The sequence below is a fragment of the Acetobacter suratthaniensis genome (assembly GCF_017377745.1).
Classification (GTDB): domain Bacteria; phylum Pseudomonadota; class Alphaproteobacteria; order Acetobacterales; family Acetobacteraceae; genus Acetobacter; species Acetobacter suratthaniensis.
This window is the reverse complement of the sequence record NZ_JAFVMG010000001.1, coordinates 401,938-459,608: the sequence shown is the minus strand read 5'-3', so window position 1 is coordinate 459,608 and position 57,671 is coordinate 401,938. Positions and strand designations below refer to the sequence as shown.

Annotated in this window: 46 protein-coding genes (2 of these 46 only partly in view); 28 read left to right on the top strand and 18 right to left on the bottom strand. The window is 61.2% G+C overall.

The window, feature by feature from the left end; translation table 11 throughout:
- Positions 1 to 441: the 3' portion of a YdcF family protein gene (locus J2D75_RS02160; RefSeq protein WP_207852826.1), read on the top strand. Its footprint begins 135 nt before the window's first position; the window shows 441 of its 576 coding nt (coding positions 136–576); its start codon lies beyond the left edge, outside the window; it ends in the stop codon at positions 439 to 441.
- Positions 442 to 479: 38 nt separating this feature from the next.
- Here J2D75_RS02160 and fghA read toward each other — a convergent pair whose 3' ends face one another.
- On the bottom strand, positions 480 to 1,343 hold the full coding sequence (fghA, locus tag J2D75_RS02155) for an S-formylglutathione hydrolase (RefSeq protein ID WP_207852261.1): 864 nt from the start codon (positions 1,341 to 1,343) through the stop codon (positions 480 to 482).
- A gap of 157 nt (positions 1,344 to 1,500) precedes the next feature.
- Between fghA and J2D75_RS02150 the strand changes: the two genes are divergently transcribed.
- The 3 genes from J2D75_RS02150 to J2D75_RS02140 all read left to right on the top strand — a co-directional run bounded on the left by J2D75_RS02150 (position 1,501) and on the right by J2D75_RS02140 (position 4,827).
- The gene (locus J2D75_RS02150) at positions 1,501 to 2,376 is read left to right on the top strand and encodes a bestrophin family protein (RefSeq protein ID WP_207852259.1); all 876 of its coding nucleotides are present in this window, start codon (positions 1,501 to 1,503) and stop codon (positions 2,374 to 2,376) included.
- A 67-nt stretch (positions 2,377 to 2,443) separates the two neighbouring features.
- Positions 2,444 to 3,034 carry a CarD family transcriptional regulator gene (locus J2D75_RS02145; RefSeq protein WP_025860368.1) on the top strand — a complete coding sequence of 197 codons (591 nt, stop codon included), beginning with the start codon at positions 2,444 to 2,446 and terminating at the stop codon, positions 3,032 to 3,034.
- A 161-nt stretch (positions 3,035 to 3,195) separates the two neighbouring features.
- Positions 3,196 to 4,827 (top strand): tetratricopeptide repeat protein, encoded by a 1,632-nt coding sequence (locus tag J2D75_RS02140; RefSeq protein WP_207852257.1) that lies wholly within the window; start codon positions 3,196 to 3,198, stop codon positions 4,825 to 4,827.
- A 490-nt stretch (positions 4,828 to 5,317) separates the two neighbouring features.
- Here the strand turns inward: J2D75_RS02140 and J2D75_RS02135 are convergent, their stop codons facing one another.
- Complete coding sequence (locus tag J2D75_RS02135) at positions 5,318 to 6,835, bottom strand: penicillin-binding protein activator (RefSeq protein ID WP_243428389.1); 1,518 nt, start codon at positions 6,833 to 6,835, stop codon at positions 5,318 to 5,320.
- On the opposite strand from J2D75_RS02135, the gene rsmI reads away from it, so the two are divergent.
- Positions 6,820 to 7,797 (top strand): 16S rRNA (cytidine(1402)-2'-O)-methyltransferase, encoded by a 978-nt coding sequence (rsmI, locus tag J2D75_RS02130; protein WP_207852255.1) that lies wholly within the window; start codon positions 6,820 to 6,822, stop codon positions 7,795 to 7,797. The genes J2D75_RS02135 and rsmI overlap by 16 nt on opposite strands.
- 35 nt (positions 7,798 to 7,832) lie before the next feature.
- Here the strand turns inward: rsmI and J2D75_RS02125 are convergent, their stop codons facing one another.
- Both J2D75_RS02125 and J2D75_RS02120 read right to left on the bottom strand, forming a co-directional pair.
- Positions 7,833 to 9,056: a BaiN/RdsA family NAD(P)/FAD-dependent oxidoreductase gene (locus J2D75_RS02125; protein WP_207852253.1), complete on the bottom strand. Its 1,224-nt coding sequence runs from the start codon at positions 9,054 to 9,056 to the stop codon at positions 7,833 to 7,835.
- Positions 9,057 to 9,061: 5 nt separating this feature from the next.
- A complete protein-coding gene (locus J2D75_RS02120; protein WP_207852250.1) occupies positions 9,062 to 9,730 on the bottom strand; it encodes a glutathione S-transferase family protein in 669 nt (222 codons plus the stop codon).
- A 278-nt stretch (positions 9,731 to 10,008) separates the two neighbouring features.
- Here J2D75_RS02120 and minC point away from each other — a divergent pair, with 278 nt between their 5' ends.
- The 3 genes from minC (at position 10,009) to minE (ending at position 11,956) form a co-directional block, all read left to right on the top strand.
- Entirely contained in the window at positions 10,009 to 10,704 is a 696-nt protein-coding gene (gene minC, locus J2D75_RS02115) for a septum site-determining protein MinC (protein WP_243428445.1), read from the top strand.
- 158 nt (positions 10,705 to 10,862) lie between these two features.
- Positions 10,863 to 11,678: a septum site-determining protein MinD gene (gene minD / locus J2D75_RS02110; RefSeq protein ID WP_207852246.1), complete on the top strand. Its 816-nt coding sequence runs from the start codon at positions 10,863 to 10,865 to the stop codon at positions 11,676 to 11,678.
- Entirely contained in the window at positions 11,675 to 11,956 is a 282-nt protein-coding gene (gene minE, locus J2D75_RS02105; protein ID WP_207852244.1) for a cell division topological specificity factor MinE, read from the top strand. Before minD ends, minE begins: the two co-directional genes overlap by 4 nt.
- A gap of 45 nt (positions 11,957 to 12,001) precedes the next feature.
- On the opposite strand, the gene J2D75_RS02100 is transcribed toward minE, so the two are convergent.
- Positions 12,002 to 12,691 carry a GntR family transcriptional regulator gene (locus J2D75_RS02100; RefSeq protein WP_207852242.1) on the bottom strand — a complete coding sequence of 230 codons (690 nt, stop codon included), beginning with the start codon at positions 12,689 to 12,691 and terminating at the stop codon, positions 12,002 to 12,004.
- Between the two features lie 607 nt (positions 12,692 to 13,298).
- Here J2D75_RS02100 and J2D75_RS02095 point away from each other — a divergent pair.
- The 6 genes from J2D75_RS02095 (at position 13,299) to J2D75_RS02070 (ending at position 21,926) form a co-directional block, all read left to right on the top strand.
- The gene (locus tag J2D75_RS02095) at positions 13,299 to 14,981 is read left to right on the top strand and encodes a porin (RefSeq protein WP_207852240.1); all 1,683 of its coding nucleotides are present in this window, start codon (positions 13,299 to 13,301) and stop codon (positions 14,979 to 14,981) included.
- 169 nt (positions 14,982 to 15,150) lie between these two features.
- On the top strand, positions 15,151 to 16,260 hold the full coding sequence (gene lptG / locus J2D75_RS02090) for an LPS export ABC transporter permease LptG (protein ID WP_207852822.1): 1,110 nt from the start codon (positions 15,151 to 15,153) through the stop codon (positions 16,258 to 16,260).
- An 8-nt stretch (positions 16,261 to 16,268) separates the two neighbouring features.
- Positions 16,269 to 18,605: an LPS-assembly protein LptD gene (locus tag J2D75_RS02085; protein ID WP_207852820.1), complete on the top strand. Its 2,337-nt coding sequence runs from the start codon at positions 16,269 to 16,271 to the stop codon at positions 18,603 to 18,605.
- A gap of 81 nt (positions 18,606 to 18,686) precedes the next feature.
- The gene (locus J2D75_RS02080) at positions 18,687 to 20,033 is read left to right on the top strand and encodes a peptidylprolyl isomerase (protein WP_207852238.1); all 1,347 of its coding nucleotides are present in this window, start codon (positions 18,687 to 18,689) and stop codon (positions 20,031 to 20,033) included.
- Positions 20,034 to 20,037: 4 nt separating this feature from the next.
- A complete protein-coding gene (gene rsmA, locus J2D75_RS02075; protein ID WP_243428444.1) occupies positions 20,038 to 20,871 on the top strand; it encodes a 16S rRNA (adenine(1518)-N(6)/adenine(1519)-N(6))-dimethyltransferase RsmA in 834 nt (277 codons plus the stop codon).
- A gap of 53 nt (positions 20,872 to 20,924) precedes the next feature.
- Positions 20,925 to 21,926, top strand: coding sequence for a sulfite exporter TauE/SafE family protein (locus J2D75_RS02070; protein WP_207852236.1), 1,002 nt, complete (start codon positions 20,925 to 20,927; stop codon positions 21,924 to 21,926).
- 23 nt (positions 21,927 to 21,949) lie between these two features.
- Here the strand turns inward: J2D75_RS02070 and J2D75_RS02065 are convergent, their stop codons facing one another.
- The 8 genes from J2D75_RS02065 to J2D75_RS02030 form a co-directional block, all read right to left on the bottom strand.
- Positions 21,950 to 23,161, bottom strand: a complete 1,212-nt coding sequence (locus J2D75_RS02065; RefSeq protein ID WP_207852234.1) for a class I SAM-dependent methyltransferase — start codon at positions 23,159 to 23,161, stop codon at positions 21,950 to 21,952.
- Between the two features lie 188 nt (positions 23,162 to 23,349).
- Positions 23,350 to 23,937 (bottom strand): 50S ribosomal protein L9, encoded by a 588-nt coding sequence (rplI, locus tag J2D75_RS02060; RefSeq protein WP_207852232.1) that lies wholly within the window; start codon positions 23,935 to 23,937, stop codon positions 23,350 to 23,352.
- Positions 23,938 to 23,949: 12 nt separating this feature from the next.
- Entirely contained in the window at positions 23,950 to 24,225 is a 276-nt protein-coding gene (gene rpsR / locus J2D75_RS02055) for a 30S ribosomal protein S18 (protein WP_141374334.1), read from the bottom strand.
- 5 nt (positions 24,226 to 24,230) lie between these two features.
- Positions 24,231 to 24,677, bottom strand: coding sequence for a 30S ribosomal protein S6 (gene rpsF / locus J2D75_RS02050; protein WP_207852230.1), 447 nt, complete (start codon positions 24,675 to 24,677; stop codon positions 24,231 to 24,233).
- Positions 24,678 to 24,860: 183 nt separating this feature from the next.
- The gene (locus J2D75_RS02045; protein WP_207852228.1) at positions 24,861 to 25,439 is read right to left on the bottom strand and encodes a GNAT family protein; all 579 of its coding nucleotides are present in this window, start codon (positions 25,437 to 25,439) and stop codon (positions 24,861 to 24,863) included.
- Positions 25,429 to 27,405 (bottom strand): RNA polymerase sigma factor RpoD, encoded by a 1,977-nt coding sequence (rpoD, locus tag J2D75_RS02040; protein WP_207852226.1) that lies wholly within the window; start codon positions 27,403 to 27,405, stop codon positions 25,429 to 25,431. Before rpoD ends, J2D75_RS02045 begins: the two co-directional genes overlap by 11 nt.
- Positions 27,406 to 27,553: 148 nt before the next feature.
- Positions 27,554 to 29,404: a DNA primase gene (gene dnaG / locus J2D75_RS02035; protein ID WP_207852224.1), complete on the bottom strand. Its 1,851-nt coding sequence runs from the start codon at positions 29,402 to 29,404 to the stop codon at positions 27,554 to 27,556.
- A gap of 61 nt (positions 29,405 to 29,465) precedes the next feature.
- Positions 29,466 to 29,921, bottom strand: a complete 456-nt coding sequence (locus tag J2D75_RS02030; protein ID WP_207852222.1) for a GatB/YqeY domain-containing protein — start codon at positions 29,919 to 29,921, stop codon at positions 29,466 to 29,468.
- Positions 29,922 to 30,171: 250 nt separating this feature from the next.
- Between J2D75_RS02030 and carA the strand changes: the two genes are divergently transcribed.
- From carA to J2D75_RS01985, 9 genes are all read left to right on the top strand, one after another.
- Positions 30,172 to 31,605, top strand: a complete 1,434-nt coding sequence (gene carA / locus J2D75_RS02025) for a glutamine-hydrolyzing carbamoyl-phosphate synthase small subunit (RefSeq protein WP_207852220.1) — start codon at positions 30,172 to 30,174, stop codon at positions 31,603 to 31,605.
- Between the two features lie 20 nt (positions 31,606 to 31,625).
- On the top strand, positions 31,626 to 34,880 hold the full coding sequence (gene carB / locus J2D75_RS02020; RefSeq protein ID WP_207852217.1) for a carbamoyl-phosphate synthase large subunit: 3,255 nt from the start codon (positions 31,626 to 31,628) through the stop codon (positions 34,878 to 34,880).
- Positions 34,881 to 34,987: 107 nt separating this feature from the next.
- Complete coding sequence (greA, locus tag J2D75_RS02015) at positions 34,988 to 35,461, top strand: transcription elongation factor GreA (RefSeq protein WP_207852216.1); 474 nt, start codon at positions 34,988 to 34,990, stop codon at positions 35,459 to 35,461.
- A gap of 1 nt (position 35,462) precedes the next feature.
- The gene (locus J2D75_RS02010; protein ID WP_207852214.1) at positions 35,463 to 36,659 is read left to right on the top strand and encodes a threonine ammonia-lyase; all 1,197 of its coding nucleotides are present in this window, start codon (positions 35,463 to 35,465) and stop codon (positions 36,657 to 36,659) included.
- A 95-nt stretch (positions 36,660 to 36,754) separates the two neighbouring features.
- The gene (gene gpmI / locus J2D75_RS02005) at positions 36,755 to 38,293 is read left to right on the top strand and encodes a 2,3-bisphosphoglycerate-independent phosphoglycerate mutase (RefSeq protein WP_207852212.1); all 1,539 of its coding nucleotides are present in this window, start codon (positions 36,755 to 36,757) and stop codon (positions 38,291 to 38,293) included.
- 162 nt (positions 38,294 to 38,455) lie between these two features.
- Entirely contained in the window at positions 38,456 to 39,793 is a 1,338-nt protein-coding gene (locus J2D75_RS02000) for a murein hydrolase activator EnvC family protein (RefSeq protein WP_243428388.1), read from the top strand.
- A gap of 182 nt (positions 39,794 to 39,975) precedes the next feature.
- Positions 39,976 to 41,424, top strand: a complete 1,449-nt coding sequence (locus J2D75_RS01995) for a S41 family peptidase (protein WP_207852209.1) — start codon at positions 39,976 to 39,978, stop codon at positions 41,422 to 41,424.
- 27 nt (positions 41,425 to 41,451) lie between these two features.
- On the top strand, positions 41,452 to 42,546 hold the full coding sequence (locus J2D75_RS01990; RefSeq protein WP_207852208.1) for a divergent polysaccharide deacetylase family protein: 1,095 nt from the start codon (positions 41,452 to 41,454) through the stop codon (positions 42,544 to 42,546).
- A gap of 5 nt (positions 42,547 to 42,551) precedes the next feature.
- The gene (locus tag J2D75_RS01985; RefSeq protein ID WP_207852206.1) at positions 42,552 to 43,058 is read left to right on the top strand and encodes an RNA pyrophosphohydrolase; all 507 of its coding nucleotides are present in this window, start codon (positions 42,552 to 42,554) and stop codon (positions 43,056 to 43,058) included.
- A 190-nt stretch (positions 43,059 to 43,248) separates the two neighbouring features.
- On the opposite strand, the gene J2D75_RS01980 is transcribed toward J2D75_RS01985, so the two are convergent.
- From J2D75_RS01980 to J2D75_RS01960, 5 genes are all read right to left on the bottom strand, one after another.
- Positions 43,249 to 44,829 (bottom strand): DHA2 family efflux MFS transporter permease subunit, encoded by a 1,581-nt coding sequence (locus J2D75_RS01980; protein ID WP_207852205.1) that lies wholly within the window; start codon positions 44,827 to 44,829, stop codon positions 43,249 to 43,251.
- A complete protein-coding gene (locus tag J2D75_RS01975) occupies positions 44,829 to 46,022 on the bottom strand; it encodes an HlyD family secretion protein (RefSeq protein WP_207852204.1) in 1,194 nt (397 codons plus the stop codon). The genes J2D75_RS01980 and J2D75_RS01975 overlap by 1 nt, the downstream gene beginning before the upstream one ends.
- Positions 46,023 to 46,178: 156 nt before the next feature.
- Positions 46,179 to 47,960, bottom strand: coding sequence for an ABC transporter ATP-binding protein (locus J2D75_RS01970; protein ID WP_207852202.1), 1,782 nt, complete (start codon positions 47,958 to 47,960; stop codon positions 46,179 to 46,181).
- Between the two features lie 80 nt (positions 47,961 to 48,040).
- Positions 48,041 to 49,252: a CCA tRNA nucleotidyltransferase gene (locus J2D75_RS01965; RefSeq protein ID WP_408736730.1), complete on the bottom strand. Its 1,212-nt coding sequence runs from the start codon at positions 49,250 to 49,252 to the stop codon at positions 48,041 to 48,043.
- 14 nt (positions 49,253 to 49,266) lie between these two features.
- Positions 49,267 to 49,884 carry a DUF1285 domain-containing protein gene (locus tag J2D75_RS01960; RefSeq protein ID WP_207852816.1) on the bottom strand — a complete coding sequence of 206 codons (618 nt, stop codon included), beginning with the start codon at positions 49,882 to 49,884 and terminating at the stop codon, positions 49,267 to 49,269.
- Between the two features lie 184 nt (positions 49,885 to 50,068).
- On the opposite strand from J2D75_RS01960, the gene J2D75_RS01955 reads away from it, so the two are divergent.
- The 5 genes from J2D75_RS01955 to J2D75_RS01935 form a co-directional block, all read left to right on the top strand.
- Positions 50,069 to 51,088 carry an AAA family ATPase gene (locus tag J2D75_RS01955; protein ID WP_207852199.1) on the top strand — a complete coding sequence of 340 codons (1,020 nt, stop codon included), beginning with the start codon at positions 50,069 to 50,071 and terminating at the stop codon, positions 51,086 to 51,088.
- Between the two features lie 6 nt (positions 51,089 to 51,094).
- The gene (locus J2D75_RS01950; RefSeq protein WP_207852197.1) at positions 51,095 to 52,123 is read left to right on the top strand and encodes a DUF58 domain-containing protein; all 1,029 of its coding nucleotides are present in this window, start codon (positions 51,095 to 51,097) and stop codon (positions 52,121 to 52,123) included.
- Entirely contained in the window at positions 52,120 to 54,933 is a 2,814-nt protein-coding gene (locus tag J2D75_RS01945) for a DUF4159 domain-containing protein (RefSeq protein ID WP_207852195.1), read from the top strand. The genes J2D75_RS01950 and J2D75_RS01945 overlap by 4 nt, the downstream gene beginning before the upstream one ends.
- Positions 54,930 to 57,116 (top strand): VWA domain-containing protein, encoded by a 2,187-nt coding sequence (locus J2D75_RS01940; RefSeq protein ID WP_207852193.1) that lies wholly within the window; start codon positions 54,930 to 54,932, stop codon positions 57,114 to 57,116. The genes J2D75_RS01945 and J2D75_RS01940 overlap by 4 nt, the downstream gene beginning before the upstream one ends.
- Positions 57,117 to 57,222: 106 nt before the next feature.
- On the top strand, positions 57,223 to 57,671 hold the 5' portion of the coding sequence (locus tag J2D75_RS01935) for an ankyrin repeat domain-containing protein (protein ID WP_243428387.1). It continues 136 nt past the right edge of the window; the window shows 449 of its 585 coding nt (coding positions 1–449); the start codon lies at positions 57,223 to 57,225; its stop codon lies beyond the right edge, outside the window.

Sequence of the window (57,671 nt, the reverse complement as noted above, 5' to 3'; positions counted from 1 at the left end):
GCGCTTACCGGCGGGGCGGGACGGGTGGAAACATCGCTACGCCTTCTGGAACAGGGGCAGGCCCAATGGCTGCTTATTTCAGGCGTGGCCCCGCAGGCCTCCCAACAAGCGCTGCTCCTACCCCAGCAGGAAAAAACGCTCGGCAGGCGGATTACGCTGGGCTATCAGGCCCGCTCGACCATTGGTAATGCGGAAGAAACCGCCACATGGGTTGCTGACAACCATATCAGCAGCCTTGTGGTGGTTACGGCGGGCTACCATATGCGCCGCGCCATGCTGGAACTGGGCCGCACCCTGCCCGATGTCACCCTGTATGCCTGCCCGGTTACACCGCCCGCCATGCACCACCTGACACAGCTTTCAACCCTGCGGCTGTTGATGACAGAATACCTCAAATGGCTGGGGGCGCTGGCAGGCATGGCGCATAGGCCTATTACCTGACCAGCGCCCCCGGATAGGGCGATAAAGACCGAATAGCCTTACAGCGCGCCCAGAATGGCCGCGTGGTGGCGCAGGTGTTCGCACGCGAAACTCTGCACGAACCAGTAAGAGTGATCATAATCCGCATGGCGCCGCAGGGTCAGATTCTGACCTGCGGCGCGTGCTGCGTTTTCCAGATGCCACGGCTGGAGTTCGCGCTCAAGAAACTGATCCGCATCCCCCTGATCGACCAGAATGGTCGTGGGGTGGCGCAATCCGTCTTCCAGCATGCAAACTGCATCATAGGCGCGCCATGTCGCGCGGTCATCGCCCAGATAGGCGGTAAAAGCTTTTTCGCCCCATGGTACGGCGGACGGATGCACGATCGGCGCAAAAGCCGAAACCGATTTCCAGAACTCAGGATTACGCAACGCATGCACCAGCGCACCATGCCCGCCCATGGAATGGCCGGTAATGCCACGCCGTGCGCCATCCAGCGGCAGCGCCGCCTCCACCAGAGCAGGCAGTTCACGGCTGATATAGCTATCCATGCGATAATGGCGGCTCCACGGTTCCTGCGTGGCATCCAGATAGAAACCAGCCCCCGTGCCCATATCCCAATCCGTCTCTTCTCCCGGCACCCCGGCCCCTCTGGGCGAGGTATCGGGGGCGACAATGGCCAGGCCCAGCCGCGCGGCCTCGGCCAGAGCGGCCGACTTGATCAGGAACGTTTCATCCGTGCAGGTCAGCCCGGCCAGCACGTACAGAATCGGCACGCGCTTACCTTCCAGCGCTGCGGGAGGCAGAAACACGCCAAACCGCGCAGGCAGGCCCAGCACTTCGGACTGATGCTCATAAAACTGCACGCTACCACCATGGCAGCGGTGCTCTTCCCGCAGGGTCAATCCGGCGCTGGCTTGCATTGCTTAATATTCCTCCGGCATTTCACCATATGTTTTCAACAGTATCGCCCGGCTGGCATCACCAACATAAAGCTGCCATATCGGGAAACCACTGTTACTGTGTCATGTTAGAGCACGGACGGGCAATACAGCCCCGACAAGAAAGGAGACAGTCTGGATGATCGTTGACCCACGCAAGGGACTACGCATCATATACCGCGAGGTGCGCGCCATTCTCCTGCTCATGGCAGCTTGGGATTTTGTGGTGGTCATTCTTTTTCAGGTTTTCCATCAGGAATGGATGGAACAACCCAGCCTGCCGGTACCCCTGATCGGTTCGGCTCTGGCGCTGTTCATGGGCTTTCGCAGCACCAGCGCTTATTCCCGCTGGTGGGAAGGCCGTACCCTGTGGGGGAGCATCACCAACAACTGCCGCTCCTTCGGCCGACAGGCCGGCACCCTGCTGGGCGATAGGCACGACCTGATGTACGCCATTGCCGCCTACCCACATGCCCTGCGCATGGCGTTGGGCAAGCTGGATGCCAGCGAGGATATCAACCGCCTGCTACCAGCCTCCATGCGTGAGGCCATTGTCGGTTATCGCAACCAGCCCAATGCCATTCTTTACCAGATCGGACTTGGGGTTGCGGAAGAAGTCCGCAAGAAAAACATCGATGGCGCCGTGCATGGACAGATCGACCGCATCCTGTCCGATCTTGCCAATGCACAGGGCGGGCTGGAGCGTATTCGCAACACCCCCCTGCCGATGCAGTTTTCCGTATTGCCCCGCGTGCTGGTGAATATTTTCTGTATCGTGCTGCCGCTGTCCATGGTGCAGACACTCGAATGGATTACACCACTGGGTTCAAGCCTTGTAGGCTGTCTGTTCCTTGTGCTCGACAAAAGTGCAAGCGACCTGCAGGAGCCATTCGCCAACACATTGCACGCCCTGCCAATGGCCACCATGGCACGCACGATCGAAATTGACGTGCTGCAACCGACAGGAGACCCCACAGCCCCGGCGCTACAGACAGTCAACGGCGTGCAATCATAACCGCAGACCTGCTTCTATCGGCTGTTTTACAAGACAAACACGCATTTTTATGCTAAAAGGTCAGGTTATGAATACTTTCAGAGCACCTCCCAAAGGCGGCGTGACAGATGCAATGGCACGCACCGCCGCCGCCACGACCGCAGCCCAGGCAAAAACCAAGGTAAAGGACGAAGATCCCTTTCAGGAAGGCGATGCCATCGTCTACGCCGCACACGGTGTCGGTCGGGTGGACCGGATCGGGGTGGATGAAATAGCCGGAACGAAGCTGGAAGTTATCCAGATTTCCTTCCCCGGCAACCAGATGACCCTGCGTATCCCGCTGACCAAGGCCCGCAAGGCCGGGCTGCGCAAGATCGTCTCGCGCGAGATTGTAGACAAGGCCATGGCCATCATCAAAGGCAAGCCGCATGTCAGCAAGGGCATGTGGGCGCGCCGTGCGGTGGCCTATCAGGAAAAAATCAACTCGGGCGATCTGGTGCAGATTGCCGAAGTTCTGCGTGACCTGCGCCGTAATGTCGATAGCCTGGATGGCAGCTTCAGCGAACGCAAGCTGTTTGAAGCCGCTCAGGAACGCTTTGTGGCCGAAGTCGCGGTGCTGGAAAAGAAGGAACCCAACGAGGTTCTGGAATCCCTGACCGCCGTCATGAAAGCCGCCTGAACGGCTTACACAGGACGGTCAGACTGCTCAAAAAAACCGGCGGCCCAAAAGGGGTGCCGGTTTTTTTTATGTCACCCCTCTTTTGCCTGCCCGCAGGTTTCGCGCATGCGCCAACACGGATATTCTGACGCACGCCACAGCCTTTGTTCCGGGACCCACCCATGAAACCCGCCACCCCAAAACCAACCCCTCTGAGCGCTGATTTTTTACGCACCTGCCTGGCCGATATGAAAGCCGGACTGTTCTGGCAGGTACTGCCCCGGCTGGAAGCATACGGTCAGCTCCCCCTGCCCGAGAACAACCACGCGGAACAGGCCGCCATTCTTTATGCGCTCGGTCTGGCGGCAACGGGCAAGCCCGAACGGGCGGCGGATATTCTCGCCGCTGTGGCCAGCCGCCACCCCAATAGCCAGCACCCCTTGCAGGATCTGGCCGAACTGATGATAGCGCAGGATCGCAGGCCCGAAGCCCTCGCCACCGGGCAAGCCCTGCTACGCCGCACGCCCGATGATACACGCATCCATGCCACACTCGGCAGCCTACTGGTGCAGACCGGCCAGCATGATGCCGCCATCAGCCTGCTCAAACAGGCCGTAGCCCTCGCACCTGAAGCAACGCCTGCACGTAGTCTGCTGGCCATGGCCCTGACTGAACAGGGCAACATGCAGGCTGCGCTGGAATGCCTGCATCCCCTACCCTCGCCCCCTGCCGAACGCGCGGCCATGCTGGTCAATATCGGCACGATCCTGACAGGTCAGGGGCAGATGGAAAAAGCCCTCCGTCATTTTGATGAAGCCATTGCCCTCCGCCCGGATGATGCGCGTTTTCACTTCAACCGCTCCGTAGCCCTATTAAAAGCTGGGCAATACGATACGGGCTGGCAGGCCCATGAATGGCGACATGCCCTGCCGGGTCACACGGCGCTGCCGGACAATGCCACCCTGCCCCCCCTGAAAGACGCGGAGCGGCTTGATGGCCAGCGCGTATTGCTCGTGCATGAGGAGGGACTGGGCGATACGCTGATGTACCTGCGCTATGTGCCAGCACTCGCGCAACGCGGTGCGCAGGTGCACCTACTGGTGCCACCAGCCCTGAGCCAGCTCTGCCAAAGGGTGCAGGGCGTCCATAGCGTACATGTCATGCGGGACGATGCCCCCGCTCTCCCCAGCTTTGACAGCTATTGCGGCTTTATCAGCCTGCCGCGCCTTTTCCAGCACACACAGACACCGTGGGGCGCGCCCGTGCCCTACCTGCACGCCAATACTGCAAAAACACAGACAATGGCGGCCCTGCTTCCCTCTGGCAAAGCTCTGCGGGTCGGGCTGGTCTGGGGTGGAGCGCCACGCAACCACACACTCGCCGCCCATATTGTGGACAGACGGCGCTCACTCCCCCTGAGCGCTCTGGAACCGCTGGGCCGCCTGCCGGGGGTTGCGCTTATCAGCCTGCAAAAAGGCCCCTATGCCGAACAGATGACAGACCCGCCCGAAGACATGCGCCTGTACGATCCGACAGAAGCCCTGCACAGCATGGATGATACCGCCGCCCTGATCATGGGGCTGGATGTGGTTGTCAGTGTGGATACATCTGTTGCCCATCTGGCGGGCGGTCTGGGCAAACCGGTGCTACTGATGGATCGCTATGATAACTGCTGGCGCTGGCTGCATGGACGCGACGATACGCCGTGGTATCCGAACCTGCGCATCATCCGCCAGACCACCCCGAGACAATGGGCGGATGTTATCAGCCGCGTGGCGCAGTCACTCACAGCCATGGCACGCACACGCCGCTAATGGCCTCCCTGATATGATCGTCTATCCGGATGAAACGCTCTCCAGTCCTCGCCGGAGCAGGCCCGGCATTATGCCGGAAGCTGTTTGGCCGTCAGCCTTACACCTGCCCTGATATAGCTGATGAGGGCTGACTGGATAAAAAGGTAAAAACATACCCAACCAGCAAGCCCACCAGAATAAGGCCAAATGTGCCGGCCAACAGGATCAGCCAGAAAATAATCCCCATAAAAAGTGTTCTTTTTTCAAGCGCTCTCTTTTTGGGATCAACAAGAGATGATGTGCGGTTTCATAACCTCGATCAGACAGAGACAGATGAATTCTCCATCATCTGCCTCTCCCATCTGATTTTACCAATACCCTGCGGATATACGGCAAGAACTTCCTATAAACCGCGCCAATAGGTAGCCATCTATCGTTCAGTTCAAAAAAGTCAGGTTCGGCTCTTCATAATCATGACACCGAACCTGATAGGCAGCCTTCTTACGTAGGATCAGGCGCCGCCAGCAGGCGCTTTGACCGCGCTACTCGCAGGGGCCACGCGTGGGGCAACATTGGTGGGTGCGGTAGCGATCATACGCGCATCCGCCCCACTGCCAATCACTTCAAACACGGCCAGAGCCCGCCTTACCCGCCCATCAGGCAGCAGCACAAACGCGCCATCCACCCCTTGAAAACCGGCTGGACGGGTGAGCAGTTTGGGCGGGAAATCCTTGGCGCCCTCATCCGTCAGGGTACGGATAGCCCCTGCCGCATCGTAAGTCAGATCAACCAGCGGCTTGGGTGCGTGCTGATACTGCGCGGAAAAACGCGCCACAAAACCCTGCCGTGCTGACGGGTTGGGGGCTGCATACCATGCGCCACGGATCGGCCCGAGCTTGCTGGCAAAAGCCGCCCACAGGCCCGGCCCCATAATCCGCACTGCCGGTAGGCTAACCTGCATATCGTTCAATGCGGTCATAACGGTTTTCAGCGGAAGCCCGGTATCTCCCAGCAGCAAGGCATCGAACGGCAGCGATGGGGGAGCAATGCTCTGCCCCGAAGCACTCATGCCCGCCACACCATTGCTGACATTCCCCCCCGGCACACTCGCCGGGGCGCTGGCGGCTTCATTCCCTGCCTGCCCCAATGCCGTGGCCAGATCGGCAGGCAGCGGTTGGGCCTGCGTATCCGGCGCCGCCCCTGCCACACCGGCAGGGAGCGAGGCGCCATTGCTGTTGATGCCGCTGAGTTGTTTAAGCGCATCCGTAACACTGTCAGGCGCGCTGGAATGATAACTGATGACAGGCTCCGCCAGCCCCTGATCGCGGCAGGCAACCTGCAAGCCATTGCCCATTGCCCGGCCCAGAGGGTTATCAGGCAGCAAAGCCGCGAACCGCTTGCGCCCTTCCTGCCGGGCCTGCTCCACCAGACGCTGCACCTGATCTTCAGGAGTGATCCCCATCACCCATATACCGGGGCGGGCCTGCGTAACATCGCTGGTCAGGGCCAGAACCGGCACCCGGCCTGCCTGTGCGGCCGGGGCGGCCTCTGCCGTATCCCCACTGGTCAGCGGCCCGATCAGGACACTGTCGCCCGCACGCACAGCGGCCGCGGCAGCCTCTGCCGCGCCACCGGGTGCGGCTGTATCGTGGGCATCCACCTTCAGTTGCACGCCGGGGGTTCCCTGCACGGGCTGCATGGCCAAGGCCATTTCTGCCCCGGCCAGCAATTCACGCCCCAAAGGCGCATTGGCCCCGCTCAGGGGCAATAGAACACCAACGCTGCGGGTCGCTGCTGGCTTTTGAGCTTCAGGCACGCTGGCAGGGCCAGCACCCGGCCCGGAAGACTGCTGCGCACACCCGGCCAGCAGAAGCCCGCCCAGCCCAAGAGCAGCAAGACCGCGCCCTTTTGGCGCATATGTGGCATAAGCCACCGAGATTCTGGCCATTCCGGCCTTGCTCGGGGGGGCATTTGCCGCCAGAGCTTGAGCACAAAGCCCTGACAGGAGCGAATATGCGCGCGTCATCATCCACATCATCCTTTACCGCCAGCCAGCCTGATGAGCCGCCGCATGACAAGACTGATCCATTGCATACTGAAGCAGAAGCGCCAAGTCATGTGCCTTCTTCCAGCAGTGTACCCCCCGCAACGCTGGTGCTGGTGGCAACGCCTATCGGCAATCTGGGGGACTTCAGCCCTCGCGGGGCCGAAGCTCTGGCCTCGGCTGAACTCGTGCTGTGCGAAGATACGCGCACAACCGCGCGGCTTTTAACCGATCGCGGGATCAGTGCGCGCACGGAGGCCCTGCACGAACATAACGAGCGCCAGCGTGTGCCAGCCCTTGTGGCCCGCCTGCAGGCCGGAGCCCGGATTGCACTGGTTTCAGATGCGGGCATGCCCCTGCTGTCCGACCCCGGCTACCGGCTGGTACGCGCAGCCATAGAAGCTGGCATTACAGTAACCGCCGTACCCGGCCCCAATGCGGCTCTGACAGCCCTTGTACTGTCGGGCCTGCCGCCTTATCCGTTCCTGTTCGCGGGTTTTCCGCCGCCACGCTCCGCTGCCCGTCGCGAAGCCTTTGCCCGCCTGCATGCGGCTGAGCGCGCCGGTCTGGGGGCTACCCTGATCTGGCATGAAGCCCCGCACCGGTTGGCCGATACCCTACACGATATGGCAGCCGTGTTCGGGCCGGAGCGGCCCGCCGCCGTAGCGCGGGAACTGACAAAAAGATTTGAGGAAATACGCCGGGGCAGCGTGTCAGAACTGGCAGCCTTCTATACAGAAACAGCCCCCCGTGGCGAAATCACCCTGCTGCTTGGCCCTGCCCCGGAAGAAAGCGCTAGCGCGGATGATCTGGACACAACACTGAAAACCCTGCTGGCAACACATTCGGTCAAGGATGCCGCGGCACTAGCCGCCGCAGCCGCTGGCCTGCCCAAGCGGATTGTTTATGCCCGCGCACTGGAACTGGCCAGCCAGCCCAAAAACTAGCCCGCCATCAAAGCGGCTGCTTGAGACCAACCGCCTCAGGCAGCCGCAGCTACGGCCTCGCCCGCGGCATGGCCGCTGGCCCATGCCCAGTGGAAATTATACCCACCCAGCCAGCCGGTTACATCAACCGCCTCGCCCACCACATACAGACCGGGTACGGTTGTGGCTTCCATCGTACGTGAGGACAGGGCGCACGTATCCACACCGCCGCGCGTCACTTCGGCCTTGGCAAAACCTTCGGTGCCGGTGGGTGTAAGCGCCATATGGCTGATATGCCGGGCAAGGGCGGCCACATCTTTATCCGCCCATTCGGCCAGCGGCCTGCCATGCAGCTTTTCGGGCAGGTAGCGCGCACTGAGCGCCTGCGCCAGACGATGCGGCATCCAGCGCCCCAGTGTCGCGGGGGCCTGTGTTCTTACGCCGCTTTTTTTCAGGCCCGCGAGCGCTGCCGCCATATCCTGCCCCGGCACGAGATCAAGCGAGAGCGCCTGCCCTTCGCGCCAGAAAGAAGAAATCTGCAACAGTGCCGGGCCAGACAACCCCCGATGCGTAAACATCAACGCCTCTTCAAACGCGACCTTGCCGCATGCGGCCCGCACCGGCAGCGAAGCCCCGGCCAGCGTGCGGAGCCACGCATCCTCCTCATGCCCGAACACAAGCGGCACCAGCGCAGGCTCGGGTTTGACAACCGGCAGACCGAACTGCCGGGCCACATCATAAGCAAAGCTGCTCGCCCCCAGCTTGGGAATGGACAGCCCGCCGCTGGCCAGCACCAGAGAGCGTGCGTGCAGGGTGCCCGCCGAGGTCTGCACCGTGAAGTGATCGGCCTTGCTGACCCCGCTGACCCGAACACCTGTCAGGATACGCACATGAGCCGCGCGGCACTCATCAAGCAGCATCTGCACAATGTCTGATGCAGAATGATCGCAAAAAAGCTGGCCCAGCTTTTTTTCATGCCAGGCAATGCCGTGCCGCCCCAGCATGGCCAGAAAATGCTCTGGCCGGTAGCGGCTGATAGCGGATTTAACAAAATGCCGGTTATTGGAAAGAAAGCGTTCGGCCCGCATGTCGGTATTGGTAAAATTGCAGCGGCCACCACCTGAAATCAGGATTTTACGCCCGACCTCCGGCCCGTGTTCGAGCACGCTCACCCGCAGGCCGCGCCGCCCTGCGACAAGAGCCGTCATCAGGCCTGCCGCGCCACCGCCGACAACAACCACATCCTGCACGGCCGCAGCCGCGCCAGAAAGTCCGTTCATAATTTTTAAAAATCCAGATTGGTATAGTATTCGGGCGGTGTAATGCCGGAAATACGATCAGCCAGAAGCGGGCGGAAACAGGGGCGCGACTTCATGCGGGCGTACCAGTCGCGCAGTGCAGGCACGCGCGCCCAGTCGATATCGCCAATAAAATCCATGCAGGACAGATGGGCCGCCGCCGTAAAATCGGCCAGCGACAGAAAGCCGCCCCCCAGCCAGTTCCGGTTTTCGGCCAATTCGTTGGCATAGCGCATCAGCGGGCGCATGGAGGCATAGGCATCACGCAAGGCGCCGCCATCGGGGTTGCCGCGCCCACTCAGCCGCTTCATCACCCGTTCATCAATAAAACGCCCTGATACTTCACGCGCGAACAGCGTATCAAACCACGCAGCCACACGGCGTACCTCTACCCGTTCCGCCAGCGTACGGCCCATCAATGGGGTGTCGGCATAGGCTTCTTCAAGATATTCGCAGATAACAGGAGATGAGGGCACAATCAGCCCGTTATCCTCGATCAGAACGGGCACATCTCCCGCCGGGTTAATGGCGAGCAGTTCCGGGCGCTGTTCCCACGCGCGCTCAATCACCGGTTCGAACGGCAGACGCTTCTCACCCAGCACCAGACGCACAGTCCGGCTGGCCGGGGATATCGGAAAATGCAGGAGGGTACGCATACGCCTCCGTTTATGCCATTGCCCGCCCCCACGCCAGAGGGAAAACACAGACCGCCGAAAAGCTGTTGCAATTGTGTCTCGTGGCACAAAGCACTTGCCTTCGGCCAGCCAAGCCGCCAATGCGTAGAGCAGGCGCGTGCCGGTTTTCCAGCGCCGGGAATCCTGACCCGGTTTTTGTGCGCACGCCCTATCTGTTGACCACCTGTTTTGAGAGCGGCGGTATTTCCTTGTCTGGCACATCCTCGGCTGGCCCATCAGCACACCTTCCGCGCATCCGCATGTCCGGGCGCACGTTCGTGGCCCTGACCCTGACCCCGGAATCTCCCCTGACGGACTGGCTGACCGCGCTGGATCAGCAGATCGCGCGTTCGGTCGGTTTTTTCACGGGCAAACCCGTTATCGTAGATCTGAGCATGGTGCAGGCGGATACGCCCGACCTGTCCTCCCTGCCCGATGATCTCAGGCAACGCGGCATCCGCATTATCGGGATCGAAGGCGGTAGCCGCGACTGGCCAGCAACCAAAGGATGGGACTGGCCTGAAAGCCCGACCTCCGCCCGCACATCCCCCACGCCGCAGCGTGAAGCAGCCCCCTCCGAAACAGACACCGACAGCACCACCCCGGCCAAAAACGCCGCCCAGCCCATGACCCTTGTGGTGGAAGAAAGCATCCGCTCAGGCCAGCAGGTGATCTGGCCTGAAGGCGATGTGGTGGTGATGGGGGCCGTAGCCTCCGGCGCCGAGGTTTCCGCCGGTGGCTCCATCCATATCTACGGCGCTCTGCGTGGGCGCGCGGTGGCAGGTATCGGCGGCCGAGGCGCTTCACGGGTTTTTACGAAGGCTCTGGATGCGGAACTGGTGGCCATAGACGGCTTTTACGCCACCGCCGAGGAAATGGACCCGACCTGCGCCAGCGGTCCCACCCAGATCCTGCTGGAAGGCGAAAGGCTGGTCTTCCGCGCCATGCCCGGCTGAGCAAATGCACAGCACTGTAACGCCGGGCGAAAAATGGCAAAAAAAAGCCCTCTGTAAACGAAAAATTCAAAGTTACATTTTCTAATACAACCCGCTAATGTCGCTGCAATGACCGCGCCGAGGGGCCGGCGGCATGACCTGAAAGAAAAGGAACACCGATGGCAAAGGTTCTCGTCGTCACATCAGGCAAGGGTGGCGTCGGCAAGACCACTACAACCGCGGCTCTCGGGGCGGCGCTGGCCAAGACCGGGCAGAGTGTGGTGCTGGTAGATTTTGACGTCGGCCTGCGTAATCTCGACCTCATCATGGGGGCCGAACGCCGCGTGGTGTTTGATCTGATCAACGTTATTCAGGGCGATGCCAATCTGGCTCAGGCGCTGATCAAGGATAAGCGGATCGAAAGCCTGTCTTTGCTCCCCGCCTCGCAAACCCGCGACAAGGATGCCCTGACCGCAGAAGGCGTGGCCAAAATCATTGCGGAACTGCGCGAAAAATTCGACTGGGTGATCTGCGACAGCCCCGCCGGGATCGAGCGTGGCGCACAGATGGCGATGCACCATGCCGATATGGCCGTGATCGTCACCAACCCCGAAGTGTCCTCCGTGCGCGATAGCGACCGGATTATCGGCATGCTGGACAGCACGACAGAAAAAGCCCGCGCGGGCGAAAAAATGCCCAAGCACCTGCTGCTGACCCGCTATGACCCGCAGCGCGCGGCATCGGGCGACATGCTGGGCACGGACGATGTGCTGGAAATCCTGTCCATTCCGCTGCTGGGCATCGTTCCCGAAAGCCCGGATGTGCTCAAGGCCTCCAACCTTGGCGCACCCGTTACCATTGCCGAACCCAACAGCGCTGCCGCCGGGGCTTATATGGAAGCCGCACGCCGCCTGATGGGCGAGGATATTAAGGTTACCATCCCCACCGAGCGGCGCGGTCTGCTCGACTGGCTGTTTAAATGGAGAGCCGCATGAGTTTTCTCTCCAACCTGTTCAATAAACGCTCCTCCGCCCCCATTGCGCGGGATCGGTTGCAGATTCTGCTGGCGCATGAACGCATGTCAGTGGATGGCGACAATCAGGATGATCTGCTCGCCAAACTGCACCGCGAGATCATGGAAGTGATCAAGCGCCACATCTCGGTCGATCAGGACAAGGTTCAGATCAAGATGGATCGTGGGGCGCAGTGCTCGGTGCTGGAAATTGACGTGGAAGTGCCGGGCCTGACAGACCGGCTCAGCAAAAAAGACTGATACCCTCGCCCCGGCCCCTTATCACAGGGCCGGGGCGCAAGGGTTTCAACCCGGCAGCAATGGCTCCAGCCAGACACGCGCCTGCATGAAATCGTCCCGCAGGGCTGCGACAGCCGCCTCCGGGTCGTGCCGCTCGAACGCCGCGATCAGCCGCAAGTGCGGGTGTTCGGGGTCTGCCGGGGTAATGGGCGGCAGGCAATTGGTGGCGGCATAAACCGGCCCCATTCGCGCCCACAACCCCCTGATAAGCCCGACAGTGAGCAGACGCCGCGAAAAACGCGCCGTGGTGCTATGAAAAACCACATTGGCGACTGCGGCCGCATGGGGGCTACCCGCCTCATACGCCAGAATGAAATCGTGATGCTTTGCGCGCATAACCGCGATTTCATCTGCCGTGACGTGGGTGGCCAGTTCGCGCGTAATACGCTCCTCCAGATCGCCCCGCACACCGTGGATTTCCAGAAAGACCTCTCGCGTCGTCACTGGAATGCAGGCTGTGTTACGGTCGTCCAGCTCCAGCGCCTGCTCCGACACAAGGCGCAGCAGCGCCTCGCGCACAGGCGTGGGGCTAAGGCCCAGAGCCGCCGCCAGAGGCCGCAGCACCAGCCGCTCTCCCCCCTGATAGTGACAGTAAATGAGCTGATCTCTGATCTGCTGATAGGCGTATGCAGCCAGCGCACCACGTCCTTCGGGGCGTGTATGGTCTGGTGTCACCAAAATAGAGCCTGCTCTCATTGCGCGTAAGCCGTCCGCTCTGTTTGTCCATGATACAAAATCCGGCGCGCCACCGTCCGGCCCGGTACACAGCACCGACCCATGATGCCGCCACCGCACCGTTTCCGACTCTATCAAAATTCCGCCATGAGGGAACCCGACACAGTGATGGAATCACGCAGGATTCCGCTGGCATACCCTCTGGCACGGGTTCAGGGCGCGCCAGAACCGCTCGGGTTGCAATAAAAACTTCGTGAGAGCCACAATGCCCGCACAGCCCTGCCCCGCACATAAACGGGCCGTCATCAACACTCCATGACAGCACAGCACCCCCTGCGCCACACTCAAGAAAACGCGCACGAGAAACGCACCGGCCCTCAGGGCTATTTAATTTCCCTTTTAGCAAGGCTTACATTTTTACAATGTCCGCGCAGGCCCCGAAATACCACATTCCTGCCTGATCGTTGTAATAACTTCCGCCATTTTTCCAACGGCCTGCGCCTTCATGGGCCTGCATGCTTCCCATCAAACGGCATGAACACACCGCCAGTTCAACACGGCACGTATTGACGGCAGGAAGCCTTGTCTCTCACAGAGCAATTTCAATGGATTGGGAGCGCGGACTTCAATGGCATCAAGAAAAAAGGCACTGGTTGCTACCGTCATGGCCGCATCAGTGGCCAGCCTGCCATATACGATGGCCCGCCACGCCATGGCGGACGATTATAGCGACCTGCTGGATATTCTGCGCGCCAAGGGCAACCTGACCCAACACGAATACTCCACCCTGCTGAGCAAGCACCTGCGCCATACCGCTGCCGAACAGGATGCCCCTGCCCGCTCGACCCGCTCTGCCGCCCCACACGCCCATGCCACACAGCAGGCCGCAAGCCATGTTGCGCACGGCGCAGGCACGAGCGGGGTAAGCAACGGTTATGAACCCGGCATCCGGTTTGAAGCCGCCCCCGATGTCGCCTCATCTTCACGTGCTGAGGATGCGGCCACCCGTGCGGAAGCCAGCGCCCGCTCCGCGCAGAAGGCTCTGGACGCCATGAATCAGGCCGATTTCGTGCGCGTGGCCAAATACGTACCCGGCAAGGGCCTGACCTTCAAAACCGGGCCGGTGGACATCAACCTCTCCGGCTTCATCAACGGGTTTTACACCTTCAACAGCCCCGGTGGCGGGCCAGCCATTGGCGGCGGCGTGTCCACGGGCAGTTCGGGCTTTGACTCCTCGGGCGTGCGCAACGGCCTGCTGCCTGCCGGGCTGATCCTCAAGCTCAGCACCCAGCAGCAGGGCTGGGATATTGATGCGGTTCTGGGCATGTATCCGGGCATGAACAACGCCAAAAACGGCGCTATGAACGCCAATACGGGCGGTAGCCCGGTCGGTCTTGGCACGCCGGGCATCGATTTCCGTCAGATTTACGTCACCTTCGGCAACAGCCATGTGGGTACATTCAAGGTCGGGCGTGACCTCGCCCTGTTTGGTGGCGATGCCATTCTGAACGATGCAACGCTGCTCAGTGTGGGGGCCACCGGCAGCAACTCCGCTCCGGGCAACACCTCTCTGGGCCGGATTGGCGTGGGTTACGTATATGCGGACTGGATTCCGCAGATTACCTACACCACCCCCAAGATTGCCGGTGTGCAGGGTAGTGTCGGTATTTTCCAGCCATTGGATGAGTTCCAGTTCGCTGGGGCCGATGCGAAAGGCAATCCATATTCCGCCTCCTCCACGCAGCATTCCTCGCCCATGATCCAGGGCAAGGTCACGTATGAGGCGACCTTTGGCGAGGTCAAAGCCAAGATCTGGGCCAGCTTCCTGATCCAGCACCAGCAGAACCTGCAAGGGGTGGGTATCACTACCGATACCGGTCACCACGCCGCCATGGTGGAAGCGGGCGATATCGGCGCGAAGGTCAGCTACAAAGGCTTTGAAGGGGTGGCCTACTACTATCGCGGCAGCGGGTTGGGCACCACCGGCCTGTTCTTTGACGGCGTCGCCGCCAATGGCAGCAAGCGCGATTCCGAAGGCTATTACGTGCAGGCCGCCTACAACATAACCGAACGCCTCAAACTGGTCGGCAGTTACGGCGTCAGCAATCTCTATCTCGCCGGGGGCGAAGCCAGGACGGTCGATCCCGGCTATCTGGTACGCCGCAACCAGTCCGTTATCGGGGCAGCTTATTATCACCTGACAGACTGGCTGAATCTGGTGGGTGAATATGCCCACACCTCGTCCGATGCCCATAACGGCAGTTCCGAAAGTGATGACACCGCCTCAGCCGGTGTGATCCTGCTCTTCTAAAACCGACAGCTGATTACACACAGGGCTGTTGTTCCATTGCGGGGTGAGCTAAGTAACGGTTAGATGACTGTTCACTCGCCCCGCATCAGCGCGCATGGTTCCGATACAAACAGGGGCCTGCGGTGTTCCGCTCAAGCCGCCCGCTGCCTTGTGGGCTGCTTGTAGCCTCATGACCGTGGCTTTCACCCTCTCGCGTTATATTGCGAAGCAATTTGTGCTGTCGGTGCTCGTCATGCTGGCGTCACTCACGGGCATGGTCTGTCTGTTTGATTTTCTTGATCTGCTGCGCCGCGCCTCAGCCCACCCCAATGCGGGACCATCGGTTGCGGCGGAAATCGCAGGGCTCCACCTGCCCTATTTCACCATTCTGATCCTGCCCTTTGCAACGCTTCTGGGGGGGGTGTTCTGCTTCTGGCGTCTGACACGCTCATCCGAACTGGTGGTGGCCCGTGCGGCAGGCATTTCCGTCTGGCAGTTCCTGATGGCGCCGCTAACCTCCGCTATCCTGATCGGTGTTTTTGCGACAACCGTCGTCTCGCCCCTGTCCTCCATCATGTATTCATGGGCGGAAAAGCTCGACCAGCGCTACCTGCGTTCGGATGATGGGCCACTGAGCATTTCCGGCGGGTCTCTATGGCTCCGTCAGGCTGATCAGACCACGCCCCACGGTATCGCCATCCTGCATGCACGCACCGTACGGTTCCATAATACGGCCTTGCAGATCGGCAATATCAGTGTCCTGCGGCTGAACAAGAATAACGACCTCATTTCCCGAATCGAAGCCCACAGCGGCTACCTCGATCACGGCTTCTGGATTCTGGACCAAGCCTCTCAGACTCTCCCCAACGAACTGCCCTCTGCTGTCGGGCGTATCGTTTTACCCACCGACCTGACCGTAAACCGGGTGCAGGAAAGCTTTGCTTCGCCTGACACGCTATCCGTGTGGGCACTGCCAAGCTTTATAGTTCTGCTGGATCGCTCTGGATTCTCGTCCATCCGCCACCGTATCCACTTCCAGTCCCTGCTGGCTCTGCCGGTGCTGAGCGGCACCATGTGCCTTGTCGCGGCGGGCTTTTCCATGCGACCCTCGCGCCATGGCGGGGTCGCTCGTATGATCGGCTCTGGCGTTGCCGCCGGTTTTCTGCTTTTCACGGTATCCAAGGTCGCGGAACAGTTCGGCAAATCAGGTGTACTGCCGCCGGTTCTCGCGGCGTGGGTTCCCGCCGTAGCTGGGCTATGCCTGGCGATCACCCTGCTTTTACATCTGGAGGATGGCTGATTTTGTCCCTGGCGCTCCGGCCCTTATACCGCGCAAGTCGCCCCTGCCGTCGGGCCAGCCTGAGCGCTGCCACCGCTCTGGGCAGTATCATTGCCTGTTCCTTACTGCTGCGCCCCTCTGTGGCTCTGGCACAGTTCCGTCCGCAGCAGATACACTTCGACACGTCGAGAAGCAGCTCGCCGGATGCCCCCGCCACGTTTCAGGCGGACAAGGTCGATTACAACGACACTGATCATACCGTAACATGGTCGGGCAATGTGCAGGTCTGGCAGGATGAGCGCGTTCTAAGAGCCGACCAGATCACATATGACCGCGATACGGGCGTTGTCACCGCACGTGGCAACGTGGCGGTCGTACAGCCTGATGGCTCGGTTCTGTACTCCCATTATGCCGAACTGAACGGTGGCATGCGAAATGGCGTTATGCTGCACGTCTATGCCAATATGGCCGACAACGTGAAAATGGCCGCCAATGGGCTCAGGCGCACCGATGGTAAGGTAAACGACCTGAGCCGCGCCGTTTACACCGCATGCGAAATCTGCGCCAAGGACAAGACACGCGCGCCGTTCTGGCAGTTCCGGGCCTATGGCGCGACACAGGACCTTGAACACTCCAAAATCGACTTCCGTGATGCCTATGTCGATATTCTGGGCATTCCGGTTTTATACCTGCCGTTCTTTTCCATGCCCGACCCTTCCGCCAAGCGGCAGAGCGGCTTTCTCATGCCCGGCATCACCCCGCATGACAGCTATCTGGGCACGTACTTCACCATCCCGTATTACTGGGCCATCAACGATCAGTCCGACCTGAGCGTTCAGGGGCTTTTCGCGACCTCGACCGGCCCCCAGCTTAGCGGCATCTACAGACAGGCGCTGAATTTCGGCTCGCTCAACATCCGTGGTGGTTTTGCCTACGATACCCACCACAACCTCAACTACACCAACGGCTTCGGCAACAGTGTCAGCAGCGGTGATCCCCACGGCATGCAGGGGCATATTTTTGCCCGCGGCCTGTTCAACATCAACAAATACTGGCGCGCCGGGGCCAATATCAACCTTGCCACCTCCGCCAACTACATGCGTGACTATCGTGTGCAGGGCTACGGTAACGAAACGCTCGCCTCGAACGCCTTTCTGGAAGGGTTCGGCACCGGGTCTTACAGCAGGCTGGACGCGCAATACTATCAAGGCCTCAATCAGGGCGTGATCCACAACTCGGATCTGCCCTCGGCCCTGCCCCGCTATACATACAGCTTTGTCGGCCAGCCTGATGCCCTTGGCGGACGGCTGAGCGTGAACACTACGGATTTCTACCTACGCCGTACCATCGGTACGACCGACCAGCGCGGTGAGTTGCAGCTCAACTGGGATCGCCCCTTCCATAGCAAATCAGGCGAACAGTTCCTGCTAACCCTGCGACTGGACTCCATGCTCTATCGCGCTTTCAACCTGTATCAGCTTCCGAACTACTACGCGCACGCCGCAGGCCATGGCGCGATTTCGGGGATGGTGCTGCCCACCATTGCGCTCAAAACAAACTGGCCTTTTGTCCGCACCTTCGAACACGGCCGGGGCACGCAGTTGCTTGAGCCGATCGTGCAGGCCATTTACGCGCCCAACACAGGCAACGGCGCCAATGACAGCCTCCCGAACGAAGACAGCCTTTCCTACGAATTTACCGATTCAACCCTGTTCTCCCTCAACCGCTATCAGGGCACAGACAGGCTGGACGGCGGGCTGCGCGCCAATGTGGGTGTGCATGCCAACTGGACATGGGACGGACACGAGGTAGACCTGCTGGCCGGGCAAAGCTTTCAGGAACATGTCGAACATGATCGCCTGCCCTATTCCGGGCTGGACCACCATGCTTCCGATGTTGTTGCGCGCGCACGCGTTGCGCCCACGCAGTATTTTTCATTCACGTCGCGCATGCGCTACGACCCGTACACATCGCAGATCAATTTTGGCGACGCCCTGTTCAACGTCAATGTCCCGCACTTTAGGCTGAACGGCGGATATATCTGGGAGCCGGTAACCCCGTACTACTACTACGCCACCGACTACCGCACGAATAACCTCAATCGCCTGTACACAGCCCGCACAAGCGAAATCAGCGGTGGCGTATCGGTTTACTGGTCTGGCGCGCATGCCTCCATCTTTTCGCGCCGCAGCCTTTCCCGTCAGGAGTTTGTCACCAACGGCGTCACGGCCGGTTACAACAATGACTGCTTTGGCATCGATTTCATGTATCTCAAGCAATACACCTCCATTGGCGGCATACAGCGTTACTCGACCTACCTTGTTACGCTCACCCTCAAATCCCTTGGCGCCTTTGGCGTCAAATAAGAACTGCTTCAAAAATGTCGCGGCCTCCGTTATCAGGTATAACTGCGCCTGATCTGGCAGAAAGCTGAAAGACCGTCCCGTATGCGCCTGCGCTCCCTTACTCTGGCCTGCTACACCGTGGCGGCCCTGTCGGCCCCTTTGGCGACTGCCCTTGCCGCCTCCAGCCAGCAGGAGCAGCATGGCGATACCGCAGCCAAAGCCGCGCCCAAGCCTGATAACTCCATTGTTGCGGTCGTCAACAGTGTGCCGCTGACCCGACGCGATGTGGACAACCGTGGCAAACTGTTTGCTTTGTCCACCGGCCTGCCCGTTTCTCCCGAACTGATGGATCGTCTGCGCCCGCAGATTATCCGGCAGTTGATTGACGAGCGCCTGCGCACACAGGAAATCCTCAGCCGCCACATCAACGTGCCGCTTGACCAGATTGCCGCCGCCATCAGCAACATCGAACATCGCAACGGCATGGAAGAAGGGGCTTTGCGTGCCCATCTGGCCAAGGACGGTGTCTCGCTCACAACGCTGATCGACCAGATCCGGGTGCAGATTGGCTGGATTCAGGTTCTGCGGCAGGAGCTTGGCCAGCGTTCGCGTGTTGCGGCCAAGGATATTGCCCAGCGTCAGGCAGCCCTCCAGCGCGAGGAAGGCCGCACCGAATACGAAATCGGTGAAATTTTCGTCAAGGTTGAAGACCCCCGTCACGCCGAGGACGAGCTGGACTTTACCAACACCATTATTCAGGAACTGCGGAAGGGTGCGCCCTTTCCCATCGTTGCCGCACAGTTCTCGCAGAGCCAGACCGCTCTGGATGGCGGCTCGATGGGCTGGGTGCAGGAAGATGAACTCGACCCTGCGGTTGTGAACATTGTCCGGCAGATGCCCGTGGGAGTGGGCGCCATTTCCAACCCGATTACCGTACCCGGCGGCTTCCTGATCGTCACGCTGAATGGCAAGCGCACGGTCGGCAAGGAAATCGGGCATGTCATTTCCGCCCGACAGGTGTTCCTGCCGTTCGATACCCTGCTCGACCCCCAGCATGTTACTCCGCAGCAGCAGGCGACACTCCAAAAAGCCCTGCACCTATCCCAGAGCGCGAATAACTGCGCGGATATGGAACGCCTGAACAAGGCCGAAGGGGAAAAACGCCCAAGCGATCCGGGTGAACTCCCGCTTGAGCGCCTGAACCCGCAGATGCAGGCCGTGCTGGCCAATCTGCCGCTCAACAAAGTCTCACGCCCCATGGTCTCGCGCGATGGGATCGACCTGCTGATGGTCTGCGAGAAAAAAGAAAAGAACTTCTCTGACCGTTCGCCCAGCGAAATCGCCGATCAGCTCATGAACGAGCGCGTTGAGCAGGCCGCCCGCCAGCTTGATAGCGACCTGCACCGCCGCGCCATTATCGATATGCGCGTCAAACTCAAGGGAGCGTAATCTCCTGCCTGCCACACTGGAAAGCCTTGCCGATGTCATCCGCCGCCACGGTCTGGATGCCCGCAAGGCGCTGGGCCAGCACTTCCTGCTTGACCCCGGTATTACCGAACACATCGCCGCACTCGCGGGCAATCTTGATGGCCGTCATGTGGTTGAGGTTGGCCCCGGCCCCGGCGGGCTGACACGCGCCCTGCTGGCAACCCCTGCAAGCCATGTCTATGCCGTGGAACTCGACCCGCGCGCGGTTGTGGTCATTGAGGAACTGGCAACGCTCTTTCCCCAACGGCTCGATGTCATACAGGCCGATGCGCTCAAAAAAGACCTGACAACACTCTGCCCTGCTCCGCGCCAGATTGTCGCCAATCTTCCCTATAATGTCGCAACCCCGCTGCTGGTCGGCTGGCTGCGTCAGGGGGGGGCATGGGAACGCATGACCCTGATGTTCCAGCTTGAGGTGGCCGAGCGCATCTGTGCGGCCCCTGACAGTGAACATTACGGACGCCTTGCCGTGCTCAGCCAGTGGTGTGCGGATTGCGCCGTTGTCATGAAACTACCCCCCGGCGCCTTTTCGCCCCCGCCTGCTGTATGGTCTGCCGTGGCGAGTATCACCCCCCATGCCAACCAGCCCGACCCCGCTCTGTTCCGCGCTATGGAGCAGGTTACGGCCGCAGCCTTCGGGCAACGCCGCAAGATGCTGCGCGGTGCGCTCAAAGGACTGAAGGGCAATGCCCTGCTCGAACGCGCTGACATAGATGGAACACGCCGGGCCGAAACCCTGACAATAGACGAGTTCGACCGCCTGGCCCGTGCATGGCAGGCTCTCGCCAGCCAGCCTTAGAAAAGCCTCTCTTTTACGTTACTGGACTCTCGCACCGAGGAGTCCTGCGCGCTATGATCGTCCTGCTTTTTGCCGTTGCCCTGCTAGCTTTCAGTCTCAGCACAGTTTCCGGTGGCGGCGCAGGCCTTCTTGTTATGCCGGTTCTGGGTACATTACTGGCACCCGAGCAAATCCCTGCGGCCCTTTCTCTTGGCACTGCGGTCAGTTCCGCAACACGGATTGCCACATTTTTCCGAGCGATCAACTGGCGGGTTGTCTGCTACTTTGTGCCAGCCAGCCTGCCGGGAGCATGGCTGGGCGTGTGGATGCTCAGTCTGATGCAGCCCATGTATCTCGATCTGCTCTTGGGCCTGTTCCTGCTGGGCAATCTGCCACTGCTACTGCGCCGTAAAAAGCCAGCTCCAGAGAGTGCTTCCGCCCCCCCTCCCGTTTCCATGCGCCTCCTGCCCGGCATTGGTTTTCTGGCTGGATTCATTTCAGGATTTACCGGGGCGGTCGGCCTGTTATTCAACGCGTTTTATCATCGACTGGGACTGCGCAAGGAGGCCATTATTGCCACACGCGCAGCCAATGACATCCTTCTGCATCTGACAAAAATTGGGCTTTACGCCGCCTATGGCCTGCTGAACCAGCAGGTGCTGCTGGCCGGTGCCGTTGTAGCGCTGGCAGGCATTACGGCAACGCTGCTCGTACGGTTCTGGCTGCATCTGGTGAATGAGGAGGTCTTTCGCTCCATCGGGCATGCCGCTGCCTGCGCCGCCGGTCTGGCCATGCTGGTTATGGCCGGGCAGCAGGTGATCCGCCATGACCATGTGCGCACCATGCTCAACGCTACCCATTCTACCGTTTCCGCCAGCATGGGCTGGCGTACTCATGTCTATTCAGTGGCACTCGAACATAACAACGAGCTGGAACTCAAATATACTCACCCGGCTTTCAATACCGGCATGGTACCCGGCCAGCGTGGATACTGGTACCGGGCCTCCGTGCTGCATGTCTCTATGAAGCGGGGCGTGTATGTCACACGCGATCTCTCCCGCACGCAAAGCACCTGACGCACTACCTTTCGGTAGCGGCCTCAGCCCTTTTCCGCCTCCGCAATATAATCACGCGTCAAAGGCACCGCCTCAAGCGAGGGGGAAAGCTGCACCTGAAAGTTCATATGTCCCTGCACACGGAACGCCAGTTCCGATGCTGTAAGATAGAATTCGAACATCCGGGCAAAACGTTCATCATACAATGCAACGGCTTCGGGCCTGCGGGCGGCAAAGCGCTCACGCCAGCAGGCAAGCGTTTTGGCATAATGCAGCCGGAGGATTTCGCAATCCGTTACCCATAAGCCTGCCTGCTCGATCGCGGGCAGTACTTCGCTCAGGGCGGGAGAATATCCTCCGGGGAAAATGTATTTGTTAATCCACGGATTGGTCGTACCCGGCCCGTCATTCCGCCCGATGGAATGTACCAGCGCCACACCATCGGGTTTCAGGCTGTTTTTCACCACATCGAAAAACTGGCTGTAATGCCCAATCCCGACATGCTCGAACATGCCAACAGATACGATCCTGTCAAACTGCCGCCTGAGGTGGCGGTAATCAAGCAGCTCAAACCGCACACGCCGCTCGAGCCCTTCCTGCCGGGCCCGTTCACGCGCAAAAGCAAGCTGCTCCTGCGAGAGGGTAATACCCGTCACCACAGCCCCATAATCACGCGCAAGGGTCAGGGCCATACCACCCCACCCGCACCCTATGTCCAGCACCTCCAGCCCCGGCCTGTCGAGCAAAAGCTTGGCGGCTATATGCTGTTTTTTGGCCTCCTGCGCTTCATCCAGCGTTTCGGTGCCATAGCGGAAATATGCGCAGGAATACTGCCAGTCCTTATCCAGAAACAACTGGTAGAGGCTGTTGCCCAGATCATAATGATGCGCGACATTCCGCTGCGCCCGTGCCGCCGGGTTGAACTGTGTCCAGCCTCGCCGGACATAACGCAGAGCAGAGGCCAGACGCTCGCTTACATGGCCCGCAGGCTCCATCGCATTGAGCATGAGCAGTTCGAGCAGGTCGTAAAGCGTGCAGTCTACCGGTTGCAGGTTGCCTTCCATATAGGCTTCACCCACCCCCAGCCCCGGATTGAGCAGCAATGCCCGCTCGGCCTGTGCGTCTTTGAGCCTGAGAGCCGCCTGCGGCCCTACCCTGCTGCCCTGATACTGGCTGAAGGCGCCATCTGACCAGTAAACGGACAGACAGCCGTAAGAAACAAACTGTCGTAAGACCATGTCCAGAAGGTGTTTCAATACACATTCCTCTTCCTGCACTGGCAAACTTGGATGAGCATAAGCCAGAGAAAAGAAAAGTGGCATGAAAAAAGGGGATACCCCCTTACCGGACAGGCAGATGGCAGCAATGCAGACGGACAGAAGACAAAAAAAGAGGGCGGATCACTCCGCCCCCTTTCCCGGTTCCTTGCAGGAAAACCGCCTTATCAGGCGGCGTCGCCCTGTGCGTCTTCAGCGTCTTCAGCAACGATTTCACCTTCAATGAAGGCTTCATCGCCAGCGAGAGTCGCTTCTTCTTCCGGGGTCGCAGCTTCGCCACGTGCCTGACGTTCGGCTTCTTCTTCCGAACGTGCGACATTGACGGTCACCGGCACCACAACTTCGGGGTGCAGAGCCACCTTAACCTCATAAAGCCCAAGGGACTTGATGGGGTGCGCCAGCGAAACCTGCTGACGGTCGATGGTGAAGCCAGCTTCCGTGACAACCTGCGCAACGTCGCGCGTGCTGACGGAACCATACAGGCTCCCGCTATCACCGGCCTGACGGATCAGGACAACGGCCAGACCTTCCATCCGTTCGGACAGACGCTCTGCTTCTTCGCGGCGCTTGATGTTCAGCGCTTCAAGCTGGACGCGTTCACGCTCGAAACGGGCAAGGTTGCCCGCATTGGCGCGAATAGCCTTACCCTGGGGGAGAAGGAAGTTACGGGCGTAACCAGGACGCACCTTAACGACTTCACCCATCTGACCCAGATGCTCAACGCGCTGGAGCAGGATTACTTCTGTAGCAGCCATGATCGGTTCCCCTCAGCTTACAACGTAGGGAAGCAGGGCCAGGAAGCGGGCGCGCTTGATAGCCTGCGCCAGCTCACGCTGCTTCTTGGCGGAAACCGCAGTGATACGGCTCGGCACGATCTTGCCACGTTCGGACAGGAAGCGGCTGAGCAGACGCACGTCCTTGTAGTCGATCGCCGGCGCGTTGGGGCCGGAGAACGGGCAGGACTTGCGACGACGGTAGAACGGACGACGCGCGCCAACAGCGGGGCGGCGGGCGGCGGGGTTGATTTCCATCGATTCAGACATAGCGCTTACTCCGCTCCGTTGTCGGCTGACTCAAGCGGACGATCTTCGCCGCCACGACGGCCACGACCGCTCTCAAAACGGCCACCGGCCGGCTTGGGACCACGGAAGCTGCGCTCGCCACGGTCTTCACCCTTGCGGGACAGAACCGGTGAGGGCGTCTCGTCAATGCTTTCCACGCGCAGCGTCAGCAGGCGCAGCACGTCTTCGTTCAGGGAAAGCTGGCGTTCGATTTCCTTGAGCAGCTCCGAACGCACTTCCAGACCCAGAAGGGTGTAGTGACCCTTGCGGTTCTTCTTGATGCGGTAGGCAAGGCTACGCAGGCCCCAGTATTCGCGCTTGCGGACAGCGCCGCCATCAGCTTCGATCTGCGCGGTGATGCCATCAATGATCACATCAACCTGCTGCTGGGAAATATCATTCCGTGCAATAAACACGGTTTCGTAAAGCGGCATGTTCACTCCCTTCGGATCAAATCAACCCGCCCGAACCAGACCCTTCCGGCTATCGGTGCCCCCTGCCCAGCCTGAAACAGACGGGCAGAAATGCCGCAGGTATAGCCGGGCAATGCCACATGCCCGGCAGGGAAAGGGCAGTGTCAACCACGAAAGGGGGAGAAAAGCAAGGGAAAAACAGGGTCAGACGCGCAAATGAGCCGGAATATCCAGCCCCAGCCTGTCCGGCACGTTCCATTCTTCCTCTACCTGCCGCACGGGCCTGAACCCCGCCTGCAGGTAAAGCTGTCTGGCGCGTGGGTGATCCGCCGTGGAGGTATTCACCCGAACCTGACGGGTATGCCCGCGCCATGCCTCACGCAGGACACCATCAAGAAAAGCACGCCCTACCCCACGGCCAATGGCCTGAGGAAACAGCCCGAAGTAGCAGAGATTGACATCCTCGGGGTTGCGCCGGTCAAGCTCGTAAAAGCCACGTACCACGCTGTATTCGCGCAAAAGGCCAATGGCCGTGCCGCGCTGGGCAAGAATGCGACCCAGCATGTCATCCGATGCAGCCTGACGCATCCACCAGCAGCACGAACGCCCGACCCTGTCCTGCAGAAAGCGGTAATCCGCAATGCTTGGATGCACGCCATGTTCGAGCATCCAGCCCACCGGTAGCAAAAAGCGTGGATAGGCTGGTGCTGCAGTCATGCGCATGAAGGTGATGCCCACCCGCATGCGCGTGACAGGTTCTATCCCGGATGGATCAATTATCATCCAGGAAGGAGCGCAGCTTGCGGCTACGGCTCGGGTGCTTGAGCTTACGCAGGGCCTTGGCTTCAATCTGACGGATACGCTCACGCGTAACGTTAAACTGCTGCCCCACTTCTTCAAGCGTGTGGTCTGTGTTCATGCCGATACCAAATCGCATACGCAGGACACGCTCCTCACGCGGGGTGAGAGAGGCCAGAACCCGCGTGGTGGCTTCGCGCAGGTTGGTCTGGATCGCGGCATCAAGCGGAATAACAGCCGACTTATCCTCGATGAAGTCACCCAGATGGCTGTCTTCCTCATCCCCGATGGGGGTTTCGAGGGAGATCGGCTCTTTAGCAATCTTGAGAACCTTGCGCACTTTTTCCAGCGGCATGCCCAGCTTTTCAGCCAGTTCTTCCGGCGCGGGTTCACGCCCGATTTCATGCAGCATCTGGCGCGAGGTGCGCACCAGCTTGTTGATGGTTTCGATCATATGCACAGGAATACGGATCGTGCGCGCCTGATCCGCGATGGAGCGGGTGATAGCCTGCCTGATCCACCATGTCGCATAGGTCGAGAACTTGTAACCACGGCGGTATTCGAATTTATCCACCGCCTTCATCAAGCCGATATTGCCTTCCTGAATAAGGTCAAGGAACTGCAGGCCACGGTTGGTGTATTTTTTAGCGATCGAAATCACCAGCCGCAGATTGGCCTCGATCATTTCTTTTTTGGCGCGGGCAGAATCACGCTCGCCACGGGCAACAGTGGCATAAACGCGGCGGAACTCACCAATCGGCAGGCCGGTTTCCTGCGCCAGTGCGGCAACCTGATTACGCAGGTCGTTAACCGTATCGGTGTGCTTGAGCACGAAGTTCTTCCATGAACGACCCGGCAGAGCCGACACGGCTTCCATCCAGCCCGGATCAAGCTCGCGACCGCGATACTTCAGCAAGAAGTCATCACGCGAGACACGGCAGCTTTCCGCCAGGCGCAGCATACGCCCTTCAAGCATGTTCAGTTTCTGGAACATTTCCTTGAGCTGGGCCACCAGATCTTCGATCCGGTTGTTGTGCAGGTGAACCTGTTCAACCTTACTCACCAGCCGGTCACGCAGTTGCGCGTAGTCCTGCTCGAAACCGCCGCTGACTTCCTCGCCCGAAGTCAGCGCTTCGATACGGGTGACCTGCAGCTTGCGCAGTTGTTCGTACAGCGGCCCGATTTCTTCGAAATGCGCCAGAATTTCGGGGCGCAGTTTTTCTTCCAGCGCAGAAAGCGACAGGCCGCTGCCCTCGCCTTCCATATCGCCTTCGGCTTCCTGCTCCTCGGCTTCTTCGCCCTCGTTCTCGGTTTCAGCGAACTCGCCTTCAGTCCCCTCGCCTTCTTCCGGCGGGTTACCACCGTTCTGCATGGCTTCGAGGTCAACGATATCGCGCAGCAGCATTTCGCTGGTAAGAATTCTTTCGTGCCACGAGATAATGGCGCGGAAGGTCAGCGGGCTTTCGCACAGCCCGCCAATCATCTCGTCGCGCCCGGCCTCGATCCGCTTGGCGATGGCGATTTCGCCTTCGCGCGAGAGCAGTTCAACCGTGCCCATCTCGCGCAGGTACATGCGCACCGGATCGTCTGTCCGGCCAACGCTTTCAGCGTTTACATTCCCTGTGGGGCTTTCGCCGTCCGCTTCGGCCTCAGCTTCTTCTTCCTCGGCCTCCTCGTCGGTTTCGGCTTCCTTTGCCCCTTCGGTCTCGTCCGTATCTTCGCTTTCGACGACCTGAATGCCCATCTCGGACAGCAGGGCCATGATGTCCTCGATCTGTTCGGACGACATCTTGTCCTGCGGCAGAACGGCATTGAGTTCATCAAACGTGATGCACCCGCGCTCGCGCCCCTTGGCAATCAGCTTCTTGACTGATGAGGACTGCGTATCCAGCAGGCTGGTATCGCCATCCTGCTCCTGCGCCGCGTTTGTCGATGCCGTTTTTGTCGCCATACCAGACCTGCTCCTCCGCGCCCGCATCCCGCCTGAATGCAGAACCACCAGTTTACCACGTACCACTCACGTTCCAGCGCGGGCAGGAGGTGGGTTATCCTGCGCCACAAGTCAAGGGGAACACGCCCTAGAACATTTCCTGTCCGTGTTAAAATTCTGAATCGTCAAGGCTGCCACGCCGTAGGCGCTCACGTGCCTCAAGCCGGGCCTGAAGCCGCTGCCACTGATCGGCATCGCCGTTTTTTTCGGTAAAACTGGCAATATCGCGTTCGACTTCAGCCTCGAACTGCGCCCTATCCAGCAATCCGTAAAAATGCCACCACTGTGTCCTTGCCGACACAAGCTGCGCCGGATCAACCACATCATCCTGTTGGGCGGCATACCCATCTTCTTCACGCATGACAGCGCGAATGGTTTCGTGCAATCCGTTCTGTTCAACCCATCTGCGCAGGTTACCTGCACTGACAGGCTGCAAACCTTCAGCTGAAAAATCCAGCAAAGCGCCACGTACCGCGGCAAAATCCGCCGCCAGATCAAGCCTGCACAGCGCCTCTTCCATATCCGGTACAAGAGCAGGATAGCGCAGCAGCAACACCAGCAAAAGCCGTTGGCGCTGGCGCGTGGTGTCCATGAGCACAAAAGCGGCCGCAGCGTCAGACTCATCACGCCAGCCCTTGCCCCCTGAAAAGGACGCACTCCCCCCTTTGCCGCGCCCGCTGCTTCTGAACCGCTCAAAAAAGCGATCCAGCAACGTGCGGCGATATTCCGAGGCCAGAGTCTTGTCCTCAATCAGCGCCGCACTTTCAGTCAGCTTGTGCCGCAGGGCCGCGCGCTCTTCGGGGCCGGGCTGCACCATTCCCCCCGCCAGCAGATCGAACAGCACATCGGACAGACCACGAGCGCCCTCAAACAACCCCGCCACTGTCTGCACACCCCGGCTTCGCACCAGACTGTCCGGGTCTTCCCCTTCGGGTAGCAGGCAAAAACGCAGCGTATGATCAGCCTTGAGCAAAGGCAGCGCGGTCTGTGCCGCCTTGACCGCAGCACGCCGCCCGGCGGCATCGCCATCGAAACACAGGATGGGTGCCCGATCGACCTGCCACAACACTTCAAGCTGCTCGGGTGTCAGCGCCGTGCCCAGCGGGGCCACCGCTCCGGTAAAACCGGCCTGATGCAGGGCAATGACATCCATATACCCTTCCACCACCACCAGATCGGGCGCGGATACGCCCTTGGGCCGTGGGGCGCGCACAGCCGCCCGTGCGCGATCCAGCCCGAACAGCAGCCGCCGCTTGGAAAACAGCGCCGTTTCCGGCCCGTTCAGATATTTCGGCTGGCCATCGCCCAGAATACGCCCGCCGAACGACACCAGCCGCCCTTTGCGGTCACGGATGGGAAAGGTAACGCGCCCCCAGAACAGCTCACCTTTGGGGCGGCCTTCTTCATCAAGGCGCATCAATCCGGCTTCTGCCATCTGGGCGGGGGTTATGCCCTCGCGCTCAAGGGCTGTCGCCAGTGCGCCGCGCCCCTCGCCAGCCCAGCCCAACCCGAACGAGGCGATGGTTTCGCGCGTAAGCCCCCGGCCTAGCAGATAATCCAGCCCGGCCCGGCCTTCTGGCTGATAGAGGGCCTGCGCCCACAGCGCCTGCGTGGCGTTCAGTACATCTTCAAGCGAGCGTGCATGCACCACGGCCTCGCGGCTTTCGCGCGTCTGGGCTGGCACTTCCAGTCCGGCGGCCGAGGCCAGTTCTTCCACCGCTTCAGGGAAACTACGCCCCTCGCTTTGCATGACAAACGAGATCACATCGCCATGCACCCCACAGCCAAAGCAGTGGAAGTGATCGTCATACACATAAAAGGAGGGGGTTTTTTCGCCGTGGAAAGGGCAGCACCCTTTCCAGTTCCGCCCTGAGCGGGTGAGTTTAACCCGCCGCCCGATAACGGAGGTTATGGGTGTGCGGGCGCGTAGTTCGTCCAGAAAACCGGCGTCAATCGCCATAAAACACCGCTCCCTGCCCGCCTATCACCTAAAAAACCCGCACCCCGACCTGTTGTTAAGACTAGCCCAGCAGCGCCTTGACCGCCGCACTGGCGCGCGCCATGTCCAGAGCCGCGCCAAAGCGGCCTTTGAGCACGGCCATGACCTTGCCCATTTCCTTGATGGAGGTTGCGCCACTTTCGGCAACAGCAGCCTGCACGGCAGCGGCCAGAGCGGCATCATCCATTTCCGGCGGCAGATAACCACGGATTACAGCGATTTCCGCTTCTTCCTTCTCGGCCAGCTCCGGGCGGGCGGCATCGCGGTACATGGTGGCGGATTCCACACGTGACTTGATCATGCCACGCAGGGCGGACAGGCCTTCCTCATCGCTCAGCCCTTCTGCACCCTTGGCGCGACCGGCAATTTCGACATCCTTCAGCTTGGCCGTGATCATGCGGATTGTTGTCACCCGAGCACTTTCACCCGCCTTCATGGCGGTTTTCAGGTCGGACATCAGTTGATCTCGAAGGGACATCGGTTTGCTCCTGCATGACTTCCCGCACGGCGACCCGTGCGCTTGATCCGGCGCACCTTATCACCCCAGCCGCATGAATTCACCCGCCCGGATGATGGAAAAGTGACACAGTTGGGAAAAAACTTCCCACCCTCCTTTTCCCACACCCGAAACGGGTGGGAATTTTCTTCCCATCCCCCCGGACAGGATGCTAGAGAGCACACACACCAGATGCCCTAAAAGCGTCACAGGCGGGAGACAGAGCCAGGCCATGTCCATGTCGATCGACTCCATCATTGCCCGCCTCGGCGGGCCAGAGGCCACCGCCAGCCTGACCGGCGTGGGCACGGAAGCCATTCGCAAATGGCGGCAGGCCCAAGCCATACCGGCCCGGCACTGGCCGGTTATCGCTCAGGCGGCGGAACTGTCGCTTGAAGACCTCCGCCCCGCCTCCACCGTGACAGACAGACACTCCCCCGCAACGGGAAGCAGCAAGACAGGAACCTCCATGCCCGACGCCCGCCCGGACGGCGCCACCGCCGCTCTTGTTCTCGCCGATGGAAGCGTATTCTGGGGTAAAGGCTTTGGCGCCTTTACGCCTGCGCAGAGCGTGGCCGAAAGTGCCGGCCAGTCCATGGGCGAAATCTGCTTTTCCACCAGCATGACGGGCTATCAGGAAACCCTGACCGACCCTTCTTTTGCCGGGCAGATCATTACCTTTACCTTCCCGCATATCGGCAATGTCGGCACCAACGCGGAAGATGACGAAGCCGCCCGCGTGTTCGCACGTGGCCTTGTGGTGAAGGAAGACGTAACCGCCCCCGCCAACTGGCGTGCGACCGAAGGGCTGGACGCATGGCTGAAAGAGCGTGGCGTCACCGGCATTGCCGGGGTGGATACCCGCGCCCTCACCCTGCGTATCCGTGATGGCGGGCCGCAGACGGCTATCCTGCTTTTCCCGCATGATGGCCGGATCGACCTTGACGCCGCCGCCGCGACTGCCCGTGCATGGCCGGGGCTGGAAGGCATGGATCTGGCGCAGGAAGTCACCTGCACGGCCCCCTTTGAATGGACGCATGGCGTATGGGAATGGCCGCACGCCACCCGCCCTGTGCCTGAAAAGCGCCGTCGCGTTGTTGCGGTGGATTTCGGGGCCAAGCGCAACATCCTGCGCTGCCTCGTGGCCGCAGGCTGCGATGTAACGGTCGTACCCGCCACCACCACGGGCGAAGAAATTCTGGCTCTCAAGCCCGAAGGCGTGTTCCTCTCCAATGGCCCGGGCGACCCGGCGGCAACCGCCCGCTACGCCGTACCGGCCATCCGCACCGTGCTTGAGGCCGGTGTGCCGCTGTTTGGCATCTGCCTTGGCCACCAGCTTCTGGCTCTGACATTGGGTGCGAAAACCTACAAGATGGAGCAGGGCCACCGGGGTGCGAACCAGCCGGTGAAGGATCTGGCCAGCGGCCGGGTGGAAATCACCAGCCAGAACCACGGTTTTGCCGTGGATGCCAAAACCCTGCCCGAAGACGCGCATGTAACGCATGTCAGCCTGTTCGATGGCTCGAACGAAGGCATTGCCTCAGACCGTTACGCAGCGTTTTCCGTGCAGTACCACCCTGAGGCCAGCCCCGGCCCCTCCGACAGCTTCTATCTCTTCGAGCGCTTTACCGCCCTGATCGACCGCACCGCCGGCGCCCGCAACTGAACTGACAGGATCGACGCATCATGCCCAAACGGACAGACATCCGCTCCATCCTCATCATCGGCGCAGGCCCTATTGTTATCGGGCAGGCGTGCGAGTTTGACTACTCCGGCGCACAGGCCTGCAAGGCGCTGCGCGAAGAAGGCTACCGGGTCATTCTCGTCAACTCCAACCCGGCCACCATCATGACCGATCCGGGGCTGGCCGATGCGACCTATGTCGAGCCGATCACCCCCGAAGTGGTTGAGCGCATCATCCTCAAGGAACGCCCCGATGCGGTTCTGCCCACAATGGGTGGCCAGACAGCGCTCAACACCGCCATGGCGCTGCATGCCTCGGGCTTTCTTGAAAAACACGGCGTTGAGCTGATCGGCGCCAAGGCCGATGTGATCGACCGCGCCGAAGACCGGCAGAAGTTCCGCGAAGCCATGGATGCCATCGGCATTGAAAGCCCGCGCAGCCTCATTGCCCACACGATGGCCGAAGCACACGAAGCCCTGCGCGAAATCGGCTTTCCCGCCATTATCCGCCCTTCCTTCACCATGGGTGGCTCAGGCGGCGGCATTGCCTATAACCGCGAGGAATTCGACCAGATCGTTGCCTCCGGCCTTGACGCCTCCCCCACCACCGAAGTGCTGGTGGAAGAGTCGGTGCTGGGCTGGAAAGAGTATGAGATGGAAGTCGTGCGCGACACGGCTGACAACTGCATCATCATCTGTTCCATCGAAAACATCGACCCCATGGGGGTTCATACGGGTGATTCCGTGACTGTCGCGCCAGCCCTGACGCTGACCGACAAGGAATACCAGCGCATGCGTGATGCCTCCATCGCCTGTCTGCGGGCGATCGGGGTTGAAACCGGCGGCTCCAACGTACAGTTCGGTGTTAATCCGAAAGACGGCCGCATGGTCGTCATCGAGATGAACCCGCGCGTTTCCCGCTCATCTGCGCTGGCATCCAAGGCAACGGGCTTCCCTATCGCCAAAGTCGCGGCCAAGCTGGCCGTGGGTTACACGCTGGACGAACTCAAGAACGACATCACGCGCACGACCCCGGCCTCTTTCGAGCCGACCATCGACTATGTGGTGGTCAAGATCCCGCGCTTTACGTTCGAGAAGTTCCCCGGTGCACCGGCCCTGCTGTCCACCTCCATGAAATCGGTGGGCGAAGCCATGGCCATTGGCCGCTCCTTCGCCGAGGCGCTGCAAAAAGGCCTGCGCTCCATGGAAACCGGGCTGAACGGCCTCGACCCCGTGGAAGTGCCGGGCGATGGCGGGGTGGATGCGTTCCGCGCCGCTCTCTCACAGCAGCGCCCCGAGCGTATTCTCATGGCGGCACAGGCTCTGCGTGCAGGACTGTCGGTTGAGGATATTCACGAAGCCTGCAAGTTCGAGCCGTGGTTCCTGCGCCAGCTTGAAGTCCTTGTAGCCGCCGAACGCGCCGTGGAAAACCACGGTCTGCCCAAGGATGCACAGGGCCTGCGCCAGCTCAAGGCTCTTGGTTTTTCAGACGTGCAGCTTGCCCGCCTGTCCGGCACGCAGGCCGCCGAAGTGGCCCGCCTGCGCGTAGAGGCCGGCGTGGTTCCCGCCTACCGCCGGATCGACACCTGCGCGGGCGAGTTCGCCTCCGCAACGCCGTATATGTATTCGAGCTACGAAGGGGTTTTTGCCCCCCCCACCTGTGAATCCGCCCCCACCGACCGCGAAAAGATTGTCATTCTGGGTGGTGGCCCCAACCGGATTGGTCAGGGGATCGAGTTCGATTACTGCTGTGTGCATGCCGCCTACGCCCTGCGTGAGGCCGGTTATGAAACCATCATGGTCAACTGCAACCCCGAGACGGTCTCCACCGATTACGATACATCGGACAGGCTGTATTTCGAACCGCTGACGGCTGAGGATGTCATCTCCCTCATCCGCTGCGAGCAGACGCGCGGCACGGTCAAGGGCTGCATTGTCCAGTATGGTGGGCAGACGCCACTCAAGCTCTCCCGCGCACTGGAAGCCGCAGGCATTCCGCTGCTGGGCACCCCGGCTGACGCCATCGACCGGGCTGAAGACCGCGAACGCTTTCAGGCCATGTTGCACAAGCTTGGCCTGCGCCAGCCCGAAAACGGCATTGCCCGCAGCCCGGAAGAAGCCGAAGCCGTAGCCGAACGCGTAGGCTACCCGGTTGTGGTGCGCCCTTCCTACGTGCTGGGTGGCCGGGCGATGGAAATCGTGTACGACCGGGCCTCGCTCCAGCGCTACATGCGTGATGTGCTGCGCCATGCCGGGCATGAAATTTCCTCCGGCCCGATCCTGCTCGACCGCTACCTGAACGAAGCGATCGAAGCCGATGTGGACTGCATTGCCGATGGCACCAGCGTTTATGTGGCCGGTGTTATGGAGCACATCGAGGAAGCGGGTATTCACTCCGGTGATAGCGCCTGCGCCCTGCCGCCCTACACGCTCTCGCCCGCCATCGTGACCGAGCTTAAGGCCCAGACCGAAGCCATGGCACGCGAGCTTGGCATTGTAGGCCTGATGAACGTCCAGTACGCGATCAAGGATCAGGAAGTGTTCGTGCTGGAGGTGAACCCTCGCGCCTCGCGCACGGTGCCGTTCGTTGCCAAGGCCACCGGGGTGCCGGTTGCCAAGATCGGCGCCCGTGTCATGGCCGGTGACAAGCTTTCCGCCTTCAATCTGGATGACCGCGCCGTGGTGCCACATGTGGCCGTCAAGGAAGCGGTGTTCCCCTTCAACCGCTTTGCTGAAGTGGACACCATCCTCGGGCCGGAAATGCGCTCGACGGGTGAAGTCATGGGGCTGGATACATCGTTCGAGCGCGCCTTTGCCAAGTCGCAGCTTGGCGCGGGTGTGAAGCTACCCGAAAGCGGCACGGTGTTCTTGTCCGTGCGGGCCAGCGACAAGCCGCATCTGCCTGCTCTGGGCCGCCTGCTGGCTTCCATGGGCTTCAAAATTCTGGCGACGCGTGGCACGGCCAGCCGCCTGCGCGAGTCCGGTATTGAAGTGGAACTGGTCAACAAGGTGCTTGAAGGCCGCCCCCACTGTGTGGATGCCATTCGCTCGGGCGATGTGCAGATGGTCATCAACACGGCACAGGGCGCACAGTCGGTTGCGGACAGCTTTGACATCCGCCGCTCGGCCCTTGTGCTGGGCATTCCGCACTACACGACCATGGCTGGTGCGCGCGCCGCGATCCACGCCATTGCGGCAATGCGCGAGGGACCGCTTGATGTTGCGCCGCTTCAGTCATACTTTAGCGGATCGTTCTAAACACTTTACCGTGCGACGGGGGGCATTGCTCTCCGGCGCACGGTAAAGCGCGTATGCAACCTGCGTGTCGGCCCCAGAGGCCGACAGTTTTATTCCGGGGACTTGTCTTGCAGAAAACTCCGATGACAGGCAATGGCCTTCTGCTTCTCGAAGATGAGCTGCGTAAGCTCAAATCCGAGGAGCGTCCTGCGGTCATCCGCGCGATCGCGGAAGCCCGTAGCCACGGCGACCTGTCAGAAAATGCCGAATACCATGCCGCGCGCGAACGCCAGTCGTTCATTGAAGGCCGTATTCTGGAACTGGAAGAACTGGTCTCCACCGCCGAGGTGATCGAACCCAGCAGCCTTTCAGGCAGTCAGGTCAAGTTCGGCGCGACCGTCTGCCTTGTCGATGAAGACACCGACAAGGAAATCACCTACCAGATCGTGGGCCTGCATGAGGCCGACATCAAGCAGAGCAAGATTTCCATTTCCTCGCCGCTGGCCAAATCGCTGATTGGCAAGCAGGAGGGCGATACCGTGTCCGTGCCCGCCCCCGGTGGCGACCGTACCTATGAAATCCTGTCCGTAAAATTCATCTGACATGATCTCCTTTCAGGATATCACCGCCGCGGCCGACAGGATCCGCGGCAAGGTGATCCGCACCCCCACCATCGCCTCGCACTCTCTCTCCCGCGCAAGCGGAGCCGAGATTACCCTCAAGCTTGAAAACCTTCAGGCTGTGGGGTCGTTCAAGGAACGCGGGGCAGCCAACAAGCTGGCCCTGCTCAGCCCTGAAGAACGTGCGCGCGGCGTTATTGCGGTTTCGGCGGGTAACCATGCCCAAGGGGTGGCACGCCACGCCAGCCTGCTCGGGATTGATGCGGTCATTGTCATGCCCCGCTTCACGCCCGGCGCCAAGGTGGTGCGCACCCGCGACTGGGGTGCCCGCGTCATCCTTGAAGGGGATAATTTTTCCGAAGCGCTGGCCTTTGCACAGGACCTGCAGGCCCGCGAAGGCCGCACCTTCATCCACCCCTATGACGACCCCGCCATCATGGCCGGTCAGGGTACCTGTGCGCTGGAACTGCTGGAAGATGCAGGCGAGCTGGATGCACTTGTGGTGCCTATTGGCGGCGGTGGCCTGCTTTCGGGCTGCGCCGTGGCGGCCCGCGCCATGCGCCCCGACCTGCGCCTGATTGGCGTACAGGTGGAAAAATACGACTCCCTGTGTGCCTTCCCCGGTCAGGCGACCCTGCCCACCGGCGGGGCCACCATTGCCGAGGGCATTGCCGTACTCCAGATCGGGCAGCAGACGGATGAAGTCATCCGCAAGCTGGTGGATCAGGTGCTGGTAGTACCCGAATGTGCGCTCGAAACCGCCATTACCCTGCTGGCTGAAGGGGCAAAGCAGGTCAGTGAAGGTGCTGGGGCCGCAGGCCTTGCCGCCGTGCTGACCTACCCCGATCTGTTCGCGGGCAAAAAAGTGGCGCTGCCTATCTCGGGCGGGAATATCGACAGCCGTATTCTGGCCAATACGCTGCTGCGCGCCATGCTGCGTGATGGCCGTATCCTGCGGCTGGTCATGGAAATTCCCGACCGCCCCGGTGTGCTGGCCGATATTTCACGCACAATCGGCACCGCAGGTGGCAATATCATCGAGGTTTCGCATCAGCGGCTTTTTGCAGCACCGTCCGTGCAGGCGGCACAGCTTGAAGTCATGATCGAAGCGCGTGATCCTGATCATGCTGAACGCATCACACAGGAACTGGAAAAGAGTTACATCGTCCGCCGCGCTTGAACCTGCCTTTGTTTGCACACGTTCTCATGGCACTCTAACGCGGATACAGACACCCAAACCCATAACCGGCAAAAACAAAAAAAAGAGGCCCGTTCATGACTTCCTCCGCCATACAGCCAAAACGTCCTGTCATGCTTGTCATTCTCGACGGCTTCGGCTGGCGCGAGGAAACGGACAATAATGCTGTGCATCAGGCCAGCACCCCCAGTTTCGATGCCTTGTGGCGCGAAAACCCACACAGCTTCCTGCGCACCAGTGGTGAGGATGTCGGCCTGCCAGAAGGGCAGATGGGCAATTCCGAAGTCGGGCATCTGAATATTGGCGCAGGCCGCATTGTCATGCAGGAGCTGCCACGCATTTTCTCCGCCATTGAGGATGGTAGTCTGGCGGCCTCCCCCATCATGGCGGATTTTATCGCACGGCTGAAGGCCAGCGGCGGCACCTGCCACCTGATGGGCCTTGTCTCTCCCGGTGGCGTGCATTCGCATCAGGACCATGCCGCCGCACTGGCGCGCATTGTGGCCGCAGCCGGTGTGCCGGTGGCTTTCCACCTGTTCACCGATGGGCGCGACACCGCTCCGCGCTCTGCCCGTGACTACGTGCGCCAGCTTCTCGAAAGCCTGCCCGCCTCCGTGCAGCTTGCAACACTGTCCGGGCGTTACTACGCCATGGATCGTGACAAGCGCTGGGACCGTGTTGAAAAAGCCTATAACGCGATTGTCTGCGCTACAGGCGAAACCGGCACCTCTCCCGATGAGGTTGTTGCCGCCGCCTACGCCGCTGATGTTTCAGATGAATTCATCCTGCCCACCGTTCTGCCCGGCTATACAGGTATGAAGGATGGTGATGGCATTCTGTCGTTCAACTTCCGTGCCGACCGTATCCGCCAGTTGATGGACGCTCTGCTGGAGCCGGGTTTTGACGGTTTTGCCCGCGCCCGTATCATCCGGTTTGATGCCGTGGCCTCCATGACGCAGTACAGCGAAACCCTGGCCGCCCGCATGACGGTGCTGTTCCCGCCCGAAACGCTTGAAAACCTGCTGGGCGAGGTTGTCTCCCGCGCAGGACTGCGCCAGCTCCGCATGGCGGAAACCGAAAAATACCCCCATGTCACCTATTTCATGAACGGTGGCCGCGAAACGCTGTTCGAGGGGGAAGACCGCATTCTGGTGCCCTCCCCCAAGGTGGCCACATATGATCTCCAGCCGGAAATGTCAGCCGCCGAACTGACAGACAAGGCCGTACACGCCATTGAAAGCGGCACGTATGACCTGATCGTGCTGAACTACGCCAACCCCGATATGGTAGGCCATACCGGCATCCTGTCTGCTGCGGTCAAGGCGGTGGAAGCGGTGGATACGGGCGTGGGCCGTATCGCACAGGCCATTACCCGCGCCGGGGGCGCTCTGCTGATTACGGCTGATCATGGTAACTGCGAAACCATGATCGACCCCGAAACCGGCGGCCCGCACACGGCCCATACGCTCAACCTCGTACCGCTGGTGGCCCTTGGCACTGGCGGCACCAGCCTGCGCGATGGCGGGCGGCTGGCCGATCTGGCCCCGACCCTGCTGGCAATCATGGGCCTGCCCAAGCCCGCCGACATGACGGGTTCTTCCCTGCTTCCGGCCTGAATGCGCACGCGCCGGTTTTTTTCTTTCCGCCCTACGGCTCTGTCGTCCTTACTCAGGCGGCATGAGCCAACAGGCATCCGGCTTCCAGAATCCCGCCCCGGCCTTTCTTTCTTACAACTCCGGGGGGCATTCTGTAGCGGTCTGATCGCACTCGCCGCCTGCATGCCCGTTACAGCCTACGCGGCTCCAGCCGATACCGCTCACAAACCACACCATACTGGTGCGCATCGCGCACGCCATGCACCGGCCAGCACAGCATCGGGCAGTCGCTCGGTCGTGCAGGCGCGCCATGCCCTTGAAAATGCCCGCGCCCGCCATGAGGCTGCACAGGCCGCCACGGAACGGCAGGCCGCAGCCGTTGCCGCATCCCGCGCGCGACAGGATGCCGCCATAGCCGCTGCCGCAACGGCCCGCACGCAGGCCCACACCCTGTCCGCAGCAACACTCAGCGCCACCGCCCAGCTACAGGATACGGAACAGCAGATAGCCGACCTGTCAGACCGTATGGATGCAACCCATCAGGAACAGCAGGCCCTTTCGGCCAGCCTGCTGGGCCATGAGCAGGCTCTGGCCCCTATTCTGCCGCTCGCAGTCCGGCTTTCGGCTTACCCCTCCGATACCCTGCTGGCCGCCCCCCTGCCCCAGAACGATGCCGTAACCGGCTTTCTGGTGCTGCGTGGCCTGTCCCGCCAGTTACAGGACGAAGCACGCGACCTGCGGGAAAAACAGGCCCGGCTGGCCGTGCTTGACCATGACCTCAGCACCCAGAAAACCCGGCTGGAAGCACTTGAACAGCAGCAGGCCAGCGAGCGCGCAACCGTACGCAGGCAGGCGGATCAGGCCCGCAAAGCCCAGAAGCGGGCCGATAGCGCAGCCCGTGTCGCCACGCAGGCGCTACAGGCCGCCATGCAGCGTGCCTCCAGCCTGCAAGATGCCGTAGCCCGGCTGGAAGCACTCCAGACCGACGCCGAAAGCCGCCTGCACCACGCCCTGACCACCATACCCGCCCCCCCACGCGCGACACACACACTCACCGCCCCCACCACTTCGCCATCCGCCAACACACAGTCGGCCGATACGCAAGACAGCACACAGGACAGCACGGCCGAAGGCCCCGGCCTGAACGCGCAGGCCGGAGCGGCCTCCGGGCTGAAACCCGTCGCGGGCACCCTGATCAGCGCATGGGGGACTACAACCGAATCCGGCCCCGCCACAGGCATGACCTACCGCACACCGCCCGGCGCAAGTGTACGGGCACCCTGTTCTGGAGGGGTGGATTTCGCCGGGGTATTCCGTACATACGGGCGGATGGTCATCCTCAACTGCGGGCGTCATTACCGCTTTATTCTGGCGGGGCTTTCAGAGCTTTCCGTTGATACCGGGCAGGATTTGACAAAGGGCGCACCCATAGGACACATGGGAAATGCTGGCGGTTCAGCCAGACTGTTCATACAGCTCCGGCACGGGCAGCAGAGCGTCAACCCGGCCCCCTTCCTGTAAGGCGTAAAGCCATGAAGGCATGGGCAGTTTCCCTGCGTTGCGGAACAGGCTAGGCTCACCCGCAACGCGACCCGCCATACGCCCTGTTTCCCCTTGGACAGGACATGACGGGCCGGAAAAAAGACAGGACGAACACGCGCCACGGGGTTTTTCCCGGTTTTGGCGACAGGAGACAAGATCGCATGAAGTTCCGCACAGGTCTGATGCTCGGTGCCACCGCCATGACCGGCCTTGCCCTGGCTCTCTCTCCGGGTCACTTCCCTGCTGGATTGCTTCTGCCCGCACCCGTTCAGGCGCAGACCGCGACCCCCGATGCAGCCCCCACCGCAAACCACGCTGAAACGTACCGCCTGCTGACCCTGTTCGGCACGGTGCTGGATCTGGTGCGCTCCGATTATGTCGAGCCCGTATCCGACCGTGACCTGATCACCAATGCGCTCAACGGCATGCTCAGTGGCCTTGATCCGCACAGTTCGTACATGACCCAGAAGCAGTACGAAGACATGATGGTGCAGATGAAAGGCGAGTTCGGCGGTCTCGGGCTGGAACTCCAGCAGCAGGATGGCCATATCCGCGTGGTTTCGCCCATTGATGGTACGCCGGGCTTCCGGGCTGGAATCAAGCCGGGTGACTATATTATTGCCGTGGATGGCCACACCGTGGACGGTACGCCGCTGGATGAAGCCGTCAAGAAAATGCGCGGCAAGCCCGACACCAAGATTACGCTGACACTGGTGCGCGAAAAAACGCCCAAGCCCATCGTGGTGACGCTCACGCGCGAGATCATCCATATCGATGTGGTCAAATCCGCACTGTATGACCGGATCGGCTATATCCGTATCGCGCAGTTCAACGAAACCACCGAAAAGGAACTGCTTAAGGCCTATAACAGCCTGCGCCAGCAGGCCGGTGGCAAGCTGGCGGGCCTTGTGCTCGACCTGCGTAACGATCCCGGCGGGCTGCTGGATCAGGCGGTTGAGGTGTCTTCCAGCTTCATCCGCTCGGGCGAGATCGTCTCCACCCGGGCGCGCCACCCCAAAGACAGCCAGCGCTGGGATGCCCACGGCACCGATATTACCGATGGCCTGCCCATGGTGGTGCTGATCAATGGCGGCTCTGCCTCGGCGTCTGAAATTGTTTCGGGCGCCCTGCAGGATCACCATCGCGCCGTACTGCTGGGCACGCGCTCCTTTGGTAAAGGGTCGGTTCAGTCCATCATCCCCATTCCGGGCAATGGTGCGGTGCGTCTGACGACTGCGCGCTACTACACGCCTTCGGGCCGGTCCATTCAGGCGCTGGGCATCATGCCCGATATTACGGTCAAGGAAACACGGGACGATCCGGGGCTGAGCCTGCGTGAAGCCGACCTTGAGCATATTCTGAAAAATCAGGGCGGCAACACCACCAAAGCCCAGCCCCGCACCGACCTGCCCGCCATCGCTGCGGATATTCCTTCCGAACCGCCCGCGAACTGGCCGGAGTTTGACTACAGCAAACCCTCAACCGACTTCCAGTTACAAGAAGGACTGCGGGTTGTGCGCTCGATGGCCGGACTGCCTGCACCGGCCCCGACCGTGCCGCCTGCTACCGTCAAAACACCAGCCAAAGCGGATAGCGCGCCCCATCAGTAACGGCGTAGAGCGAGCAAGAGAGCGGTCATGCGCACCCCTTCCCTGTGGCGGCGGCTTACAACCCGCGGCAGACTGTTCATCTGGTTCTGGCTTGCCGTCGCGGCGGTTGGTGCCATTCTGGCGGCACGCCTGCATTTTATCAGACCTCCGCATCCCTCCATTGCACAGTGGAATGCGGATGTAGCTCGCCACCACTTAAAGGGCGAGCACAACACCATTCTGCCCCCGCAGATGGCGCTCCTTGAAAAACATAACGGCACGGGGGGCTTCCCCCTGCCTATGACTGGCCCGCACGGACAGACAGCCCGCCAAATTTACGCGGCCCCAACCGTGGATGTACCGCCAGGCACCCCCATGGTAGCCGTGCTGGTGGAAGGCATAAGCCAGCCGGATGATCAGACAACCGATGCCCTGGCCTCGCTCCCCGGCCCGATCTCGGTTGCGTTTTCGCCTTATCTTTCGGGGGCGGATACACTCATGGAAACCGCTCGCCAGCACCAGCACGAAACCCTGCTGGTGCTGCCCATGCAGGCAACCAACAAACCCGCCCCCACCGCCACGCCCCAGACACCTCCAGCCGATGATGCGGGGCCACGGGCCATCAGCCTGCTGAACTCAGCCCAGCAGAACACGGAAAACCTGAACTGGGTTCTCTCACGCATGGCGGGTTATGTCGGGGTTGTTGGCACACCCACGGGGCCGAATGAAAATGCCCTGTTACATTCACAGGATTTCAGCAATCTTCTGAACACATTAGACAAGCGCGGCCTACTGTACGTGAACGGCGCTACGGATCAGGCCATAAGCGGGCCGGGCCTTTTGGGACAGGCTGATGTGCAGATCAATGCCGATACGGATATCGTGGGGATTGATATACAGCTTCTCAAACTCCAGCAGGCAGCCCGGCGCAATGGTCATGCCATTGGTGTCATCAACCCGTTGCGGCCTGTAGCACTCGCCTGCCTGCGGGCATGGATCGCCCATCTGCAAGATATCGGTATTGCCCTTGTGCCGGTCAGCCAGCTTATTCTCCCACCCGATCCGGCTGATACACCCCCTGCGACACCCACAGGCTCCATGCGGGTCAATCTGGCGCCTCCAACCGCCACACAGGGTCGATAAAAACCATGACAGAGACTGCTAACCTGCCTTATCGCCCCAATGTCGGCGCCATGATTTTCCATCCCGATGGCCGGGTGTTTATCGCCCGCCGCACGGATATGCCCGGCGCAGGCGGCCCGCTGAGCGATGGCACATGGCAATGCCCGCAAGGCGGTATTGATGAGGGGGAAGACCCCGCAAAAGCCGTACTGCGTGAAGTATGGGAAGAAACCGGCACGCAGGCCGTCCGTATTCTGGCCGAACATCCCGAATGGATTACCTACGACCTGCCTGATCATCTGATTGGCAAGGCGCTGGGTGGCCGCTATCGTGGGCAGACGCAGAAATGGTTCGCTCTGGCCTTTACCGGACAGGATGCCGATATCCGACTGGATACGCATCTTCCTGCCGAATTCGATGCCTGGATGTGGGTTGACCTGAAAACCCTGCCCGAACGTAATGTCGGGTTCAAAAAGCCGATTTATGAACGGCTGGCCCGAGACTTTGCAGGGCTTGCGGGCTTATCCCGATAAGAACGCGCTTTAAAAACCAGCCTACAAAAAACGCTTCCAAATCCATAAAAATTTTGAGCCGTCGCCTTTTTTAAAGAAGGCGACGGCCTTTGAAGCTTTTTGGAAAAAGCTTCACCAAAAACTTTTATCATTTTTTATAAGGTCGTTGTTTTAAGGCGACCTTTAAAAAGCAAGCCTACCCGCGCACACCTTAATGCGCGGACTTGACCTTACCATCACCCCGCATGGGTGAGCACAGGAAACAGAACGGGACACACAGGAACGCCCCGATCCCCAGAATCATGAAAACCTCGTTATAGGCCAGCATGGATACCTGCTTGGTAAACTGCTGGAACATTGTATGCTGGGCCACACTGTCCAGCAGCGCAGGTGATGTGCCACGCGCCTGCGCTACACTACGCACCCGATCCAGATACTCATTGAACGGCTGGTGATAGGCCGTCATCCAATGTGTCATATGGGCCTGATGGGCCTGCCTTCGCTCGGTCAGCAAGGCGGTGGCACCGGAAATTGCCAAAGACCCCAACACATTGCGCGACATGCTGAACAGTGCCGAGGCATCGGCATTCAGGCGTTCAGGAATGGTGGCATAAGCAATGGTGGAAAGTGGCACGAACAGAAAGGCCAGACACGCGGTCTGACTCATACGGAACAGCACCAAATGCCTGAAATCAAGCAGCGGCAGCAACTGGGCTGAAAAGAACAGCGAACATCCCATGAGCGTAAAGCCTGTAGCAATCACGCTGCGCACGCTCATGATGGTCATGAGTTTGCCCACGATGGGGATCAGCACAATCACCGCAAGCCCGCCGGGCGAAAGCACAAGCCCTGAAAGGGTAGCCGTATATCCCATGACCTGCTGGGCAAACTGCGGCACCACAATGGCCGAGGCATAAAGCAGCGCCCCCATAGCCCCCATGAGCGCTGTGCCCATAGCAAAGTTACGGTCTTTGAAAACCCGCAGATCAACAGCAGGTTTATCCGTATGCAGCAACCAAAGGATAGCACTACCCAGACCAAAAACGGCCAGAACCGCCATGATCCGGATAAAGGTGGAACCAAACCAATCCGCATCCTCGCCGCGATCAACCATGATTTCAAGGCAACTGAAGCCAATGGTGATCAGGCTGATACCGATCACATCCACCGGGGCTTTCTGCTTGCGCGCCCACGGGGGGTCTTCCACCACAGCCATAACGCCGGTTGTCGTCAGGATACCGAATGGCACGTTGATGAAGAAAATCCAGCGCCACGAAAAGTTATCCGTAATCCACCCGCCCAGCGTCGGGCCAATAACCGGCCCCACCACTGCGGCAATGGCCGTCAGCCCGAAAGCCGCCGCACGCTTGGCCGGAGGAAAACTGTCAAGAATGATCGATTGCTGGTTGGGCTGCAGCCCCCCGCCAAAAAAGCCCTGCATCAGCCTGAACACAACCAGTTCGCCCAGACTGGTGGCCATGCCACACAGAAAGGAAGACACCGTGAACATGATGATACAGATCAGAAAATAGTTTTTCCGACCAAAAACTTTTCCAAGCCACCCCGAAATGGTCAGCACGATGCCGTTCGCAACCAGATAGGCCGTGAGTGTCCATGTTGCATCATCATACGTGCTGGACAGACTGCCCGCGATATGGGGCAGCGACACGTTGACGATGGTGGTATCCAGAATTTCCATGAACGCCGCCAATGTCACCACAAAAGCGACAGTCCACGGATTATGCTTGGGCTTCCACCCGCCGGGTGCGACGTTATCGGCTGCCGAGGCCATCAGGGATTCGCCTGCTGGCTATCCTGCGCCGCAGCCTGCGTGCGGGGCGGCGGGGCATCGGAATGGCCCTGCGTATCCACATGCACCACGGGTTCGACCGACAGGCCGAGCGCCAGCGGCTGATCCGGGTCCAGACCTTCATCAATAATGATCTTCACCGGCACGCGCTGCACGATCTTGACGTAGTTGCCCGTTGCATTTTCAGGCGGGAAAGCACTGAACGTAGCCCCCGTGCCTTTTTGCAGCGAATCAACATGGCCACGCAGTTTCAGGCCCGGATAGGCATCAACACGCACATCCACTTTCTGGCCCGGCTTCATGCGGGTGATCTGGGTTTCCTTATAGTTGGCCACTACCCAGACTTCAGGCTCCACAATGGAAAAGACGTTCTGGCCCTTATGGACATAATTACCCTGTTCGATATTGCGCTGGCTGATCCAGCCATCACAGGGTGCGCGCAGAACAGTCCAGCCGAGGTTCAGGTCAGCGCTTACCAGTTCGGCATCAGCGCCATGCACATTGGCCTCATCCTGCGTCACCCGTATGGCGGTGTTATGGATGTTAGGCTGCACGGGCATGGCCATCTGCACGGAACCCTGAGCCGCTGTTACCTGCGCGCGAGCGGCATCGAGTGCGGCCTGAGCATAATCCATATCCTGCTGCGATGTCGCGGCGCGGGCTACGGTATGCTGGCGGCGGTAATCCGTCTGCGCCCGGAACTCCTGCGCACGCGCTTCAGCCAGACGCCCCTGCGCCTGCATGAGCGCACCGGGGTATTCGAGCATGGCTACCGCGTGCATCATCTCGCTGGCCTGTGCCGTTGCTTTTGCGGCATCGAGCGAAGCCGCGGCCCGATCGCGCGAAGCCTGCCAGTCACGCGGGTCGATTTTGGCCAGAATCTGGCCTTTGTGTACGAACTCGTTGTCGTTCACCAGCAGCGCCACCACGTAGCCTTCAACATGGGGGGCAATGCCTACGGCACGCCCGGCGGTAAAGGCATCATCGGTTTCAATCTCGTTGCGGGTAAAAAACCAGAAAAGCCCGCCGCCAATAACCAGAATGGCAATAACCGCCGTCAGAATCGGCTTAAGGCGTGAGGGCTTCTTTCCTTCAGGCTTGTCGTTTTTGCCCGCCTGCCCGTCACCCTGCGCGCTGGATGTTTCGGGAGACTGTTCGTGGTTCTCGTCCGCCATGCTTTATTCCTGCCCTGCAAACAACCGTGTCGTAAAAATCCACCACGCGCCGCACTGCGCTGACCGACCGGTTCGGTCAGTATGTTGCACGTTCGTCTCTCCGCTTCAAGCGTGGCCTTTCATCCGGGTGTAAAAGCCGCCTTCTGGCTGTGTTTTTTAATGTTCGAAGCCCTGCGTCCGCACAAGTTGCGCATAAAGCCCGTCACGCGCCATCAGTTCATCATGGGTTCCGCATTCAACCGCGCGGCCATGCTCCATAACCACAACCATATCCGCCGAACGGATGGTAGAGAGGCGATGCGCCACCACCAGCGTCGTGCGCCCACGCCGCAGAGTTGCCAGCGCCTCCTGCACGGCAGCCTCGTTCTGGCTATCAAGTGCGCTGGTGGCTTCATCCAGCAACAGCAACCGCGGGTTACGCAGGAGTGCCCGCGCCAGCGCCACACGCTGGCGCTGGCCACCTGAAAGACGCTGCCCCCCCGGCCCTACCTGCGTTTCCACCCCTTCAGGCAGTTCCGTAATGAACTGTTCCGCCGAGGCCGCACGAATAGCCTCCCAGATTTCTGCTTCCGTTGCACTGGGGCGTCCTACCAGAATGTTGTCGCGCACGGAAAAATCAAACAGAAGCGGGTCCTGACTGACATAGGCAATGGCGTCGCGCAGGCTCGCCAGCCGGATGTCGCGCAGATCCAGCCCGTCCAGCACAATACGTCCGCTCGTAACATCATGCAGTCGCGGCACCAGTGACAGTGCTGTTGATTTACCCGCGCCCGATGCTCCCACCAGCGCAACAGTACATCCCGGACGCGCGTCAAAACTCAACCCAGCAAGACCCGTGCGCCCATCGGCATAAACAAAGCCCACGGACTCGAACACCAGATGGCCATGCCCCTCCGGCAAGGGCATAGCGTGTGGCCGGTCCATAACGGCGGGTTTTTCATCAATCATTTTAAATACGCGGCTTAACCCTGCCATCCCTTCCTGCAAGGCGGAATGCACGGCACCCAGAGCGCGCAAGGGCCGCGCCGCCAGAAGCAGAGCCGCAACAAAGCCGGAAAAATCACCCAGCGAAGCCCCACCTGTAGCCGCACGCCAGCCAGCAAACCCCAGAACCGCCGCAACAGCAGCGCCCCCCAGCGTTTCCAGCAGCGGCTCAACCCGCGCACGGCTATACGCGATCTGCAAAACAGCCTGATGCAGCCGGTCAAAAGACAGTGCAGCCCGGCGGCGCTCGGCCTGCTCCAGCCGGTAAACCCGCACTGTACGGGCCTGCGAAAAACTTTCGGTCAGCAGGGCCGAGGTTTCGCCCATCCGCTCCTGCATTCCACCCGAAGCCCGGCGCACCCTGCGGCCCAGTTTCTGGATAGGCAGCACAGCCGGAGGATACAGCAGGGCCGCGATCAGGCTCAGTTCCCAGTCCATATAGAACATGGACACGACAAGCCCCACGACCGTGACCGCATCCCCCACCGAGCTGACAGCCCGCAGCATGGCATCACGCACAGCCACCGCATCGGTTGTGAAGCGCGAGGCCAGCTTAGCGGGAGCCTCGTTTTCCACCTGCGTAATATCGCTGCGGATCATATGGTCGAACATTTCGCCCTGAAGGCCGCGCACCACCTTGAGCACAAGCCCCTGTGTGACGATGGTCTGTCCATACTGGGCAAGGGATTTGGCGGCTGTCAGCAGCACAACAAGCAGCGGCACCTGGTACAGAATGCGCGAATCCCGGGCGGAGAACATGTCCAGCGCACGCTGGATCACCAGCGGATAAAGCGCTGTCAGCAGGGCAGTTACGACCGGCAGCACCGCCGTTATGACCAGATGCGCCTTGTGCTGCCGAATCTGGCCGTGCCAGAGCCTGAGCAGCAGGGCGAACGTGTCATCGAACAGGAATTTACGCTTGTCGGGGCGATTGGCCGGGAGGGTAGCTGTCATGCCCCCATGTAGCAGCCCTCATGCCCCCCGTGCAAAGGGGGCGCACCATATCCCGTGACAGGGCACAGCGCTTTCAGGCTTTACATCCCCAAAATTCGCGCCAATTCAGCGCGGCAGGTCTGTGCCGAAGCCGTACAGCCTCCCTGCCGCCACCACTGTTTAACCTGCAGGATCACCTTCCCCACAGCCGGGCCGGGTGCGACCCCCAGAGCCAGTGCATCACGCCCGGCCAGCGGAAAAACCGGCACATCCAACGCGGATAAACGCTGGCGCAAAGCCACGAAAACCTGCGCAGCCGCCGGGTTCTGCGCCTGACAGAGCCACAACCCCGCCATAAGGCAGTCCGGTGGGGCATCAACCAGCAGGTTGCGCAGGATGTCAGGGGCGGTGTCATCATCCTTCAGCCGCGCCAGAGGGCCATCCGGTGCGCCCGCGCGGGCAATACAGCGCAGGCGGGCGGTTTCCGCTCTGGAAAGTTTTAGCCGCGTTGCCAATGCCGCAGGGGCTTTTGTCAGGGCGGCAAGGCGCAGGAGTACATCTGCCGGGGGCTGACAAGACTCCAGCGCGGCAAGGCGTTCCAGCGCTACCCCTTCGGGCAGGATAACTGCCAAAACCCCGGCCTGCGCCATCAGCCGCATGACGGGCATGACCTGCGGCAAGGCCAGAATCTGCCGTAGCTCCGACCACACCCGCTCAACCGAAAGCCCAGCCAGCAGGTTGGCCCGCTGCGCTATCACCGCCAGTGTATCAGAGGTTGGCTCACCCGTTCCGTAACGGGCCTGAAAGCGAAAAAAGCGCAGGATACGCAAAGAATCTTCTTCAATCCGGCTTTGCGCGTCCCCCACAAAACGCACGCACCCCGCACGCAGATCCTCCTGCCCGCCGAACCAGTCGTACAGCCTGCCTGCCTGATCAAGAAACAGGGCGTTGATGGTAAAATCACGCCGGGCGGCATCCTGTTGCCAGTCATCCGTCCACACCACTACAGCGTGGCGGCCATCAGTCTGCACATCCCGCCGCAAGGTGGTGATTTCACAGGGTTGCCCCTCCACCACTGCAGTAACCGTCCCGTGGGAAAGTCCGGTTGGCACGGCCACAACACCAGCGGCACGCAGGCTGGCCATCACCTGCTCTGGCGGCAGGGGAATGGCCATATCGATATCCGCCACCCGCCTGCCCGCCAGCAGGTCACGCACAACACCGCCAACAAGCCGGGCCTGCGGCAGAATACCCCACAGCACCCCAAGCAAACCGCGCTGGGCAGCAGACAGACCCTGTGTAAGGGCTGGCAGTTCAGACTGTGGGCTCACTCCGTATCGTCCGGACAGTCCGAACAGTCGGCCCCATCGCCCGCAGCCCCGGCAGATGTGGTGCAGCGCGCCAGCGGAAAAAAGCAGCCACAGCTCCATACCCCCATGCACCGCACGCCCCGGTACAGCCCCGGCTCGGCCAGAGCAGCCAGCTCGTACCACACGCTGCGGCTCAGCCGGGCTTCCAGCGGCCAGCGACCATCTCCTGCACGCACCAGCAGATAGGGGGGGCGGGCGTCCACGCTCGCTTCGGGGGGGACATCCCATTCGGTTCGAATCGGATGCTCTCCGCTGGCTGTTACCGTTTCATCCATGTTGGTGCGAAAACATAAGCGCTGTGTGCGCCCTACGCCCGTCCATGTCAGTTCCACGGCAACAAAGGGAGCATCCTCAACCTCGATCACCCCGCTCTCAAAAGGAGAGCGCAGCAGATAGGCTCCCTGTGCATCCCGGGTCAGCAGCGAGCCAAACAGGCACAGCATGGCCTTGCGTTTGATTTCCCCGCCCCGATAGAGCCAGCTTCCATCACGCCGGATCAGAAACGGCAGGCGCGGCACATCCCCTTTGCCCCCTGCCTTACCCGCCTGCGACAGGCAGGCCGCCACGGAATCCAGCCCGGAGTCCGTATGAACGGACGCGCCGAAGTCCTTTTCCCCGCAGGAAGCCCCCCCTGCGTTCTGAGCGTTTTCGCCTTTCACGACCTGATCACCCCGTAATGCGTGTCCATATGCGTCTTCCAATGATATAGGGAGCTTACCCCGCTTGATGAAACCCCCGTATGTCTTCAAGACTGGACAAATGACCGCATCAGACGCTCCGCTCTCAGCACTTTCCTCCGCCACCCGCCCCGATGTGCGGGAGGCAGACCGTATCTGCGAACGGCTGTCGGCCGTCCAGCAGGCACTTGGCGACATCATTTTCGGGCAGGATACCGTTATCCGCCAGACACTTGTCACCATTCTTTCCGGCGGGCACGCGCTGCTGGTCGGGCCACCCGGTCTGGGCAAGACCCTGCTGGTCACGACACTGGGCACGGTACTGGGGCTGGACGCCCGGCGCGTGCAGTTTACGCCCGACCTCATGCCCTCTGACATTACAGGCGGCGAAATCCTTGATGAAGACAGCACCGGCCGCCGGAGCTTCCGCTTTGTTAAGGGGCCGGTTTTCTGCCAGCTTCTCATGGCCGATGAAATCAACCGCGCCAGCCCGCGCACGCAGTCAGCCCTGTTGCAGGCCATGCAGGAACACCACGTAAGCGTTGCGGGTACCGAGCATGCGCTGCCCCAGCCTTTTCATGTGCTGGCCACGCAAAACCCGATCGAGCAGGAAGGCACCTACCCCCTGCCCGAAGCCCAGCTTGACCGCTTCATGCTCCAGATTACGCTGGACTTCCCGCCTGAGGATGCCGAGCGCCAGATGCTGCTGGCCACAACCGGCGTCAGCCGCCCCACGGCAGAGCCAGTGCTCAGCACACGCGGGCTGATTGAAGCCCAGAACATGGTACGCGCCATGCCCGTGGGGGAAAGCATTGTAGAGGCCATTCTGACACTGGTGCGCGCGGCCCGCCCACAAACCACGCCGGATCAGGATCTGAAAAACGCGATCGCATGGGGCCCCGGCCCACGCGCCGCCCAGACCCTGATGCTGGCAACCCGCGCCCGTGCGCTGCTTGATGGCAGGCTGTCTCCAAGCCTTGATGACGTGGCGGCACTCGCCCAGCCGGTTCTGGCTCACCGTATGGCGCTCAGTTTCGCGGCCCGTGCCGATGGCCTGAACCCGGCTGATGTCATTACCCGGCTCGTCAACCGGCTGGGCTGACGTCTTTTGGCCGGGTTCGCGCAGCACATCACCCCGTTTCTGCCAGCTTTCCTGCGCCGGGCGGCAGCGCACCGCACAGGCGGGCAGGCGACTGCACGCCAGCCCCATGCTGGCGGGGGAGCGGGCGTGCCCATGCAGCCCAGTGCGGCCTCCGCCGCGGCACTGGCCGCCCGCATGCCCGACCTGCTGCTGCGCGCACGCCAGACAGCGGCCACGCTGGCGGCTGGCCTGCACCCCCAGCGCCGGGCCGGATGGGGCGACAATTTCTGGCAGTATCGGCCAGCCCAGCCGGGAGAACCCGCAACCCGGATCGACTGGCGGCAGTCCGCCCGCACCCACCATGCGCAGGTGCGTGAAAAAGAAGCCGAAAACGCCCAGACCGTTATCCTGTGGTGCGATCTGTCCGCTTCGATGGACTGGCGCTCGGCCAATACCCTACCCTCCAAGCGCGACAGCGCCGTTACCCTGCTGCTGACCATGGCAGCCCTGCTTTTGCGGGCGGGCGAAAACGTACAACTGGCCGGGCCTTCGGGCCTGTTCCCCCTGCCGATTGGCGGCCCCCCGCTTGAACGCCTGGCTATGGGGTTCAGCGCACAGGCGCAGGCGGAATACGCGGGCACTCAGGAGGGTGTCAGCCAGTCTCCTTTCCAGCGCCTGCCCATACACCTGCCCATGCGCGCGCATCTGTTAATCGCCAGTGATTTTCTTGGCCCGCAGGAGGAAATACAGTCTTTCCTGCGCCACCTCGCCGCACGGCCCGTACGCGCACATCTTCTCCAGATCCGCGACCCGGCCGAAGCCAGCCTGCCTTATGCCGGTCGGGTGCTGTTTACAGGGCCTGAAAATGAAAGCCCGGTGGAACTGTCTGAAACCAGCGATGTCCGCGCCGCCTATGCCGATCTGATCGCCACGCGCGAGCACTGGCTGGCCGAAACCGCCGCACGCTACGGCCATGACCTGACCCGGCACCAGACAGACCAGACAGCGCTCCCGGCCCTGCTGAGCCTGCATACGTTGATGAGCCAGTCCGCATGAGTTTTTCCTCTCCCCTGCTACTGCTCGCACTGGTGGGGCTGCCGCTGGTGTGGTGGCTGCTGCGGGCCACGCCACCACAGCCACGCAGGCAGGTTTTTCCACCCGTGGCACTTCTGGCGGGTTTGCGCACACGCCAGATCGACGCCGTGCGCTCTCCCTTATGGCTCCTGGTCCTCCGCGCGCTGGTTTTCTGCCTGCTGGTCATCGGGCTGGCGGGGCCGTCCTTGCATAATGAGGCAGAAACACCCCCAATCTCCGGCCCGGTGCTGCTGGTTATGGATAACGGTCTGTTTGCCGCCCCCGACTGGGCTGAACGGATCGGCACGGCGCAGGCCATCGTCCAAAGAGCGGCCCGCAGCCAAAGCCCCGTGACCCTGCTGCTGACCGCCCCCACCCCAACGGAACAACCCTCCGACGCCCCGGTTATTCCCCAATCATCCACCGAGGCGGAGCAGGCACTCAACGCCCTGCGTCCCTCGCCGTGGCCGGTCAACCGCACACAGGCGGCCAGACAGCTCGGTGCGCTATCCCACCGCTACGCGCAGGTTTTCTATCTGGCCGATGGCGTTGCCAGCCCGCAGGATGCAGATTTTGCCCAAGCCCTGCGCCATACCGGGGCCGTGCGTGAAGTCCGCTTCCCGCATCAGACAGCACTGGCCCTGACTCCCCCCGCACCGGCCTCGGGCGATGTCATGGCCCATATGCTGGCTCTGCCCGCGGCCCTGCCGCAGGATATGACAGCACTGGCCCGCACGGCTGACGGCGCCACGCTGGCCGCTATTCCCTTCACCCTGCCCGCTCATGCCACACAGGCGGATATTCACCTCGCCCTGCCGCCTGAAGTCCGCAATCAGGTTGAAACCATCACGCTACGCGGCATTGCTGGAGCCGCCACAACCCTGCTGATGGATGAAACCGACCGCATGCGCCCTGTTGGCCTGCTTTCTGCCGGGGGAGCGGATACGCCGCTGGTGGGAGCCCTGTTTTATATCCGTCGCGCACTGGCCCCCACGACTGACCTGCATGAAGGCAACGCCGAAACGCTGCTCAGCCGCCCTCTTTCCGTGCTGATCGCCCCGGACGGCACCCTGACTGGTAACCAGACGCAACAGGTCGTGCGCGCATGGGTGGAAAAAGGCGGCACGCTCATCCGCTTTGCCGGGCCAGCGCTGGCCGGAGCCTCGCATGACGGTGCCAGCCCCGCCGACAGCCTGCTGCCGGTGCCGCTGCTGGATGGCACACGCCAGCTCGGCGGTTCCATGACATGGGGCGCACCGCAAAAACTGGCTGCCTTTGATGCGCTTTCCCCCTTCCGGGGGTTGCCGATACCGGCGGATGTCACCGTAAGCCGGCAGGTTCTTGCCAGCCCGACCGACACGCTGGGCGAGCAGAGCTGGGCGCGTCTGGCCGATGGCACGCCTCTTGTCACCTATGCCACTCTGGGCAAAGGCACACTGGTTCTGTTCCACATCAGCAGCACGGCAGACTGGTCAAACCTGCCGCTTTCGGGGCTGTTCGTCTCCATGCTGCAACGCCTGACAGAACACGCTAACGGCCTTGCCATTCCTGCCGATGACACTCTGCTTTCTCCCGCGCTGAGCCTTGATGGTGAAGGCAATCTCGGCCCGCCACCCGCCTCCGCACGCGGGTTACGTGCCAGCGCCTTCGCAAGCACGCCTGTCTCGCCCGAACATCCGCCCGGCCTGTACGGCCCGCGTAACGGCCGCCGTGCGCTGAACGCCACCGCACAGATCACGACACTTCAGGCAGCAGAGCCAATCGGCACCCTGATTGACCCGCAAACCCGCCAGCCGGACAGACCTCTGGGCCGTTACAGTCTGCTGGCCGCCCTTGTGCTCATGCTGGTGGATGGTCTGGCCATGCTGCTGATGCGTGTTGCCCGCCGTCCTTCCGCCCGTGGGGCGGCGGTGGTTCTGCTGGGCTGTCTACTTGTTGCAGGGGGGGCGGCACACGCACAGGCCCCGGATGATGGTTCCTACCCCCTGCCTCCCTCTGCCCGAACAGCACCACAACAGGCCATGCCCGCAGCCGTGGACGCGGCCCCCCCCGCAATCCAGCAAATCCCGCCCGTACCCCGTGCCGCGCTGGAAACACGACTGGCCTATGTCGTAACCGGCCATGCCGATGTGGATGACGTGTCACGACAGGGGCTTCAGGGCCTGTCGGATTTCGTCAACGCGCGCACCTCCGCCAAGCTGGGAGTGCCCGATGGCATACGCCCCGGACAGGATGACCTGAGCTACTATCCTCTGATTTACTGGCCCGTAACGGCCGATGCCCAGACCTCGCCCGCCATCACCGCCAATCTCAACAGTTTCATGGCGCATGGCGGCATTCTGCTGATCGACACACAGGGGGACAATGCTTCAGGCGAAGAGGGTGGCCCGGCTGACGCCAGCGCGGGCCATGCCCTGCGCCGCGTGACAGCAGGGCTACAGATCCCGCCTTTGACAACCATGACAGACCATCACCTGCTGGCGCATACATTTTACCTGCTGCACGATTTTCCCGGCCGCTACGCCGGACAGCCCATCTGGGTCGCCCGCGAAGGCGATGCGGAAAATGACGATGTCAGCCCGGTCATTATCGGTTCGGCAGACTGGGCCCATGCATGGGCGGTGGATGGTAACGGCGGCACACCCTACGCCGTCCTGCCCGGTGGGGCGGAACAGCGCATTCAGGCTTATCGGTTTGGGCTGAACGCGGTCATTTACGCCCTGACAGGCAGCTACAAGGCAGATCAGGTGCACGTACCCATGCTGCTCAAACGGCTGGAAAACACGCCATGACAGACCTGCTTTCCCACTCTGTCAGCTTTGAACCGCTGGTGCCGCTCTGGCTTCTGGGAGCCTTGGCCCTGCTCGCACTCGGGCTGTGCGTTGCCGGTCTCCTGCGGGCCAGCCGCTCCGGTGCACTGCTCCGGCTTGGGGCCGCCCTTGTTATCCTGACATGGCTGGCCGGGCCACAGCGCCTGCATGAAAACCGCCACCCCCTGCCCCAAACCGCCCTGCTGCTGGTTGACCAGTCTGGCTCCATGTCTTTGGGCCAGAGACGGGCGATCACGCAAAAAGCCGCCGATATTCTGGCGCATGCCCAAGCACCGGGGCTGGAGTTCCGCACCGTCAACGTGCGTGAAAATGGCCATGATGGCACCAGACTGTTTGAAGCGCTCGATCAGGCCGCCGCCGACATTCCGCCCGCGCGCTTTGCCGGGGCTGTCATGCTGACGGATGGCCAGAACCTTGATACCCCCCAAACCATTCCCGACCGGCTCCGTCCGGCGGAAAGTGGCAGCCACCACACCACCCTGCCCCTGCATGTCCTGCTCAGCGCCCGGGGCGAGGAAACCGACCGTAGGCTGGAGGTGCTTGAAGCCCCGCCTTACGCCATAGCCGGGCAGGATGCCCACCTGCGTGTGCGCGTGCAGGATGCCGGGCCGGGCACGCATGACGGCACGCCCGCAACACTGAGTGTACGTGTTAATGGCGAAGCCGCACGCAGCGTACCGGTGCAGACCGGCACCCCGCAGGACATTACGGTGCATGTGGCCCATCCCGGCCAGTTGCTGGTTAGCCTTGCGGTATCACCACTGGAAGGCGAAGTTTCCACTATCAACAACCAGACGGTTGTGACCATTACCGGTATCCGCGACAGGCTAAGGGTGCTGCTGGTTTCAGGCACGCCCAATCAGGGCGAACGGGTATGGCGCAGGCTGCTCAAGGCCGACCCGGCGGTGGATCTCATCCACTTCACCATTCTGCGGCCACCGGAAAAAGATGACGGCACGCCGCTATCCGATCTTGCGCTTATCGCTTTTCCGGTGCGTGAACTCTTTCAGGAAAAAATCCGCCAGTTTGACCTGATCATTCTCGACGGGTTTGAAAACCGCCACATCCTGCCGCGCCTGTATCTTGAAAACATCGCGGATTTCGTGCGTCAGGGCGGTGGCCTGCTGCTAACGGCAGGCCCGGAATTTGTCGGCCCCGGCTCCTTACAGGATACCCCGGTGGGCGATATTCTTCCCGCGCATGTGCCTTTTGACAACAGCATCATCACCCAGCGTTTCCGCCCCGCACTGACAGCCACCGGCCGCAGGCACCCTGTTACGGCCGCCCTGCCCGGCGCACCCCAGAGCCAGCCAGCCCCTTCGGCCAGCACACCACCGGAAACCCCTGACAGTGCGGCCAATGGCACCGGCACATGGGGGCCGTGGTACCGTTCCCTGCGCCCAGACCGCACCCACGGCGAAGTGCTGATGAACGGCCCCGATGGCGCACCGCTGCTACTGCTCGATCATGTTGATCGTGGCCGGGTCGCGCTGCTCCTGTCCGATCAGATCTGGCTCTGGTCTCGGGGCGAAGGCGGCGGCGGGCCACAGGCCGAACTGCTGCGACGGATTTCGCACTGGCTGATGAAAGAGCCGGAGCTGGAAGAAGAACAGCTTACGGCCAGCCTGTCCGATGGTGTGCTGAGCATAACCCGCCACAGCGTTTCCGCCGAGGCTATCAATACCGTCAGCGTAACCGCGCCTTCAGGTGCGACCCAGAGCGTAACCCTTCGCCCCAACCCGCAAGACCCCGGCACCTTCCGGGCCACACTCCCCGCCACGGAAAACGGCATATGGCAGGTGAGCGATGGAACACACACAACCTACGCCGCCCCTGTACAGGCAGACCCGGCAGAGTTTGCCACCCTGCGCGCCACGGCCAGCAAGCTGGAGGACATGACCCGGCAGACCGGCGGCGGCATATTCTGGCTGGGCGATACGCCAGACAGCCTGCATGTGCCCACGGCACGGGTCGCCAGTTCGTCTGACCTGCATGGGGCGGACTGGCTCGCTTTCCCCGCACGCGGCGCCCATACCGTAACCGGACGCACTGCCACCCCCCTGCTGCCAACCGGCCTTTACCTGCTGCTGGCATTGCCCCTGATACTGGCCGCATGGTGGCGCGAAGGGCGCCGTCCGCGCTGATAAAAAACACCAGCCCTCTGCGACAGCGCACTGCCGAATCGCTGTCCTCCTTTCCGACCTCTGGGGGCTGTGGTAACATTTGGCATCGCCCATCAATGGACAGATCATGAACCGCTTATTCCGCCCTGTTACCTGCGCCCTGCTGTTCTGCAGTCTGGCCCATGTCTCTGCCCCTCCGGCCCTTGCTGCTTCCGAAGAGGAAGAACAGAGCGCTGCCGAGGATGCATCGCAGAAAGCGGAAAGCGCCAAGGCGGCCAAACGGGCGGCCCCTCCCTCCGCCATTCCGGGTTCGGAAGGCATGGATGAGGACGATGGCAACCGCATTGGCAAGGATGTAGAGCCTACGACTGCTCTGTTCGAAGCCATCAACCGTGGTAGCGTTGCGGCTGCCAAGGATGCGGTTAACCGCGGGGCCGATCTGGGTGGACACAATATTCTGGGGCAGACGCCGCTGGAAATGTCCATCGACCTCAATCGCAACCCCATCACCTTTCTGCTGCTCTCGCTGCGCACATCGGATGATCGGGTGGGCGCAAGCTATGCCAATCAGGGTAT

Coding starts and splice junctions, on each gene's coding strand:
- rpsR (WP_141374334.1), bottom strand. CDS start 24,225: ATGTCTGAATCGATGGAAATCAACCCCGCCGCCCGCCGCCCCGCTGTT.
- J2D75_RS02080 (WP_207852238.1), top strand. CDS start 18,687: ATGCGCCTGCGCTCCCTTACTCTGGCCTGCTACACCGTGGCGGCCCTG.
- J2D75_RS02100 (WP_207852242.1), bottom strand. CDS start 12,691: ATGAGAGCAGGCTCTATTTTGGTGACACCAGACCATACACGCCCCGAA.
- carB (WP_207852217.1), top strand. CDS start 31,626: ATGCCCAAACGGACAGACATCCGCTCCATCCTCATCATCGGCGCAGGC.
- J2D75_RS01995 (WP_207852209.1), top strand. CDS start 39,976: ATGAAGTTCCGCACAGGTCTGATGCTCGGTGCCACCGCCATGACCGGC.
- gpmI (WP_207852212.1), top strand. CDS start 36,755: ATGACTTCCTCCGCCATACAGCCAAAACGTCCTGTCATGCTTGTCATT.
- J2D75_RS02125 (WP_207852253.1), bottom strand. CDS start 9,056: ATGAACGGACTTTCTGGCGCGGCTGCGGCCGTGCAGGATGTGGTTGTT.
- J2D75_RS02135 (WP_243428389.1), bottom strand. CDS start 6,835: ATGATGACGCGCGCATATTCGCTCCTGTCAGGGCTTTGTGCTCAAGCT.
- J2D75_RS02145 (WP_025860368.1), top strand. CDS start 2,444: ATGAATACTTTCAGAGCACCTCCCAAAGGCGGCGTGACAGATGCAATG.
- J2D75_RS02000 (WP_243428388.1), top strand. CDS start 38,456: ATGCCCGTTACAGCCTACGCGGCTCCAGCCGATACCGCTCACAAACCA.
- J2D75_RS01955 (WP_207852199.1), top strand. CDS start 50,069: ATGACCGCATCAGACGCTCCGCTCTCAGCACTTTCCTCCGCCACCCGC.
- J2D75_RS01970 (WP_207852202.1), bottom strand. CDS start 47,960: ATGACAGCTACCCTCCCGGCCAATCGCCCCGACAAGCGTAAATTCCTG.
- J2D75_RS02045 (WP_207852228.1), bottom strand. CDS start 25,439: ATGATAATTGATCCATCCGGGATAGAACCTGTCACGCGCATGCGGGTG.
- rpoD (WP_207852226.1), bottom strand. CDS start 27,405: ATGGCGACAAAAACGGCATCGACAAACGCGGCGCAGGAGCAGGATGGC.
- J2D75_RS02010 (WP_207852214.1), top strand. CDS start 35,463: ATGATCTCCTTTCAGGATATCACCGCCGCGGCCGACAGGATCCGCGGC.
- rsmI (WP_207852255.1), top strand. CDS start 6,820: ATGCGCGCGTCATCATCCACATCATCCTTTACCGCCAGCCAGCCTGAT.
- J2D75_RS01975 (WP_207852204.1), bottom strand. CDS start 46,022: ATGGCGGACGAGAACCACGAACAGTCTCCCGAAACATCCAGCGCGCAG.
- J2D75_RS01990 (WP_207852208.1), top strand. CDS start 41,452: ATGCGCACCCCTTCCCTGTGGCGGCGGCTTACAACCCGCGGCAGACTG.
- J2D75_RS01940 (WP_207852193.1), top strand. CDS start 54,930: ATGACAGACCTGCTTTCCCACTCTGTCAGCTTTGAACCGCTGGTGCCG.
- minD (WP_207852246.1), top strand. CDS start 10,863: ATGGCAAAGGTTCTCGTCGTCACATCAGGCAAGGGTGGCGTCGGCAAG.
- dnaG (WP_207852224.1), bottom strand. CDS start 29,404: ATGGCGATTGACGCCGGTTTTCTGGACGAACTACGCGCCCGCACACCC.
- fghA (WP_207852261.1), bottom strand. CDS start 1,343: ATGCAAGCCAGCGCCGGATTGACCCTGCGGGAAGAGCACCGCTGCCAT.
- J2D75_RS01985 (WP_207852206.1), top strand. CDS start 42,552: ATGACAGAGACTGCTAACCTGCCTTATCGCCCCAATGTCGGCGCCATG.
- J2D75_RS01945 (WP_207852195.1), top strand. CDS start 52,120: ATGAGTTTTTCCTCTCCCCTGCTACTGCTCGCACTGGTGGGGCTGCCG.
- J2D75_RS01980 (WP_207852205.1), bottom strand. CDS start 44,829: ATGGCCTCGGCAGCCGATAACGTCGCACCCGGCGGGTGGAAGCCCAAG.
- minC (WP_243428445.1), top strand. CDS start 10,009: ATGTCCGGGCGCACGTTCGTGGCCCTGACCCTGACCCCGGAATCTCCC.
- J2D75_RS02120 (WP_207852250.1), bottom strand. CDS start 9,730: ATGCGTACCCTCCTGCATTTTCCGATATCCCCGGCCAGCCGGACTGTG.
- J2D75_RS02030 (WP_207852222.1), bottom strand. CDS start 29,921: ATGTCCCTTCGAGATCAACTGATGTCCGACCTGAAAACCGCCATGAAG.
- J2D75_RS02095 (WP_207852240.1), top strand. CDS start 13,299: ATGGCATCAAGAAAAAAGGCACTGGTTGCTACCGTCATGGCCGCATCA.
- J2D75_RS02150 (WP_207852259.1), top strand. CDS start 1,501: ATGATCGTTGACCCACGCAAGGGACTACGCATCATATACCGCGAGGTG.
- rplI (WP_207852232.1), bottom strand. CDS start 23,937: ATGGCTGCTACAGAAGTAATCCTGCTCCAGCGCGTTGAGCATCTGGGT.
- carA (WP_207852220.1), top strand. CDS start 30,172: ATGTCCATGTCGATCGACTCCATCATTGCCCGCCTCGGCGGGCCAGAG.
- rpsF (WP_207852230.1), bottom strand. CDS start 24,677: ATGCCGCTTTACGAAACCGTGTTTATTGCACGGAATGATATTTCCCAG.
- minE (WP_207852244.1), top strand. CDS start 11,675: ATGAGTTTTCTCTCCAACCTGTTCAATAAACGCTCCTCCGCCCCCATT.
- lptG (WP_207852822.1), top strand. CDS start 15,151: ATGACCGTGGCTTTCACCCTCTCGCGTTATATTGCGAAGCAATTTGTG.
- J2D75_RS02140 (WP_207852257.1), top strand. CDS start 3,196: ATGAAACCCGCCACCCCAAAACCAACCCCTCTGAGCGCTGATTTTTTA.
- J2D75_RS02070 (WP_207852236.1), top strand. CDS start 20,925: ATGATCGTCCTGCTTTTTGCCGTTGCCCTGCTAGCTTTCAGTCTCAGC.